The following is a 57,254-nucleotide window of genomic DNA, read 5'->3' as shown; positions in this document are numbered from 1 at the left end:
GGTACTGCCGCTGGTGGAATCCGGGGCTATTCGCGCAAACCTAGACCGCACCTTCGCACTGGAACAGGCTGCTCGGGCCCACACCTACTTCGATTCGGGGGAGCACCGGGGGAAGATTGTGCTCACCCTCGGCGAAGACTAGGTACTCTGGCGGGCTGGCGGCCGTCCTGCCGCAGAAACTTCTCTGTTGAGCGCAGGGCACCATAAGATTCTTCACAAAACCGGTGTGACATAGTGTCAGCAAAACAGATTTAGGGTAACCTAAGTGTTAAAGGGTTTTAAGGATGCTGCGAAAGGAGGGATCAGTGGGTATCAAAAACTTCCTGCAGTCACGCCGCGATGACGCCGAACTTGGCCGCGGGCTCTGGAGGCGCGCCCATGACCGTTTTATCCGTGGTGTAGACCGTTTCCACCAAGTGCTTGAGCGCCTAGCCCACACCGACATGGTCGAACTGGTGGTACCCGCCGCCAACAGCCTCTCAGACCTGATTCCGCGCGTGCGCGCTATCGCCATGGAAGCGCAGCGGCTGGCCCCCAGCGAAGGCACCGACGTGCCCTCATCCCCCACCGGCGTATACTCCGATGTGCACCGGGCGCTCTCTAAAGCGGGGAACTCGGCAGCCCTCTGCGCCGAGGCGCTCGCCATGGCACGCTGCTTCGGAGAATGCACCGCCCACTGCCAACGGCAGGTGACCGTAGAACGCCGCGTGCAAACCGTCGTTGAACACATTCAGGAGGCCGAGCGGCTGATTGCGCGTGCCCGCGACGAACGGCATGAGTCAGTACTCGCTCGCTAGCCCCCATCAATATGAAACCCACGCCCCCGGCGGAGGGAAAAGTTCACCCGAATTTAAGGTTTCGTGTCTATTTGACAAAAACCGAGCTTAAGCGGATGCCAGACACCCGCAGCGGTGGGCTGCATCACCACAAGAACACACGCAAAACCTTAAAAACCCCACAGCATCCACTGCTGCCAGCAGTGGCTAAGGTTCACCTCAGTAGGTAGGTGGGTGAGGCGAATAATACACTGAAATCTCGAACTTCATATTCACTGGGAAAGAAAACACCATGTACGACTACCATCGCAATGAACGCGCCATGGCCCTACGACCCAGCCTCTCCCGATCCTGGCTACTGGTACGTGCCAACTCAGACGAAGCGACTATGGAAGCCGCTTTCGAAAGCGAAGCCGATTCGGTCATTTTAGACCTCGAAGACGGATGCCCAGCCGACGAAAAAGACGAAGCCCGCAAAAGGGTCGTCGAAATCCTCAATACCGAAGCCCGCGCATGGGTGCGCATTAACGCCATCACCACCGAACACTGGTGGAACGACGTCAAAGCCCTCAGCGGTGTCAAAGGCCTGCGCGGGGTAATGCTCGCAACCACCGAACACTCCACCGACATCGACCGCACCGCCGCCGCGCTACCAACCGGAACCCCCATTATTGCTCTCATTGAGTCAGCCCTTGGGGTGCACAACGCCGTGAAAATTGCCAGCGCTATCGGCACTTTCCGCCTAGCCTTCGGGGTGGGAGACTACCGCCGCGACACCGGCGCATCCGACGACCCGATGGCCTTAGCCTACGTGCGCTCGCAGCTGGTGATTGCCTCAACCCTGGGTGGGCTGCCCGGGCCGATCGACGGGCCAACCCTCGGCAAACGCGGGGCGGAACTTGTGACCGCCTGCCAGCACGGCACCGTGCACGGCATGACCGGAAAACTCACCCTAGATGTGGGGCAGGCCGATACGATTAACCACGCCCTCTCACCCAGTGAAGATGAAATCCAGTGGGCTCATTCACTGCTGGACGTGCCGCTGGATGGGCCCAAAGATGGCTCATACATGCCGCGTTTCTTGCGCGCGAAAAAGGTTGCGGAACTGGCCCGGGTGTACGGGCTGTGGGGCAAACTTGAGGGCGAAAAACGCGCCTAACTATCAGGGCTTATAAACACGACGCCCCCGGAAAGAAAACTTTGTGGCCAGAAGCAGCCTAATGTTTTCTTCCCGGGGGCGCTCACGCCTCCATGCGGAGGCGGCAGGTCAGTTGTAGGGGTCTTTCCCGCCGGTGAGGGCATAAGCGCACAGGTATGAGGTGATGAGCCCCAGCACTATCGGCACCACAAGAATCGTATCGTCCTGAAAAACCGAGCGGTAGAAGAACCACAGCGCGCAGCACGGCACCAGAAGCAGGACAAAAACAAGGCCGAATCGTGAGTTTCTCTTCGGGCGCATCTGGGTCTCCTCTCACATAGTGTCTGCTCCCCATTGTACGGGGTCGCATCCCTACCGTGTTGAGACAGCGGTAACGGGCTGAATTTACTAGCAGAAGTTGGGAATGAAAAACAGCCCGGAGTGTGTACAACAAAGTCCCGTGCACCCTAACCATGTGTAGGATGCACGGGACTTTACTCGTGGAGCCCCCTGTGGGATTCGAACCCACGGCCTTTTCTTTACGAGAGAAACGCTCTACCCCTGAGCTAAGGAGGCGTACTGTATGCCCGGCTCTATGCCAGGCAAACACACATCGCTAATAGTAACAGAGAGAGGTGCAGATGCGCGAACCGTCACAAGAATAAGAAATCGGCCCCAATGTGTGGGACGATAGAAATTATTACCAATAGCCCTGAAGGGAAACAGAAATGACGCAATCACCCATGACCCGCCGCACCCTTTTCGCTCTTGGGGCACCCGCCGCGTTGGTGGCTCTTGCTGCGTGCTCTAGCGGCTCTTCCAATTCCGGGTCAAGCTCATCTGCAAGCGGTAGTTCAAGCTCTAATGCCAGCTCAAGCAGCTCAGCAAGCAGCGCTCCCTCTGGTGGTGCTTCCGGCAGCGCTAGCGCCGAGGGAGAGGCAAGCGCATCTGGTTCGGCTTCAGCCTCGGGTGACTCCGCCAAAATAACCGCCACCAAAGCTGGTGAACGTGACGATGCCGGGTACCACCTCAACACCCCCAAACAGGGCGCGCCCACCGTGACCCTGTACACCGACTACCAGTGCCCCTACTGCGCCAAGGCTGAACCCGCCTACGAGAAGGTCGCCAAAGACCTTGAGGGCACCATGAACGTGACCGTGCGCAATATGCCATTGTCTTCCCATAAGAACGCCGTACCCGCCGCTCAGGCCGTGCAGGCAGCAGAACTTCAGGGTAAACACCTGGAGATGGCGAATAAGCTCTTTCAAACTCAGGACAGTTGGAAAGGTATTACCGACAAACAGACTGAGCTGAGGGGACTTTTCCTCAGCTATGCTCAGGAATTTGGGCTGGATACAGAGAAGTTCAAGACCGATCTGGTTGATCCAAAAACTCTTGAGCTGATCAAGGGCGATTTTGAGTACGGCCATAAGATCGGAGTGAAGGGCACCCCCCAATTCGTGGTGAATGATAAGCCTCTTGAGAATGTGGACTCTTCAACCTCCGCCGAGGATATGGCTAAAGAATTCAAGAAAGCCGCAGGGCTGAGCTAGTCTTTCGTGATGGATGAGAGACAGCGAGAGCGTGCCGCGCTGGGCGTTCATCTGAGTGTGAGCGGCCAGCGCGCCCGCATTCTTGAGGACGGGTTCAGCGAGCACGGCTATGTGCTTGACATCGGCGGTGCCGAACAATCCCATGTTGATGCTGCTGATGCGACTGTCGTGTTTTACGAGTATTTGCGGCGCATCGCCAATGTGCTGGATATACTTGCCCCGCCGCGTGAACCCGTGACGGCTCTTCACCTGGGGGCCGGGGCGCTCACGCTCGCCCGCTATGTGCAGGCCACGCGCCCGGGTTCTTCGCAGGTGGCCGTCGATTATGAGCCGCAGCTGATGGGGTTTGTGACTGAGGTGCTGCCGTTGCCCGCAGGTACCCGGTGCGAGTTCGTGGTTTCGGATGCGCGCGCCGTACTCCCCGAGATTCCCGCGCTTTTCGGTGCTCATGCCGCGTCCGAAGGCGGTGTTTTTCGCGGGATCGACGCCATTATTCTTGATATTTTTACGGGCATGGATGCGCCCGAGCACCTTGCCAACGCCGGCTACTACGCCGAGCTGCGTGATCTTCTGAGCGCCTGCGGGGTGCTCGCCGTGAACGTGGGCGATGATGCCGGGCTGCCCTTCTTCCAGGGGCAGGCGCGCGCCCTATTAGACACGTTCGAGCATGTGTGGTGCCTGTGCGATTCTTCCATGCTGAGCGGTGAACACGAGGGGAACCTGGTACTGATCGCAACCGCGCGTGAGCTCGACGAAGACACCGCCGATGCGCTGTTCGCGCGGGGACCGCATCCGGCGGAGGTGCTGGGCACCGAAGAACTGCGGGATTTTCTGGGGTACCTGGCCGAGCAATAGCCGCCCACGCCGTCCGCCGCAGAACCGACCCGGCACGCAGGCAGCGTAGTATCCCGCAGTCTACTCCGGCAGCGGCAGGGGAGAGGTATGCTCGGGAGGTTCGTTCCTCCGGTAAAAATCCGAAGTTTCGTCCGAATGTGCTGAACCCCCGGTTGTCTGGGTAATTCCGATACTTGCCGTGATCAGCAGGATAATCGCAACCCAGCGCATCAGGCCGGTTTCCTGCCCTAACAGCGTCCACCCCGCGAGCGCCGCAATCGCCGGTTCCAGGCTGAGAAGCACGCTGAAGACCTGCTCGGGAAGGTGCCGCAGGGCTGCTAATTCGCTGCTGTACGGTACGACCGATGCCAGCAGGGAGGTTCCGATAATGAAGAGCACCAGTTGGGTATCGTGCGTAACGCTCCAGAGCGCTACGGGGCCGGGGAAAAGCAGGGCCTCGGGGACCACGCAGATGGCTCCCACGGCCATTGCTACGGCGAGTCCGCTTGCACCGGGCACGAGTTCGCCGACCGAGGCGCTTGAGCGAATGTAGAGTGCCCAGAATGCGCCCGCGATCAGGGCGTATAGTACGCCCAGCAGGTCTGTTTCCTGCCCGTGTACCGCCTCGAAGCCGAGTACCGCCATGCCTGCCGCCGCGCAGAATACCCACACTAGGTCGCGTTTACGCCGCGTGAGGATAGAGGCTAGTACGAGCGGACCGGTAAACTCGACCGCCACCGCCAGCCCGAGCGGGATGCGAGCCAGCGCATTGTAGAAGAAGCCGTTCATGAGCCCGAGCGTGACACCAAAAATGAGCATGGCACGCCACTGGCGGGAAGACCAGCCTAAGAACCCGTCGGATGTTTTTGCGGGTACTGCCATATATGCGGTTTGTGCACCTGCCCGATGCGCCCGCCAGCGCCCGGCAATCCAGACCGCCGCACCCACCGTGATCGCGGCGAGAAGCAGGCGCAGAACTGTGACGAGCCACGGACCAAAAAGCGGGAAAAGGTGCACCGCGAAAGCCGCGCCGAATTGCAGAGAAAGGCACGAGATGATCACAAAAATGATGCCGACGGTGGGGCGCTTGTGCCTGGTGGTACCTGGGGTCATTGCTGGCTCCTCACAGTCGCTAGGGTGCACGAATCACGGCAAAGGGCGACGGTACACCGATAGTATTCGGTACCGCCGCCCACATTCTACTTGCCTGTGGCGTGCATCTCAATAGATGGAATGCTGTGCGTTAGCCCTCCTCGCCGGTACGGGGATGGGTTTTTCCAGCGGTATCCTGCCGACGCGCCTTATCGGCCGCAACCTGTTCAGGGGTGGGCAGCTCAATCGCACCAGTCATCTGCGCTATACCGGCACCAATATTATCCACAGCACCCGGCAGGTACGGTTCGATCGACTCACGTTTACCCGCTGCAAGAGCCGCACGTTCAGCCCTAGCATGTGACAGAGTGATGCCGATACTCGCCGAAATCAGCAGGGCAATCGCCGCCCACCGTATCAACCCCGTATTCTCGGCCAGCATAAAAATACCCACAATAGCAGCGAACGCTGGCTCCAGCGAAAGCACCACACTGTACACATTCGACGGGAGCATACGCAGCGCCGAAACCTCACCAAGCGCTGGCAGAGCCGACGCAAGCAGGCCCATCACGAACCCCAAGCCCAGAAGCGCCGGGTCGGTGATAGCCTTCTCAAGATGGTTGCCGGTGATGAAAAACGGGAACGGCAGCACCAGCAGGGTAGAGACAATATTGCCCATCACCATACCGCCCATGCCGGGGATACTCGCCCCCACCTTTTCCGTTGCCAAAATATAGGCGGCACGTGAAATAGCGGTCAGCACCGCAAAGAACACGCCAGCCAGCGCAAAATCCTCGGGGTTGGCCTGCGAGTCGGCGGTCAGCACCGCCATGCCCGTGAACGAAAGTGCCACCCACACCAAATCCAGTTTGCGGCGTGAGAGCACAGTCGCCAGTACCAGCGGGCCCATGAACTCAATAGCGACCGCGATTGCCAGCGGTACCTGCTGGATAGCCACATAGAAAAACGCGTTAGCACCAAATAAGGCCACGCCAAGAACCGTCACGGCTATCCACTGCGGGCGCGTCCATTGACGAACTTGCGGGCGGAAAAACACGTACAGCAGTAGTGAAGACGTAATCAGGCGCAGGGTGACCACACCCCATGCGCCCAAATCACCCATCATAGTTTTAGCCAGCGCCGAACCGAACTGCATTGAAATAATGGCACCAATGGCATACGCCATGCCCAAACCCTGCGTCGCCAGGGGAGAACGCGCTGGTGCTGAAGCCGAAGCGGGAGCAGACATATAGTTCCTTTACGTTCAGAAAACCGCGGCCGGTGCGCCCCAGCCGCGGGGTGTGGGATGCTCAACTGCGGGCATCACCCTGTGTGCGTCATGTAATCTAGCTCAATTCTACGCGCTAACGGGTTGTAAGTGTACTAATGACCGTAAACTAGTGGCGCTGGCGTGGCGTCCCCCGAAAAACACAGGTGCGCACACCGGTAAACCTCCGGGTTTACGGGTTCGCCATGCGCGCACCCCACATCAAACACTCAGCCAAACATGCTTTACTGGTGAACATGCTAGACGCTAAAAAGTCACTTTTTGACAATGACGGCAACCCCCGTCCCGCGCTCACCAACGCGCTCGATACTGTGCTACGCCTACAGCGCCCCCTCGCGCTGTCTATGGTGAAGAAACTCCGTGCCGCGCACCCGCACGAAACCCCCGAACAGATACTGCGCCGCCTCGACAGGCAGTACCTGCGGGATGTGACCGCAATCGGCGGGGTGACCGGCGCCTCCGCGTTCGTGCCCGGAATCGGCACCGTCACCTCAATGGGGCTTTCAGCGCTCGCGGTGGGCGGATACCTGGAAAGGACCGCCCTGTACGCGCAGGCAGTTGCCGAGTTGCACGGTGTGCACGTGAAAGACCCCGACCTGGCCCGCTCAATGGTTATGGCGATTATGCTCGGTGAGGAAGGCTCACAGCTGATGAACACCGTGCTGCTGCAGACCGGCAAAGCCACCGGTGTCTCGGGCCGCTGGGGGATGCTGCTGGGCGGTAAATCCTCTGGCAAAATGTTCAGCGTAGAGCGGGCAATCCGCAATATGTTCATTAAACGGTTCCTGACCCGCCAAACCGGCGCGTTCTTAGGCCGCGCCCTGCCGTTCGGGGTGGGTGCTGTGGTCGGTGGCGGCGCGAACTACGGCCTTGGCAAAGACGTCGTGAAGAACACTCGGGAAGCATTCGGTGACGCCCCGCCGTTCTTCCCCTTAGAGCTCATGGTCGAACCGCGCGCCCCCAAATTTGATGACGCAAATGAGGGTAAAGGCCCCTCGAAGGCACGGCGGGCGCTGACCGGCCGGTTCAAACGCAACAAGGCCGACACCAAAAACCACGATGTGCACTCGCACGGGCTGCAAAACCCCGGCGCGCAGCATCGCAAGACGATGGGGGACTAGAAGAAACTAGCTTCTTACCTCTGCCCGCCGGTATTTCGCGGGTAAGAGTGCCCGTTTTGCCGCGGTTTTCATGAGATATATACGGGAGAGTGTTAGATTAGCGGGGTGCTAATCTAACAGTTTTCCGTCAAAGTGCGAAAAGTTGTTAGATTAGAGCATCCTTAATCTAACAACTTTTTGTGTTGAGATGGAAAACTGGCGAATAAATGGGTGTTCTGTAGACCCTGCCGGAACCGTAAAAAGGCTCTTTATTCACATAAAGCATTGGAAAAACCGCTTTATTGGAATAAAGAGCCTTTTTAGAACGTAGAGAGCGGGGGAAAGGAGCCGAAAGAATTTAGCCCTGCGCATCCTTCGCGTGATCCACCAGCTGCGCGGCGATGCCGTTGTACGTATGCGGGGTCAAGTTCGACAGCCGCTCCTGCGCCTCGGCAGACAGACCCAGGGTACCCACAAATTCCTTGAGGCGCACCGCATCCACCCGATGACCGCGCGTAAGCTCCTTCAGACGCTCATAGGGGTTCTCCATGCCGGGGGTGCCCGCGATTGCCTCCGCGCGCATAACCATCTGAATGGCTTCCGCCAGAACCTCCCAATTGGACTCCAGGTCGGCGGCAATAACGTCGGCGGCAATATCGAGGCGCTGCAGACCCTTAATCACATTAGAAATCGCCAGCACCGAATGCCCAAACGCCACGCCAATATTGCGCTGCGCTGAAGAATCGGTCAAATCACGCTGCCAACGCGAAGTCACCAGCGTGGATGCCAGCGAATCGAAGATCGCGTTGGAGAGTTCAAGATTAGCTTCCGCATTCTCGAAGCGGATCGGGTTCACCTTATGCGGCATCGTCGACGAGCCCGTAGCACCAGCCACCGGAATCTGGCGGAAGAAGCCAATCGAAATATAGCTCCACACATCGGTGCACAGATTATGCAGCACACGGTTGAAATGCGCCACATCAGAGTACAGCTCCGCTTGCCAGTCATGCGATTCGATCTGCGTGGTCAGCGGGTTCCAGCTAAGCCCTAGATGCTCCACGAAACCCCGCGAAATAGCCTGCCAGTCAGCCCCCGGAACCGAGGCGTAATGCGCCGCATAGGTGCCCGTTGCGCCGTTAATCTTGCCCAGGAACTCGGTGGCGGCAACATGGGAAATCTGGCGCTTCAAACGGTACGCCAGCACAGCCATTTCCTTGCCCAACGTGGTGGGGGTCGCGGGCTGACCGTGCGTACGCGAGAGCATCGGAACATCCCTGCCGGTCTCGGCAAGATCCAGCAAAACCTGCACCAGATCGCGGGCGGCAGGAAGCCATACGTTCTCGACCGCGTCCTTAATACCCAGGGCATAGGAGAGGTTATTAATGTCTTCGGAGGTGCACCCAAAATGCACGAGCGGAACCAAATGCTCCAGCCCCAGCGCTTCAAGGCGGCGACCGATATAGTACTCGACGGCCTTGACATCGTGAACAGTGACCGCCTCAATCTCGGCGAGTTCGGTGACGGAATCGGCGTTGAACTCAGTCACAATAGCCCGCAAACCGGACTTCTGCTCATCGGTGAGCGGCGTGAGCCCGGGAAGAACGGCATGTTCGCATAAGTATATGAACCATTCGACTTCCACGTGAATGCGGTCGCGGTTCAGCGCGGCTTCGGAGAGATAGTTCGTCAACGGCGCGGTCACAGGGGCGTAACGCCCATCGAGAGGGCCAAGCGCAAGATTACTGGCGGAAAGGTCGGTACGCCCGGAGGGCAGGGTGTTTTCAAGGTGAGACATGCTTCTATTCTGACACGCGGTGCTGGGATGCGCCGTGTTTGGGTGGGCAGAATCTTCCGTTGCTCCGCCAAATAGTTAGCAAGACAACGCGTAGAGCGGTGGGTGAGGTACCTTCCGGGACTGGTGTCGGTAGAAGTCAAAACGGCAACAAAAGTGCATTTTCGTAATATTTGTTCATATTAGGTGTGTATAAGAAGCCTGGTAAGTCGGAAAATCCTGTGGAAAACTTATTGTGGTGACCCTGCCATCTACTTATCCACAAGAAACTCTAAGTTTCGCAAAATATATCAAAAAGTATCATATGGTGTTTTTAAAGATTTGAGCGTAGCACTAAGGAGAGTACCGTGGCACCACCAACAGTAGCCCCTGCCCCCGCCCCGTCACCAGCGCCCGCACCACCAAACCCCACCGACATTCTGCGGGCCGCAGGCGACATGGGATTCGGCGCCAAAGCCGCCAAAGATATTGCCGCAGGGCTCAGCGCTGGTGCGCAACTAATCCGGCAGAAAGGGAAGGAATACCATGACGAGCTCATGAAACACGCCGGAACTCTCGACGAACTCTGCAACCGCACCAACAGTATGCGCAACGAATCCTGGAAATCAGAATCCGGGCAGAAATACCGAGAACAGCTGGAAAACCGCCGGAAAGACGCCGAACATTCCCGCGACGAACTGCGCACAGCCGCCCAAGAAGCACTGCAAGCTGGTGAGGAAATCGCGCAGAACCTAGAAGCACAAAGCGCACTCATTAACAATGCGGCAAACCAGGTGGACTCCATACTGCATTCACTCGCCCACGGGGCGGCAGACGCAGCCGATAAGATAGGCGACATTATTAAAAAATCGGGTATCGGTGGCGCCCAGGATACGCTTAACGCCCTCGCGGATAACGGCAGCAAAATGCTACAGGGCCTCGGCTCGCTCATGCCGCACTAAAAACACGAAACACGTAGGAGAAAATCATGGGTAACCGCACCATAGACGTTGAACTTGAAGAGCTGCCGCGCATCGCCGAAGGGCTTGTGCATATTGGTTACGACTGCGGGGCAATGGTGATGCCGGTTGGGGCCGCAGGGACCGGTATCCTTGCGCACCTGGCAATGAGTGCACATGGCCGCTCCGCCGCAGCCCGTGCCGCAGGAACCTCCGCGAAACTTGCCACGTACTCAGGCACATATGCAAATATGGCTAGGAAAGTACTTGGGGCGTACGGAGGCTATTGGGCAGCAGACGAAATGGCCAAAGCAGGAATCATGCTCCGTGATGGTGCGGAAGCAGTAAAGTTTGGCGCACGGGTATTCTATGGCAAAGAGCTTTTCTCCTTTGAACGTGTTAAAACTATTGACCCTAACTCCGCTGACGCCCCTAAACCTGATAACAATAAAAAAACGCCAACGTCTGCTCACGATGCCTCCATATATATTAACAAGACGGGCAGTGAAGCCGACGAAGTGGACAAAACACACCAGGGCAAACAATACGCCGACCGGGGAGCCATCACTGTTATCCCCTACCGGGATAAAAATACGGGACAGAAACGGTACATGGTTGTCATACCCGGAACCGACTCCAATAACCGCAATGGCGACCCCCACTCGTGGGATAACGCGTTGCGAGAAAGCGGAGGTAAAGACGGGGAACTGACCCCCCAACAGAAAATGATAGACCAAGCCCTGAAAGACGCAGGTGCCGAGCCCGGCTCCGAGGTTTTCCTCATGGGCCACAGCCAAGGCGGTATGATCGCCTACAACACCGCCAACAGCACAGAATTCGCCAAAAAATACAATGTTAAAGGCGTCTATGCGGAGGGGTCGCCGCTGAGCGGCCTGCCAGCAAAACGACGCGACTTCAGCGTCGCATACGTGGAAGGTAAAGAGCCTGTGCCGGATTCCTTGGGGCCGCGGAAGAAAGGGAAAGGATGGACGCCGGATGAGCGTGACACCGTTATTAACACCTCTAACTCGGGTAAGGACGGGCACGCCGCCGTGGAATACGAGAAGGCGCTGAACAGCAACCCGAAAGGGCATAAAGACCTTAAACAGCTTAAAGATTTCTTCGGCAACGGGGACTACGAAGCGCAGCAGATCAGCGTGTACTCTGCCTCGACAATGCCCGATGGCACATCAGACCTGGCAAACAAGGTGATGCAAATTGGGCGATATGGCGAAGCCTTTACAACATCCAGGGATGAGGGGGCTAACGCTCATGTTCACCAAGCGATCATGGATATTGCCTATGGAGAGAGGCTTCCAGATGCTCTAGATCCTCAGTATCGTGACCAGGAAGCTGGGGAGTCTTCTGCCTCCACACCAAATATGAGGAGGGACAGCATTGCAGAGTTCTCCCAGGATATGGCGACTTTGAGGCCACTGCGGCCGTCACAAAGCTTCACCCTGAGTTCGCAAAGGGCTACGCCTTCCGCCCCGCAGGCCAGCTCTTCAGACTTAGGTGCCACAGGATCCTCAGGGGGCGTAGGGGCTGGTGTGAGCGCGACTCAAATGGTTGAGGGGGTAGGCCGCCAGCTGGCGGAGAACCTTGGGATCACCTCCTCAGAGGACGCTAATTCGGCGGGGGCGGAAAGCTTCATGGACCAGCTTGATAGTGCTGATGTTTCAGACGGGCCGCACGTTATGCCCTACAACCCAGACACTGCCCCTGCCGAGCCGCACGTTATGCCGTACGACCCCGCCACCGATAACGTGGGTGCCGCCACTATGCCGTACAAGCCTGATACTAAGCTCCCGGACCCGCCGACTCCCGAACCGGTGCAGGCACCCGAACCAGCCCCGGCTCCGCAGCCAGTGCAGACCCCTGAACCGGTGGCGGCAGCTCCGCAGGGCGGGTACACGCCCCCGCAAGTTGATCCGCCCGCCACCACCGTGCCCCCTGCAGCGCAACCGGCTGCCCAACCCGCCGGTGAGGCCGTCACCGGGGCGCCAGCCGGAGAGTTCACCCCGCCCACGGTGGAACCGGAATACACGCCCATGCCCTACAATCCCGCCACCGATAACGTGGGAGCCTCCAACATGCCGTACAACCCGGCCGATACCTCGGTGCAAGAACCACTGCAGATGCCCACCCGGGTGGAACCCAACAACGGGTACACGCCCCCGCAGGTATCCGTCGCCGAGGAGATCGCATCCACAGTCTTTGGCGGCGGCGCTGACGATATGATGGCTGGCGACCTAGAGACAGCCACGTGGGAAGAACCGACCCAAGGGCCCGCGTACATGCCCTATGACCCCGCCACCGACAGCGGGGAAGTAGCCAACCTGCCGTACAACCCGAACACAGACAACGGCGGGCCTATCTTCCTCCAAAACGCAGCAGCCCCCGAACTGGCAGGGGCGGCAGCCTAAGACGGGCATCCCGTCGGGGCGCGACGGAACTAGCGCCGTGAGCGCCCCGGCGGGCAACCCCACACCACAGCCGTGATGTGTGGCACTATACTGAGACTATGAGCGAACACAGCAACACCCCCGAAACACCCGCTATCCAGCCGCGCCACGTCTTCTCGTCTCTGCCCAAATATGCTGCCGGTAAACCTCCCACACCCGTAGAGGGGCTGAAACAGTACAAGCTCTCCTCCAACGAAAACCCTCACGGGCCCATACCTGAGGTGGCGTGCATTCTCGCCGAATTCGACACCACCCACCGCTACCCGGATCCGCTCTCCACCAAGCTGCGTACCGCCCTCGCCCACCGCCTGGGGTTGGACGCCCACAATATTGTGACCGGCGCGGGAAGCCTGGGGGCACTCAACCAAATCCTCAAAGCCTTCGCCGGGGCCAGCCTTGACGGCACCCAAGACGAAGTGATCTACGCCTGGCGGTCCTTCGAAGCCTACCCCATCCTGGTGGGGCTGCTGGGTGCCAAAAGCGTGCAAATCCCCAACCTGCCCAATGGGGCGCACGATTTGAACGCCATGGCGCAGGCTGTTACCGACAGAACCCGTGTGATCCTGGTGTGCACCCCGAATAACCCCACCGGGCCAGCCGTCACCGAGGCACAGATGCGCGAATTTCTCACCAAAATCCCCGAGAACGTGGTGGTCGTCATTGATGAGGCATACTACGAATTCTGCACCGCATCCACCGTGCCCGCCGCGCAAAACGCCCCCGTGAACGGGTTGAACCTGCTCAACGACCACCCGAACGTGATCGTGCTGCGCACCTTCTCCAAAGCACAGGGGCTCGCCGGGCTGCGCGTGGGTTACTCCGTCTCCCACCCGCAGCTGACCCAGTACCTGCGGGTTGCGGCCACCCCGTTCGCCGTGACCGCGCTCGCCGAAGCCGCAGCCGTGGCCTCTATTGAACATGAAGAGGCGGTAATGGATGGGGTGCGGCATATCGTTGCTGAACGTGAACGTGTGGTTGCCCGGCTGCACGAGCTGGGGTACAACATCCCGCAAACCTACGCCAACTTTGTGTGGCTGCCCTTGGGGGAGCACACCGGGGCTTTCGACAAGCTTGCCGCCTCCCACGCCCTCTCGGTGCGTGCTTTCGACGGGGAAGGGGTGCGGGTGAGCATCGGCGAAGATGAGGCAAATGACCGTTTTATCAGCATCTGTGAACAGTTTCCCCACAGAGTCTAGACCCTGCAGCGCTGCGCCTATGCACCAAGAGGGTGGGAAAACCTCAGCTCAGGGGCCTTGGGGTGACAGTGCTCATGAATCACCCTCTTCACAGTGCCGATGCAGCACCATTTCTCAACCTATGCGGTGCTGCTTGGAAAAACCAAAATCACGCTGACTGAGCCTTATTTATGCTGGAAGAATAACCTTGAGAAACGCTACATCGCGCTGATGTTTCCTGTGAAGAGGAGTAAAATAAGAGGAAATATGCCCAAGCCTTCCGCCCCGCGCGCCGAAACTCTCTGCGTGCGCCCGGCGTGAAGGGCAGCTCGTATCTGCGTGGAGGATTGATGCACGAGAACGAAAAATATCCGGGAGTACCCGAACGCATCCAGCTGATGGATGAGAACGGCAAGGTACACGAGAACCCCACCTTCAGTTCTTATGTGCACGATGTAGACGCAGAACAGCTTCGCGAAGCCTATCGCCTGATGTACATCACCCGCCGCATCGACGACGAAGGAACAGCACTTCAGCGGCAAGGGCAAATGGCTCTATGGGCGCCCAGTCGCGGGCAGGAAGCGGCGCAGGTCGGCTCCGCACTGGCATTCGCCCCCAACGACTATATTTTTCCCTCCTACCGTGAACACGCGGTCGCCTTCGCCCGCGGCGTAGATTTTCGCGAACTCATCACGGTTTTCCGCGGCTCCCACACCAACGGGTGGGACCCTAAAAAACATAACTTCCATGTTTACACCAAAGTGCTTGCCGCACAGGTGCCGCACGCGGTCGGCTACGCTATGGGCCTGAACTTTGATGCCGACATTGCGGCGGAAACCGGGCAGCTGCAGACAGGCCAAGGGCAGGCCACCAACCCCGATAACGACACCGTGAAACCCGCCGTCGGCGTCTACTTCGGCGACGGTTCCTCCACCGAAGGCGAAGTCCACGAGGCGATGGTCTTTGCCGCATCCTACGATGCCCCCGTACTCTTCTTCGTGCAAAACAACCGCTGGGCTATTTCGGTACCCTTCGACGTGCAGTCGCGCGTGCCCATCTCAACCCGCGCCCAAGGCTACGGCTTTGAAGGGCTGCGTGTTGACGGCAACGATGTGCTCGGCACCCTCGCCGTCACCCGCTACGCGCTTGATAAAATCCGCCGCGGCGAAGGCCCCGTACTGATCGAGGCGGAAACATACCGCCTGGGCCCGCATACCACCGCCGACGACCCCACCAAATACCGTGACGACGAAGAACTCCAGCAGCGTCTGAACGCAGACCCGCTGATTCGCCTGGAAAAATATCTGCGCGAGAACGGGCACGCAGATGACTCCTTCTTCGAAAAACTCGCCGAAGAAGCACAAGAACTTGCCAACGGGGTGCGTGAGGCGGCGGTTGCCTCCGAACCCTATGAATTCGACCGATTCTTCGACCGCGCCTACGCCGAAGAACACCTTCAGGTAGAAGAAGAACGCGAGTTCTACCGCAACTACGTCGCAGGTTTCGAGGAGGACTAAGAATGAGCGAGCAGAATGCACAGGTTGAGCGCCTAACCCTGGCGAAAGCGATCACTCGCGGCCTCGACGATGCGATGGCAGATAACCGCAAAGTCGTGCTGATCGGCGAAGATATCGGCAAACTCGGCGGCGTATACCGCGTAACCGAAGGGCTTCTGGCGAAGCACGGGCAGAAGCGCGTGATGGATTCTCCCCTCGGAGAGGCCGGTATTGTGGGCACCTCCATCGGCATGGCGATGCGCGGCTATCGGCCCGTAGCCGAGATTCAGTTCGACGGGTTCGTCTTCCCCGCCTACAACCAGATCACCACCCAGCTCGCGAAAATCCACAACCGCACCGACAAAAAATACGTTGTTCCGGTTACGATCCGTATTCCCTACGGCGGCGTGATCGGGGCGGTCGAGCATCACTCGGAATCGCCCGAGGCGCTGTTCGCGCACACCGCCGGACTGCGCATTGTAACACCGTCCTCACCGCATGACGCCTACTGGATGACCCGCAAATCCATTGAATGTGACGACCCGGTGATTATTTTCGAACCCAAACGCCGCTACTGGCTCAAGGGTGAGGTGAATTTTGCGGACACCGATTTTGATCCGTTCCAGGCGCAGGTGGTGCGAGAAGGCACAGACGCGACCATTGTGGCATACGGTCCGCTGGTGCCGGTAGCGCTCGCCGCCGCAGAGGCCGCCGTCGAAGATGGACGCTCAATCGAAGTCATTGACCTGCGGTCGATCTCCCCGATGGATGTGCCCACCGTCGCTGCATCCGTGGTGAAGACCGGACGCCTGATCGTTGCCCACGAAGCGCCGACCTTCGGGGGTATGGGCGGCGAACTTGCTGCCGCGATCGCCGAGCGCTGCTTCTACAGTCTGCAGGCACCTGTGCTGCGCGTGGGCGGCTACTATATGCCGTACCCGGTACCGCGCACGGAGGAGGAATACGTGCCCGATATTGACCGTATCCTGGAGGCGGTAGACCGCTCCTTTGAGTACTAGACCCACCCCGCAGCGTATTCTTTACGGGCTATATGCACTAGTGAAAGGCGTTTAATGTCCCAGATTTTTAATCTACCCGATGTGGGTGAAGGACTCACCGAAGCCGAAATTCTCGCCTGGAAAGTTGCCCCCGGCGACACCGTGCACATTAACGACGTGCTGGTAGAGATTGAGACCGCCAAGTCTGTGGTTGAGCTCCCCTCACCGTATGAAGGCACCGTGGAGCAGCTGCTCGCTGCTGAAGGTGACACGGTGGAGGTTGGCACCCCCATTATCGCCGTGGCGGGCAGCAGCGAAAGCGCTGGCTCCTCCACCCCCACCACACCCGGCGCTAATACCGGTGCTGCCGAAACACCCGAGGTGGAAGCTGGTACCCAGGCGCTCGTTGGTTCGGGCCCCAAGGCAGACTCGGTCAAGCGACGCGCCCGTAAACGCCCCGCATCTGCCGCCCAACCGCAGCCGATGACCCACGCCCCGCAGCAGCCCGCCCCGGTAGGGCACACACCCGCCTCCGCCGAGCCGCGTGCCGGGCTGCTGGGTGGGCTCAGCGAATGGGCGGAGCGGGCCAGTAAATTCGTGGAGAACACGCCGCTGAACTCGTCCCTGAACACTGTGCGGCAGCGTCTACAGGGTACCGAGGCCCCAGCACTTGAGCAGGATGCTGCCGCCCCCGTGCCGCATCGGCCTGCTCTTGCCGCCCCGCCGGTGCGCCTGGCCGCTAAGGAAATGGGGGTGGACCTGGCGAATGTGACCGCGACCGGTTCGCGGGGGCAGGTGACGAAACAGGACCTGCTGGACTATGTGGCGCACCTGAACGATGTGCAAGAAACCGGCGGCCGGTTCTGGCAGCCCCCGAGCGTACCCGGTGACCGCCTTGAACGCATCCCCGTACGGGGGGTGCGTAAGGCCACTGCGAAGGCTATGGTGTCTTCGGCGTTTAGCGCCCCGCACGTTTCGATTTTCGTGGATGTGGACGCCTCCCGCACCATGGAATTTGTGAAGCGGCTGAAGAAGTCCCGCCATTTTGAGGGGATTAAAGTGACCCCGCTGCTGGTGCTTGCCGCCGCCGTGATTTGGGCTGCCGAACGGAACCCGCAGGTGAACGCCACCTGGACGGACAGCGAGATTCAGATTAAGCACTTCATGAACCTTGGTATTGCGGCGGCCACCCCGCGCGGGCTGATGGTGCCGAACATTAAGGATGCGCAGGAGCTGTCCCTGCGTGAGCTGGCGATCGCCCTGAATAACCTGACCGCCCGTGCGCGGGAAGGGAAGACTCAGCCCGCCGAGATGGCGAACGGGACCCTGACGATTACGAACATCGGCTCGCTCGGCATTGACACGGGCACCCCGATTATTAACCCCGGTGAGGTGGCGATTATTGCTTTCGGCACGATCAAACAGAAGCCGTGGGTGATTGATGGTGAGGTGATCCCGCGCTGGGTCACCACGCTGGGCGGTTCTTTCGATCACCGCGTGGTGGACGGCGACCTCTCGGCGCGTTTCATGGCGGATGTTGCCGCCATCCTTGAGGAACCGGCCATGCTGCTGGATATTTAGCCGCAGGCACCCGCACCCGTATGGGGCGCGAAAACTGGGGTTCGTAACCGATACGGCTACGAACCCCAGTTCTATTCTAAGTTCGGCATATACGCTTATGGGAGGCGTTATTTGGGGTATTTCTCCACGCGGCGGTGGTAGATACGGCCGCACATCCCACCCAGGACAGCACCCAGAAACGACACCCCAATGACGCTAAGAAGCGCCAAGATACCGTTGCTGATGGTGCCCGCCCCAAAGAACTGCTGGGCCGCCAGCGGCGAATAGCTGCCGGGGGAGAAAGCGTGAGGCATGACATAGGTGAAAATCGTGGCGGTCGCGCACCCGAGGATCTGCCACAGGCACACCGACACACCCTGTTTAGCGCCCGCAAACCGTGCCATTCGTCCGGCGGTGTACCCTCCCGCGAGGTACGCCAGCAGGTAGATCACCCCCACCGTGATTAAAAAGGTGAGCGCATCCGCCTCACCCTCGGAAAAGCGTTGCAGGGTTTCAGCTATGGGGTGCGTGAGCGTACCCGTGGGGAGAACCATAATGGTTTCCGCCAGCCAGGTGAAAAAGCTGAGAGCCGAGAGCGCGACCATCCACCCCATGAGCCCCGGAAACACCTGCAAACGCCCGAAGTGTTCCCGCTGCGCCTCTAGCGGAGCCATGGCAACCACGCCTTCCGGGGGCTGTTCCCACGCCTCTAAAGGTTCCGGGGGCCCGCCGTGGGGAGCACCGCGGTTTGCGGTGTGCGGGTCTGGTGCGGGCGCAGCATCCGGGTGGAGGGCGCCCGTGGTGGGGGTATTGAGCCAGGCCAGCTCCTCGTCGCCGCTGGTAGCATCCACTCCCGGCCCCGCCGCGTTCTGCGCGGAAGAGCCGAACTGTTCAGGTGCGGGTTCATGCCCGTTAGGGAACCGGCCGCCAAGGGAGAGTGTGGGCTCATCATCGTCATACTGCGGTGCACGGGCCTGCTGGGGTGCCTCGAAATCGTCACCGAACGCCACGGTGGGCTCATGATCATACGCAAGGCCCTGAGTGTTACCGTGATCGCGTCCCTGCTGATACGGTTCAGCTGCGCGGCGGGCCTTGGCGCCGGGCCGTGCGCCCGTGGGAGAGTGCGGGTCGTTAGGGGTCACGTAACCTGGTTTCCTGTCGGTTGCTGGTGGGATGCGGTTGGTGTGTTTGGTGGGTGCCTAGTCGCTGCTGGCTGTTAGGGAGTCGTAGAACGCCTGCGCCTCAGCGATACTTTGTGCACTGTACTGGTGCGGATGCGCCGGGTGCTCATCGGGGCCAACGGTGCGCACCACGCGCGCCGGGTTGCCCACAACCACCGCATTGGCGGGCACATCTTTCGTGACTACCGACCCCGCCCCAATGACGGCGTTCTCACCGATGCTCACCCCGCCGAGTATGATCGCGCCGCCGCCGACCCACACGTTATCGCCCACGGTAATCGGCAGCCCGCCCTCCCACAGGTCTTTACGGTCCTGAGGGTTCACCGGGTGGGTGGGGGTGAGGAACTGGGTGTTTGAACCAACCAGCACTCCGTCGCCGAAATGTACGGGGGCCACATCTAGAATCACGGTGTTGAAGTTGAAAAAGCAGCCCTCGCCAATGAACGTGTTCACCCCGTAGTCGAACGCCACGGAAGGACGCATGAACGACCCGGTGCCGAATGCGCCAAGGTGTTCACGGAGCACGTGCATCGCTTGGGCGTGTTCACTGCGCGCATAGTACTGTTCGAAGAGTTTGGTCGCCTCATAGATGGTGTCAGAAAGGGCATGGCATTCGGCGTCAGGCTTGTAGGGGGCGCCGGCGACCATGCGCTTAAAAACGGGGCCGTGCTCGGCCGGCTGCTGGTGGCGGCTCATTGATGTATACCCCCATAGAATAGGTACATGAAGCCAATAATGGCGGCGCCTAGGGCGATAACCACCAGCCCGGCAATGGCGAAACGTTTAGAGATTTCACGCAGTAGCTTCTTAAAATCCTCATCTGAGTAATTCTGACTCATACCGTTAAGTATCCCAGAAGATACACTGCACGCCCACCCTCTGCGGCTTGGGCGAGTCTGGGTGAATCCGGTGAACCTGCTGGCAATGATCTGCCATTGCGGCCTTGCGGCTTGAGCCGGGCGGCGGCAGAGGGCACAATACAGAACATGACTGACGCACACAACCCTATAGCCACCCCGGATATGCTCGGGCAGAACCCGCTGGCGCATCGCCCCTGGCTCAAAAATTATTCACCCGGCGTCGCCGCCGATGTTCACCTGTCTGAAACCTCGCTGAGCCACCTGATTGATGATGCTATCCGCGAGGTTCCCCATAAGATTGCCCTCGAATTTTTTGGGGCCACCACCACCTACGCCGAACTTGGCAGTCAGATCGACCGCGCCGCCGAAGGGCTGCGCCTGGCCGGGGTGCAGTCGGGGGATCGGGTCGCCCTGATTCTGCCCAACTGCCCGCAGCATATTATTGCCTTCTATGCGATTCTGCGCCTGGGTGCGATCGTCGTGGAACATAACCCCCTCTACACCGGCGCCGAGCTGCGGCACATGTTCGAGGACCACGGCGCGAAGGCCGCCATCGTGTGGGATAAAATTTCCGGGCATATTACGGGCCTGCCCGCAGACATCAGACCGGCGCATATTTACGCCGTGAACCTTATCAAAGCGATGCCCGCTCTCACCCGTGCAGCGCTCAAACTGCCGATCAAAAAGGCGCGCGAATCCCGCGAAAAACTTGAAGGAGCCGCCCCCGGAACCACCAGCTGGGCGCAGCTGCTCAAGAGCCCGCCGATCGACCCCGATTTCAAACGGCCCACCGCCCACGATGTAGCGCTTCTGCAGTACACCTCCGGCACCACCGGGCTGCCTAAGGGCGTGATGCTCACCCACCGCAACCTCGAATCAAACGGGCGCATGGGCGAAGCCTGGATTAAACCCAGCGATAACGAGAGCATCTACTCGGTGTTGCCGCTCTTCCACGCCTACGGCATGACCTTGGGTGTGACGATCGCGGCGCTGTGCCGCGCCCGGCTGGTGCTCTTCCCAACCGTCGATATGGGTCTGATTACTAAGGCAATGAAGAAGACCCGCCCCACGATTCTGCCCGCAGTACCGCCGGTGTACCGCCGCCTGATGGATGTCGCCAAAGAGCAGGGCATCTCGCTGCAGGGCGTTCGCTATGCGGTTTCGGGCGCCATGAACCTGCCGCCCGAGCTGGTGGCAGAGTGGGAGGACGCATCCGGCGGGTACATGGTTGAGGGGTACGGACTGACCGAATGTGCGCCGCTCGTCTCATGCAATCCGCTCAACGATACGCGCCGCGCCGGGTCAATCGGCATTCCCTTCCCCTCAACCGACATTCGCGTGGTAGACCCCGAAACCCTTCAGGATGTGCCGCTCGGCGAAGAGGGCGAGCTGTGGGTTCACGGCCCGCAATGTTTCGCCGGGTACTGGAAACGCGAAGAAGACACGCAGAAAACCATTACGGCTGACGGCTGGCTGCGCACCGGCGATATTGTGCGCCTGGACGAAGACTACTTCATTCAAATCGTGGACCGTATTAAGGAAGTCATCATTACCGGCGGGTTCAACGTCTCACCCACCGAAGTGGAAACCGCCCTGAAACAGCATGACTCCGTGGCGGATGCGGCGGTCGTGGGCATCCCGCAGGCCAGCGGGGGAGAGATGGTGGTCGCCGCCGTGATTCCCGCCGAAGGGCACGCGGTTGATGAACATGCGCTGCGCGAGCACTGCTATGCGCGCGTGACCCGCTATAAGGTGCCGCGCAAGATTGTGGCGGTGGACGACCTGCCCCGGTCGATGCTCGGCAAGATTCTGCGCCGCAAGGTACGCGAGCAACTGCTGAACAGCGAAGAATTCAGCCACTAGAGCCGCAGGGCGCTGAGGCACGCCCAGTAATAGCTAAATCGCCGGTTTTCCGGCGATTTAGCCGTTAATGAGCGGGTGCTAAAAGCCCGGGTGCGGTATCGCTGAAATGTTACGAAATATTGCGAGGGTGACCCTGTGTTTCGCCATGTGATGCCTCGACTACCCAAGCGTACGCCGGGCATGCTCTAATGGGTAAACACCCCTCCCGGAACCCCGGGAACCACCCGCACAGGAATTTAACCGTGCACGTGGTGGCGCATCGTAAACCCAAACAACAGAAAGTTTCATAGCCGTGAAAAAATTTGTTGCTGCACTGGCAGTTGTACCTCTTGTCTTCAGCCTCGCCGCCTGCGGTTCTTCCTCGAACGGTAACGGTGATAGCAAGAAGATCACCATCGGCGTGGTTGGTAACGAAACCGCGAACCAGGTGCTCAAAGACGAAGCAGCCAAACAGGGCATCACCATTGAGTACAGTGAGTTCACCGACTACGCCCAGCCCAACCCGGCTGTTGACGCGGGCGATAACGACATGAACCGCTTCCAGCACATCGCCTACCTGGCAAACTATAACGTTAGCTCCGGCAAAGACCTGCAGATCGTGGGTTCTACCAATATTTACCCCATGGCTATCTTCTCCAAGAAGCACAAGAAGGTAGATGAGATCCCTCAGGGCGGCACCATCGCCATCCCGAACGACAGCGTGAACGAGGCCCGTGCCCTGCTGCTGCTGAAGGCCCAGAACCTGGTCACCTTCAAATCAGAGGTGCACACCCCCACCCACAATGATATTGACACCGGCAAATCCAAGGTGAAAGTCACCCCGGTAGATGCGGCACAGACCGTGGTCTCCCTGGACTCCGTGGACGCCGCCGTCATTAATAACACCTTCCTAGCGGACGCGGGCCTGAACCCCTCCGACGCGCTCGCCCAGGACGACCCGAACAACCCCGACGCCCGCCGGTACGTGAACCTGTTCGTGGCTCAGAAAGATAAAGCCAACGACGAAACCTACAAGAAAGTCGTTGAAATCTTCCACAGCAAGACCGTGCAGGACGCCGTGAAGGAAGACTCTAAGAACACCGCAGTTGAGGTGAATCTCTCCCAGGATGAGCTGAAAAAAGCGCTCGAAAACGAAGAGGCGGCGCTGAAGAAATAGGTGTAATGCAGTAAGATAGCATACGGCGGAAGCGGTAAACCGGAACGACCCCGCAGGGTGCCCGGCTTACCGCATTTTGCCGTAGACGGGTGGATGCGCCCCGGCACACCCCGAGGCAGGCGCATCCGACCGAACCAGCCACTATCACAGCAAAGAGAGCGTACATTGAGCGAACAGATAGACCCCAGGGATGCACTGACACCCATGGTCACTATCGAGCACGTCTCCAAAGTTTTCGGTAAAGGCAAAAAAGCCGTTACCGCAGTCGATGACGTTTCCCTCACCGTTAACCGTGGCGAAATATTCGCCATTATCGGCTATTCTGGCGCGGGAAAGTCAACCCTGGTGCGCCTCATTAATGGCCTGGAAACCACCACCAGCGGCACACTCACCGTGGACGGCTTCGAAATTTCCGGTAAACGTGACCTGGAGCTGCAAAAAGTCCGTACCAATATCGGCATGATTTTTCAGCAGTTCAACCTCATGAACTCCCGTACCGTGGCCAAGAACATTGAGTTCCCCCTCAAGGTTGCCGGGTGGGATAAAGCCGCCCGGAAAAAACGTGTCGCAGAGATGCTGGAATTTGTGGGGCTTACCGAACGCGCCAATTACTACCCCAGTCAGCTGTCGGGTGGGCAGAAGCAACGTGTAGGTATTGCCCGGGCGCTGGCCACGAAACCGGCGCTGCTGCTGGCAGACGAGGCGACCAGCGCCCTTGACCCCGAAACCACGCAGGAAGTGCTTGCCCTGCTGAAAAAAGTGAACCAGGAGCTGGGGATCACCGTTATCGTCATCACCCATGAGATGGATGTGGTGGCTTCCATCGCCAATAGGGTTGCCGTTATGGAGAACGGCCGCGTGGTGGAAGAAGGCACCGTCTACGATGTGTTCTCAAGCCCGCAGACTGAGGTTGCCAAGCTTTTCGTAGCCACCACCGTCAAACAGGCTCCCACCGGTGAGGACGCCGCCGAACTGCGCAAAAACCACAAGGGCTACCTGGTGAATGTCGAAATTATTGAGGGCAACCAGAAGCTCGGCAAGGTGCTCTCATACCTGAGTGAGAGGCGGGTACGGTTCAATATCGTCCAGGGCGGTATTGAGACTCTGCAAGGTAAAGCCTACGGCACGCTCACCCTCGAACTGCTGGGGGAGGTCACCAGTATTGACGCCGTGGTGGCCGAACTGAAAACTGTGACCCGCGTGAAGGAGGTGCGCTAAATGAACGCACTACTGACGACTGCGCCGCTGGCGGCCTCCACCAGGCCGGTTAACTGGGATACGTTCATCCCCAAAACCCTCGTCCCCGCTATTTTCGACACCCTGTACATGGTCGCAATCACGATGGTGATTGCCGGTTTCCTGGGGCTGCTGCTGGGCGCGCTGCTGTACACCACCCGTGAAGGCAATATCTACCAGAACCGTTTCGTGTACGCGGTGCTGAACGTGCTGGTGAATATTGTGCGGCCCATCCCGTTCATTATTCTGATTGCCGCCTTGGGCCCGCTCACCAGTGCGGTAGTACAGACCCGTTTAGGCCTAAACGCGGCGATTTTCGCCATGAGTTTCGGTGCGTCCTTCGCCATTGCGCGCATTGTGGAGCAGAATATGGTCTCCATCGACCCGGGCGTGGTTGAGGCGGCCCGCGCAATGGGTGCCTCCAGGCTGCGGATTCTGTTCACGGTGATGATCCCCGAAGCGCTCGGGCCGCTGATCCTGGGCTACACCTTCATCGTGATCGGCGTGGTCGATATGTCCGCCATGGCCGGGTACGTGGGCGGCGGTGGCCTGGGTAAGGTCGCCATTGTGGACGGCTACCAGAAGTTCCAGGACCAGATCACCTGGCTGGTTGTGGCGGTCATTATTATTCTGGTGCAGCTGGTGCAGTTTATCGGCAACACCCTGGCGAAGCGGGTGCTGCACCGGTAAACGCCGCTTGGGCGCTGGCCCCTCCCCCGGACAGGAGGGCAAGCTTTAGCCCGTCAACACAAAAAACTGATGGCCCGTGAAACCTCATGTTTCACGGGCCATCAGTTTTAGTCCTCACATCTGCCTGCAGCAGGCCCCGCCTGCTGGGGGTGTGATCGGCGGCGGGCCGCTACCGGTCGTCGTCATCGCGCGGGTTAAGCATCCCCGGGCGGTACCGCGGAATCTGTGGCTCAGTGCCTTGACGCTCAGCATAGTCGGTGGGGCGCAGCACCCGCTCATCCTCATCCTTCTGAGTGTAGGCGGCAAGGGCCAGCATGCCGTAGGTCAGCCCCGCAAAGATAAGCGCAGTCATCCCAATCTCAGCCCACATGACCGTGTAGTTACGGCGCAGATCCTCACCAGTATTCGCGTACAGCACCGGAACAACGGTGAAACTGGCAATCACAGCCCCCACCCCGAACACGGTGATAAGATGCGGCAGCAGCCACCACCGGGAATGCTCACCCCGCTGCACCGCCTCCTCACCGGGGGCACGCAGCACAGCGAACAGGCGGCGGCGCACCGCCACCCAGCACCCCACACCCGCTAAAGACAGCAGCGTGCCAGCAAACGTTGCGGGCAGGGCCGACGCAAACAGCCCGGCACCCGCAATCGCCAGGCCCACCGCCAAGATCATGAGCCCCATCATATTAAGAAGGCGGCGGCGGGCACGGACAGCCAGTACCGCAGACACCTCATCAGGTACGGTGTGCTCCCGAGTGTTCTCGTGGGCATCCCAGAAGGGGCGGTAGTACTCAAGTTCCTCCGGGTCCATCTGATCGAAACGTAACCCGTAGCGGCTCTGCGCCCTGTTTTCCCTACGCGCTGGCGGCGGGGTGCCGGGGCGGTTCATGCCGGTGCCCGGGGTGTTGTTCTCGCTCATGCGTGTGCCTCCACCAGCGGAGGCTCATCTTCAGGGCTGTGCGCACCCTCCGCAGCACGCGCCTTCTCAAGTGCAGCAACCCAGGTGCGGGCCGCATCCCACAGGGCCGGGTCGGTGAACGACTCAAAATACCCGTACCCGGCGGGTGCGCTGGCCGTATCACCATCCGGTACGTAAATCAGCACCTTCGTGCCAGCATCTCGCGCTGCCTGCGCACCAGCCGCAGAGTCCTCTACGGTGAGCGCATCCGCTGGGTCACAGCCTAGGCGGCGCGCGGCCTCAATATACATGTCCGGGGCGGGCTTACCGTGCGGCACATCCTCACTGCTGACCCAGGTGCGCACCAGCGGGGCGTACCCATATGTGCGCATCTTAACATCAAGAATCTGCGCCGTAGAGTTTGAAGCGACCGCCACCGGCATATGCTCACTCAGGTACCCCAGGAACCTCTGTGCACCGGGGATAAGCTCAACACCGGCACTGATCACCTGCGCCTCAATCTCCAGCAGCTCACCCAAGGTGGCCTGCACATGTGCGCTGTACGCGGCGGTGTCGGTCATATCACCGGCGTAGGTGAACTCGGCTAGGGCTGCGGCAACATCGTGCGCCGATAACCCGGTGAGCCGCTCCTCAAGGTCGGGGGTGAAGGGGATGCCCCACTGCTGAAAAAGCTCGCGCTGCACGCGGTTCCAGGCTGTCTCGGAGTTAAGGAGAACCCCGTCACAATCAAAAACGGCGCATTGGGGGAACCATTTATCGGGCACGGTGTGTTCAAACATGCTCCCATCTTCTCATGTCTTGGAGCTGTCTCGCTTTTAAACATTTTTAACCCGCCGCCCGAGACAGGGGGAGATATAAATTCACGGGAAATAGCCAGCTTCAGGATGCCCTCCCCTCGGTGCAGCGGGGGGATACTAGAAAACATGGCAAACGAATACCCCCACGAACAGACCGACAACACAGCCGACGAAAAACCAACCCACCGGGGCACCAACCACCGGGAGGCCGTATCGGCCCCACCGAACGAGCCGCCCCTAACCGGTGACCAAACACCACCCAACGGGCCCGCCACACATAACGGTTCAGGATCGCCTGAACCCACGGAAACCACACACCCCCCGGCCCCAGGCACACCCCCGCAGCCTGCCCCCGAAGAGCACACCGCAGCATACCCGCAGCCGCATCCTGGGGCAGCCCACGCCAACCCCGCCCCAAACACCGGGGCACCCACCCCGTACATGCCACCCGCCCAGCAGGGGTACGGTGCGTACCCGCCGCCAGTGGCCGGGGCCGTCATCTCTGCACGTGGCCTCATTAAATCCTACGGCCCCAACACCGTACTGCGCGGGGTATCCCTCGACATCTACCCCGGCGAATCCGTGGCCATTATGGGCCCCTCCGGATCCGGGAAAACCACCCTGCTGCACGTGCTTTCGGGCATTATTAAGGCAGACGCTGGCACCGTGCACATTAACACCGGCACGCACAACACCGCGCATGTTGGCGCCCCTACTGAGCTGAGCTCCCTCACCGAAAAACAGCGCACCGCCCTGCGGGCTGGCAGCTTCGGGTTCATCTTCCAGCAAGGGCTGCTCGTGCCCGAACTCACCACCGAAGAAAACGTGGCGCTTGCCGCCATGCTCGCCGGGACACCGCGTGAGCAGGCGAGCATGGCCGCGACGCATCTTCTGTCCCAGCTGGGTCTGGGGACGATGCTGCAGCGGCGCATCGGTGAGCTGTCCGGCGGGCAAGCCCAGCGCGTGGCTATCGCCCGTTCCCAGGTGACTGGCGCGCCCATCACTTTCGCCGACGAGCCCACTGGGGCGCTTGATACTGCCACCGCGCAGGAGGTTATGAACCTGCTGCTGGCCCTGATCCCGCAGCAGGGCAAAACCCTGGTGATCGTCACCCACGACCCGAATATTGCGGCGCAGTGTTCCCGTACGATTCACCTGCTTGACGGGCAGATCGTGCACGACAGCCAGCACCCCGCCCAGCCCCGGCAGGAAGGTACACACTAATGCAGACCTTCACGATGCTCGCCCGCCGCACCCTACCCACCACGCAGGCGGTCATGCCGGTGCTCGCCTTTGCAGCATCTGCGGCGTTGACCCTGCTGGTAGCGGGCGGTATTCAGGCGTTTCATCTGTGGCTGGGCGACCCGAGCCTGCCCGGTCGTGGGGCACAGAGCCGCCCGAGCAACTACTTACAGTCGGCGTATATTCTGCTCGCGTGGGCCAGCGGGTTCCTGCTGCTCACCCCACTGTTCACGCTCGGGGCCTCCGCGGCACGGCTGAGCGCACGCCGCCGCGACGACCGCCTGGCGACCCTGCGGCTGCTGGGCGCGTCCACGGGGCGTATTACGCTCTACACTGTGGCTGAGGCGCTGATTTATGCGACCGTCGGGTTCTTCATCGGTTTTGTGCTCTATCTGGTGCTGACTATTCCGTTTGGGATGCTGCATTTTCTGGACACCCCGCTGGGGGCGCATAATATGATCCTGCCGGCGCATCTGGTATTTGCCTGCTATGTGGGGTGCCTGGTGATTGCGGCGTTGAGTTCGCTGTTTGGGCTCTCGAAGGTGACTATTAGCCCGCTGGGGGTCCGTACCCGCGCTAATGCACCGAAAGCGGGTATTGTGTTCCTCATCGCTGGCCTGGTGGTTTTGGTCTTAGGCTTCATCGGGGCGCAGCTGGTGTGGGAGATCCTACGCGCAAGTGTGAACGATGGGACTTTTGGAACAGCCATGTCTGTGATGTTTGTGCTGCTGATTCTGACCCTCATTGTGGTGTTCCCGCTGGTGCTGGGCATGATTGCGGTGGACCTGCTCGGCGGCTTTACCGTGTGGCTGTACGCGACGATTCGGGTGCGTATTGCCCGCACCCCCGCAGCTCTGCTGGCGTGGCGGGCGGTTCTGGAGTCGCCGCGCGCCGCCTGGCGGCAAGTCTCCGGAGTGGCCATGACCACGTTCATTGCGGCCCTGATAGGCCCCGTGCTGGGGCAGCTGTTTCGTGAATCCACGTCGCAGGCTAGGAGGAACGTGCAGGATGATACACTGCTGAACGATATGTGGCAGGGCCTGTTCCTGCTCATGTTCCTCTCCTACCTGCTGGTGGCACTCTCGGCGCTGCTCAACCAATCCGCCGCTATCTATGAGCGCGGATCGCTGTACTCCTCCCTGCGAATGATGGGCACCGAAGCAGCAGTACTCAAACGGTCGAGGCGTATCGTGGTGTTTGGCCCGCTGCTGTTAGTGAGTACGCTCTCAGGGCTGTTGGCGTTGGTACTGTTCGGTCTCATTGCTCGGTCGGGCGTGGAACCACGGTTTCTGCTCCAGTCACTGGGCATGATTGTGGTTGCTATTGTGCTGGGTATGGGTCTGGTGTTCGCATCGCTGGCAGCCACCGGGCCCGTGATGGAGCGGGTGAGCCGTAAACCGGTCTCGGCGGTATAACGTCCTCTTTCCTTAACTGCGAGAAGCGGGTTTTTAGCCCAGCACCCGCTTCTCGCGGAATAATGCGGAACAACGCAGGGTATCCGTAAACGCACTATAACGGTTCATGTAATGCGGTTTCCTCTGAAGAGGCTGGGGAGCGTCTGAGCTATGGCAGAGTCCATGAAGTGTTGAGCGCGGTCAAGGGGTTTATCGGGCGGATGCGGCTCTCATAAAAGAGCTCCTCGTTGTGGAGGTCGATGGGGCGCTCAAATATATCAGAGCGGGCAGGATGTTCCGGATGGGAAAACCCGTGAGGACGCCATCCGCCTGGAGGGGTGGGAACTTGTGAGATCCACGGGGGAGGACGTGCTGCATCCGGGCCGTGCGGAGCAGAAACTACTTACAACTATCTACAGCGTAGAGGTATTTGTTAACTTCACGAGAAGCGGGTTTTTGATTGAAAACCCGCTTCTCGCTGTCAGGGGGGGAGTCGCTACACCGCCGAGACCGGCTTGCGGCTGATCTGCTCCATGACGGACCCGGTTGCCGCCAGTGCTGCGAATACCAGCCCCAGCCCCACCGCAATCGAACCAAATACCAGTGCTGCGGTGTACAGCAGCCCCGTTCCGGTGAGCGCCGAACCAAGCATCAGCACGAACAGGGGCAACGCCACCGCCGCAGACATGCAGCTCACCAGCAGCAGCGGGCCGAAAACCACGATACGCCTCGACCGTTTGAGTACTGCTGCTTCGGCGCCCATCATTCGCAGGGAGGAGTACAGCGATCCGCGCTCATAGATAGCGGCGGATTGGTTCAGCAGCGCCGAGAGCGCCACCAGCAGGTAGGACAGGAACAGCACCAGCACCAAGCCCTGAAGCATATCCCCAATAAGATAGGATTCCGCCGAGCCTTCTTCCACACCCGATGCGGAATTGATCATGCCCAGAATCGGCCCCATGAACGCGGCAATGAACGTGGTCATGGCCACCCCGGAGACCTGCCGCCAGGCGGCGCGCGGTGACTCCAAAATAGAGCGATATGCCAGCAGAGTTGCGGGGGTGCGGGCGGTGCGAACCCGAATACGGGCGTACAGACCCACCACGAACCCGCCGATCAGGTCTACGGCGAGCATCGTGAGCAGAATCGGCAGCCCAAACATGATGGCGATTACCAGTACCAGCACAAACCCGTTCGCCCCCATCGAATCGGCTGCGAGGTTCATGATGACCTGGGACGCAATCGCCCCGATGAAGCCCACCACGAGGAGCACACAGCCCAGAATGAGGGCGCGTTTGCCCAAGGACGGCTTATCCGACCGGGTGCGTACCCCCAGCGGGCTAATGGTCACCTTCGAGAGCCCAAAGAGCGAACTGGTAGCGGCAATGATCAGGCACACAAGCCCGCAGACCAGCACGATAGGCAGCGGCAACAGCATATTTTCGGGGCCAAGCGGGATGTTCTGGAAGCGCAGCATCCCAAAGGGCAGCACCAGAATCAGGTACACGATAAACCCGAGCACGAACCCAACCGCAGCGTAGATCACGGAATCGAGCATGGTGTAGAGGGTAAGCTGCCGGGTGGATGCGCCCAGCAACCGCAGGGTCGCCAGGCGGTCATCGCGGCGGCGGGCGCTCAGCCGTGCCGCGGAGGCCCCGAGCGTGAAAAGCGGGGTGAGCAGCAGGAACCCGCTGACCCAGGCGAGCATCAGATACAGCGGCTGCAGCGTATGCGCCGTGTTTTTGGTGCCGGAACCCGCCTCGACCGAGGTGGCCGTGCTGGCGTCCCCACCCAGCCACAGGTAGAAGGCGTGAATACCTCCGGCGATCAGCAGAAAGAGCGCTGCGGATGCGGCAAAGGCGAGCACCGGCAGGGTTGCCTGTGAGGTGGGTAGGGTGCGGCGTGCGAGAAGTTTGAAGGTCTGCATCGCTAGGGCCTTTCTAGGCGGTTTCAGTGCTGCCGGGTGCGGTGGCGTGTGCGGCGGGTTGGCCTGCGGGGCGTGCCTCTTCCACAATCTGCCCGTCGCGCAGATGGATGATTCGTGAGCACCGCTGGGCCACCTGCGGGTCGTGGGTGACGATCACCAGGGTTTTGCCCTGCTGCGGGATGAGGGCCAGCAGCAGCGCCATGACTTCGTGGGCGGTGGTGGTGTCGAGTGCGCCGGTGGGTTCGTCGGCGAAGGTGATGGGCGCGCCGGTCACCTGGGAGCGGGCGATAGCCACGCGCTGGGCTTGCCCGCCGGACAGCTCACCGATGCGGCATTGGAGTTTGTCGCCGAGCCCGAGCTTGGTGAGCAGGTCAACGGCGGCTACTCGCACCTGTGCGCGGCCGCCTCCGGCGAGCATGGCGGCGAGCGCCACGTTTTCTTCGGTGGTGAGTTCGGGGACGAGCAGCCCTTGCTGGAAGATGAACCCGAAGCTGCCAGCCCGTAGGGCGGTGCGCTGTTTTTCGGTGAGGGAGCTCAGATCTACCGTGTTCGGGCCTGCCCCGGGGTGTGGGGTGGTGATGTGCACGGACCCTGAGTCCATGGTGATAATGCCTGCCAGTGCGTGCAGCAGGGTGGTTTTCCCGGATCCGGAGGGGCCCATAATGGCGACTGATTCGCCGGGGTAGATGTCGAGGGATACCCCGCGCAGTACGGTGTTGGGGCCGTAGGTTTTGGTGACTGAGCGTGCGGAGATAACGGGTGCTGCGGTGCCGGGTGCCGAGGTGGAGGCAGCCGGGGAAGCGTGTGGTGGTTGGGTGGGGGCTGGGGGTCCCGCGTGGGGTGCTTGTGGTGCTGGGGCATATTGTGGCCCCGGGCGGGCCGCTGGGGCATGCTGGGGCGCATTCGGCTGTGCGGTGTGCGCCGTGCTGTGGCGGGCCCCGTCATACGCGTATGTAGTGGAGGGGGCTGTGCCTCGGGCGGCGGGGGCAAAGGGTGATGCGGATAGGCCGTTGCTGGGGGTGTATTCGTTGTTCATAGTCCCAGTATTTCAGGGCGCAGGGGGTGTTTTTATGCCCCTGGGGGATGATATTTTCGCCTTCTGCCCGGGGGTTTTTGGTGGCATCTCATCCTTAGGGTGGAGACGCCGGGGCGGAGTCCTCACCCTACGGTATGACGTGGGGAAGTACTGAGGCGTTGACGATGTGGGTTTAAGGATTCTGGCTAGTAGTGTTTGCCTGCTGGGGCCGCGCAGGGTAGGACAGGTACGCGGGGAAGCCAGCCTGTGAGAATCCCACAAATTCTCACTTAAACCAAAGCTTTAGAAGGAAATTCATGCATAATTGAGGGCATGACTATCACTCACGGCTCATTACAACACCCTAATTCTGACGGCGCGCAGATCGGCAGCGGCGCCTCTCACCCCGAAACCGCGCAGCCCCCGCAGAACCTGCAGGCTGCCCCCGACCGGGACAATAGCAGACAGGAGAACGCCGCAGAGCACAGCGCTAAGACGCACCCTGCCGGGCGTATCCTCATGCTGCGGCATGGGCTGACTGACTGGAATATTGAGCACCGCTTCCAGGGCAATACCGATATTCCGCTGAACGATGCCGGGCGCGAGCAGGTGCGCGGCGCCCTGGACGAGTTCGCTGCCCTTGCCTCCGACGGTGTGCCGGTGGATGGGGTGGTGTCTTCCCCGCTGGTGCGTGCGGTTGAGAGCGGGAAGATTATTGCTGAGGGCTTGGGGGTGCCGTATTTGGGTGCCTATGAGGGCCTGCAGGAGCGCAGCTTCGGCGAGCTGGAGGGCTTGGTGGCCACCCCTGAGCTGGTGGCGGATGCCCGCAGCGGTGCGAACCCGACGGTTGAGCCGCGTGAGGAGTTTGTGGCGCGTGCCTTGACGGCGTTTAACCGTGTGCGTGCGGCGCATCCGGGGAAGAATATTGTGGTGGCCACGCACGGTATGCTGATTGCGGTGACCATGACTGTGCTTCTTGAGCATGAGCACCCTGAGGCGCTGACGGTGGACGGTATTTACCCGATCCCGCCGAACGCCTCGATTACGCAGCTTCCCACGGCGCTGCTGGATGCGGCGATTGACCGGCATGTGGTCACGCACAGCGAGGGCGATGTGGGCCCCGAGCCGCTGCCTGAGGGTCTTGCTGGCGGCACGCTCACGCTGATTCGGCACGGGCAGACCGACTGGAATAAGAACCGGCTGATGCAGGGCGTGAGCGATATTCCGTTGAATGAGACTGGGCGTCAGCAGGCGCATGAGACCGGGGCGAAGCTGCAGCAGATGGGGCTGAGCTACGACCGGGTGCTTTCTTCCCCGTTGTCGCGTGCCCACGAAACCGCGCAGCGTGTGGGGGAGTTTTTTGGGCTCACGGTGAGCCAAACGTACCCCGAGCTGGTGGAGCGGGCGTATGGTGCTGCGGAGGGTAAGAACATTCCCGACTATGAATCTGATGCCCCCGACCGTTTTTACCCGGGGGTAGAGACGGAGCGTGACCTGTATGTGCGGGCGGTGCGTGCCCTGCGTGAGGTGGTGCGCCAGTACCCGGGGGAGCGGCTGATGGTGGTTTCGCACGGCAGCCTGATTCGCCGTGCTATTTCGGCGGCGCAGGGGTATGAGCATACGCAGGAGGTACCAAACGCGCAACCGCTTGAGGTTGATATTGCGGGGTTGTTCGCCTGGGATTCGCGGGGGTATTTCGGTGACTAACAGGGATGCTTTTGGCGCCGTCACCTTCCGGGGCGCTGAACATCTCACCGATAGTCACACGTATTCGTCTGCTGTTTCCCATCCGCCGCGTTCTGTGCGTTATACACGCCTGTGGCGGTGGGCTCTTATTGTTCTGTTTGTGGCCTACCTGTGTGTGGTGGGTTCTATTGTGTTTGCGCCCGTGCACGTTGATTCGGGTGAGGCCGGCGGCAGCCTGCGCGAGTTTTTGGAGCGCGGCCACGCCCAGGGGTGGCTGCCGGGGCTCATCACCTATGAGAGTGTTGAGCGGGCCGCGAATGTGGTGATGTTTTTCCCGTCCGGGGTGCTGCTGGGGCTGCTGCTGCCGCGCGGGGCGTACCCGTACATTATGGTGGGCGGGTACGTGGCGTCGTTGGGCATTGAGAGCATTCAGCATATGATGCCGAACCGTACAGCGGATGTGTCGGATGTGCTGATGAACGGCACCGGCACCCTGCTGGGGGTGCTTGCGGTGCGTGCCGGTGCCGCCGTGTGGGGTCGGCTGCGGCGGGGCACCACTGAACCTGAAGGGGCCGTGGTTTCGGGTAGGCCGTAGCGGCGTATCGGGGTGGCTGCTGGCTGGTTCTTGGGTGTGGTTTCCTGACCGGGTGCACCGGGCGGTGTGCCGGTGGGAGCCACCCCTAATGTGGTTTTTCTAGCGAAATTTCGTCATATATGTGAGCCTTAGGGTGGGTTCTATTGACGTGCCCACAGAAACCCACATAAAATCAAGTACAGGGCTGTTGCAATGGGTTACAGCTTGAAACCAGTATGGAGCGCGTGACTGTTCTTGCCGGAATGGGCCGCCTCTGCCGCCTACCTTTACCGCCCCGACCGAAAGTGAAGAACATCTATGTTCGCTGAAGAACGCCGCGCTGAAATCGCGAAGCTTGTAGCGTCGGCTCGCCGCGTCAACGGCGCGGAACTCGCACGCCGCTACGACGTGACGATGGAGACCGTGCGCCGCGATCTGGCCGCCCTCGAAGAAGCAGGCAAACTCCGCCGTGTACACGGTGGTGCCGTAACGGTGGAGCAGTCCACCTCCCTTGAATCCTCTATCGCCTCGCGGCAGGGTATGAACACCCCCGAGAAGCGGCGTATCGCCACGAAGGCGTACAATATGCTCCGCGACTCCGAGGTGGGCTCTATTGTGTTGGACGCGGGCTCAACCATTGAGATTTTGGCGGATCAGATAGGGGCTGAGAACTTTAGCCTCAAAACCGGTAGTGACCGCATTATTATTACCCACGCCCTGCACATTGCGGTGAAACTCGCTGAGGCTGAGGGCATCACCATGGAGCTGGTGGGCGGTCAGCTGCGCAAAATGACGTGGGCCGCCATCGGTGCGCGCGCCGCAAACTATTTCTCCACCGTGCGCCCCGACATCGCTTTTATTGGGGCTAACGGCATTGGCGCCGAGTTCGGTGTCTCAACTCCCGGCATGAACGAGGCGATTGTGAAGACCGCTATCTGCAAGTCGGCCCGCCGCGTGGTGCTGCTGTGCGATTCGGCGAAGTTCGGCAACGAGTCGCTGGTGCGGTTCGCCGATTTTGAGGATATTGACACGCTGATTACTGACCGTGCACCCGAGGGAGAACTAGCTCAGGCGCTGGAGGGTGCCGGTGTGGAGGTGATTATCGCATGATTATTACCCTGACCGCTAACCCCAGTTTGGATCGCACTATTGAGCTTGGCGCGCCCTTGGCGCACGGGGCTGTGCAGCGCGCAACCGGCGCCGTACAGGACCCTGGCGGCAAGGGAGTGAATATTTCCCGAGCCCTGCACGTATCCCACGTTCCGACCCTTGCCGTTATCCCCGGTGAGGCCACCGACCCGGTGCTGACCGGACTGCGCGAGGTAGGCGTGGAGTACGCGAACCTGCCCACAGGCGAGCCGATCCGGTCAAATATTACTGTGGTAGACCCGGACGGTACCACCACCAAACTGAACGCCCCCGGAACCCATTTCACCGCCGAACTGCGCCAGGCGCTGGACCAGCTGGTGGTGGAACGCGCGTGCGCGGTGAACGACGGGCAGCAGGCGCACTGGGTGGTGCTGGCCGGTTCACTGCCGCCTGGGCTGGACGCCTCCTATTATGCCGAGCTGGTGGGTAAGCTGCGTTCGGCCGGGTTTACCGGCAATATCGCGGTTGATACTTCTGAGGCCCCGCTTATCGCCACCGCGCGCGGGGAGCATAAACCCACCCTGATTAAGCCGAATTCTGAGGAGCTGGCGCAGCTGACGGGATCCGATAACTGGCGTGAGCTTGAGGCCAGCCCCGAACTGACCGCCCGCACCGCCCGGCACCTGGTGGATCAAGGCATCCGGTATGTGCTGGCTACCCTGGGTGGGGAAGGCGCGGTGCTTATTAGCGCTGAAGGTGCCTGGTGGGCCAAGCACGAACCCGTGACAGTGCGCAGCACGGTCGGTGCCGGTGACTGCTCCCTGGCGGGTTTTTTGATCGCTCACGAGCGCGGGGCCTCACCGCAGGATGCGCTGGTGCAGGCGGTCGCGCACGGTTCTGCGGCTGCTTCCCTTCCGGGCACACGCGTACCCGCCCTTGAAGCGACCACCCCGCAGAAGGTTACCGTGCAGACCCTGGCGGTCTAACAGCGCTCAATGCAGGTAAACCCACACGTCAGAATATTCCAATAACAGAATACGAAGAGTTTTCACCCTATATATCAAACAACACCCGGCCGGAGCGGACCCCACGCAACCCCAACCCGGCACACAACACACATACCCCCAAGGAGGGTAGCAGACATGTCTGAACTCATCGCACCGGAGCTCGTCCTGCTGGATGAGAACCTCGGTGACTCACGTTTTGACGTCATTGAACGGTTAGCCCACACCATTGTGAAGGCCGAGCGCGCCAATGATTTCGACCAGCTGTACGCTGATGCGAAGGCACGTGAATCCAAGACCGACACCGGCATCCCCGGCGGTATCGCCATCCCGCACTGCCGCTCGGCGGCAGTCACCGTGCCTACCCTAGCCATGGCCCGCCCCACCCCGGCCGTGGACTTCGGGGCGAAAGACGGCCCCGCCGATTTGATCTTCTTCATCGCCGCACCCGACGGGGCAGACCAGGCGCACCTGAAGCTGCTCTCCACCCTGGCACGCTCACTCATGAAGAAGTCATTCACCGCATCCCTGCGCGAGGCAAAAACCCCCGAAGAGATCGTGGAACTGGTCTCCGGGGCGCTCGGCGGCGGGAACGCGAAAAAAGACGCAAAGAGCACCGCAGCGAAAGACTCTGCTACGAAAGACTCTGCGGCCGCACCGGCAGCCGGTACCGCCAGCTCTCAGGGCGGCGCCTCCGCTGAAGGCAGCGACAAGAAGGCGGAGCCCACCGAAGCAAAGGCAGCGGCACAGGTTAAACCCGCCGGTGAGGACACCGCACCGGCAGCCGCGAAAAAGAAAATCGTGGCCGTCACCGCCTGCCCCACCGGCATCGCTCACACCTACATGGCCGCCGATGCCCTCAAATACGCGGCAGAAGACCTCGGCTACGACTTCAAGGTCGAAACCCAGGGCTCCTCCGGTAATGAGACCCTCACCCAGGCCGATATTGATGAAGCCGACGCCGTGGTGTTTGCGGTCTCCGTGAACGTGCGCGACCGCAACCGCTTCGCCGGTAAGCCCTACGTGGAGTCCCCGGTTAAACGCGGTATTGACGAGCCCGAAGCCATGCTGAACGAGGCCCTGGCCGAGGCCGAGAACCCCAACGGTAAGCGCGTGGCCGCGGCCACCTCCACCACTGAGGACAGCTCCTCCGTTGTTGAAGGCTCGTGGGGTACGCGCATCTACAAGGCCGTGATGACCGGTGTGTCGTACATGATCCCGTTCGTTGCTGCGGGCGGTATTATTGTGGCGCTGGGCTTCATGCTTGAGGCAGTCACCACACCAAACCTGGGGGACCTGAATGAGGCCGCCCGGAAGAGTATTCTTGAGAACTCCTCCCTCTTTAATCTCAACGGCACCCACTGGACCCTGTACCTGGGCGTGGTGCTGCACACTATTGGCGGTTTCGGTATTGAGCTGATGGTGCCCGCGCTCGCCGCCTACATTGCGTACGGTCTGGCGCAGCGGCCCGGTATCGCCCCGGGCTTCATCGCCGGTACCGTGGCGGTCACCGTGAAAGCTGGCTTCCTCGGCGGTATTGTCGGCGGTATCCTCGCCGGTGTGGTTGCCTACGGGCTGGGAACACTGAAACTGCCGCGCTGGCTCGGCTCCATGATGCCCGTGGTGATCACCCCGCTTGTCACCTCCCTCATAGCAGGTGCCGTCATGTATCTGCTGCTGGGTGCACCCCTGGCCTGGGTTATGTCTGCACTACAGGGTTGGCTGACGTCAATGTCGGGCACTTCCTCCCTTGTTCTTGGTTTGATCCTGGGCGCTATGATGGCCTCCGACTTGGGCGGCCCCATTAATAAGGCGGCCTACCTATTCGCTACTACCGGCCTCTCAAACGGCGGTGCCGTGAACCAGGAAATCATGGCGGCCGTCATCATCTCCGGTATGGTTCCGCCGCTGGCCATGGCGCTGGCCACCACCCTGCGCCCCAAACTCTTCACCGAACCCGAACGGGAGAACGGCAAAGCCGCGTGGCTGCTGGGTGCGTCCTTCATCTCCGAGGGGGCTATCCCGTTCGCTTCGGCGGATCCGCTGCGCGTGATCTCCTCCTCCGTTGTGGGCGGTGCGCTCGCGGGTGCTATCTCCATGAGTGCGCACGTGGCCTCCCCGGCACCACACGGCGGTATCTGGATTGTTCTGCTGAGCAATAACGTGCTGATGTTCTTGGTGGCGGTAGCTGCCGGAACCCTGCTTTCGGCACTGGTGTACCTGGTGCTGAAATCGATCGGCGCTACGTCAAAGGCCGAGAAGGTCGCGGCTTAAGACGTAGAACACGCTACACTTGAAGACAACTTCAACCTAAGGAAAATACCTTCATGACTACTTATAAGGGCGTTGGTGTTTACGCCGGACGCGTGATTGGTCCCGTCAAACAGATGCCCGAACCTATCCAGGAACCTAAAGACGGGCTGCGCCTGAGCGGCGAGACCATTGAGGCAGCCTCCCAGCGCATTAAAGACGCATCCCAGCGTGTGAAGGAAGACCTGCTTTCCCGCGCCGAGCACGCCGGGCGTGACGGTAAGGCCGTGCTGAAGTCCACCTCCCAGATGGCCACCGACCGTGCGCTTATTAAGAGCGCCATTAAACTGGTTGAGACCCAGGAGATGGCACCCGAACGCGCTATCTGGGAGGCTGCGACCTCCTTCGCTGACCAGATGGCTGCCCTTGGCGGGTACATGGCTGAGCGCGTGACCGACATCCACGATGTGCGCGCCCGCATTGTCGCCGACCTCACCGGCCAGCAGGCCCCCGGCATCCCCTTCTCGGATGAGCCGTTTGTGCTCGCTGCCATTGACCTGGCCCCGGCCGATACCGCAACCCTAGACCCTGAGAAAGTGATTGCCCTGATCACCTCCGACGGCGGCCCGCAGGCGCACACCGCGATCCTGGCACGCGGGCTGGGCCTTCCCGCGATTGTGGCGGCTAAAGGCGTGACCGAAATCCCCGACGGGACCGTCGTATACGTGGATTCTAACGAAGGCATAGTGGACACCGAACCGACCGATGCCGACCGTCAAGCCGCCGAGAAGTACGCCAACCGCAAACCTATCGCCGACTTCGACGGTGAAGGCGTGCTCGCCGACGGCACCCGGGTGGAGCTTTACGCAAACGTGGGCGACGGCAAATCCGCTGAGAAGGCTGCGAGCCTCAACGCCGAAGGTGTGGGTCTGCTGCGTACCGAATTTGGGTTCCTTGGTCATGACGCCGAGCCGAGCATTGAGACGCAGGCACAAACCTACAAGTCCGTTTTCGACGCATTCCCCGGCAAACATATTGTGGTCCGCACCCTGGACGCGGGCGCCGATAAGCCCCTGCCGTTCCTGAACGTGAAAGAGGAAGAGAACCCGGCGCTGGGTGTGCGCGGGTTCCGTACCGACTGGACCGTACCCGGGGTGCTCACCCGCCAGCTGGAGGCCATTAAGAAGGCGTATGACGAGTCAGACGCCGATATTTGGGTGATGGCCCCCATGATTTCAACCACCTCTGAGGCGCGTAACTTCGCGAAAATGCTCAAAGAGGTAGACCTGCCGGTGCACGGTGTGATGGTGGAAACCCCTGCCGCCGCCGTGAACGCTGAGGCAATTCTGGGCGAGGTTGATTTCGTGTCGATCGGCACGAACGACCTGACCCAGTACACCATGGCCGCCGACCGCCTGCTGGGCGATTTGGCGCACCTGAACAACCCGTGGCAGCCGGCGGTGCTGAAGATGATTAAGCTGACTGTCAAGGGCGCCAAGCGGGCCTCCGTGAACGCGGGCAAGAAGAAGTACGTGAGCGTGTGCGGTGAGGCTGCCTCAGACCCGGCGCTGGCCGTGGTGCTGATCGGGTTGGGTGTGGACACCCTGTCGATGAACGCCGCCGCTATTCCGGCGGTCGCCGCGGTGCTGAAGTCTGTGACCTTGGAGCAGGCGCGGCACATCGCCAATAAGGCGTTGGAGCAGATCTCTTCGGCTGAGGCGAAGGCTGCAGCCCGTGAAGAGCTGCCGATCCTGGACGAGCTGGGCCTGTAGTAACGCCCGCTGGTGTGCGGGACGCATCGGGGGTTGAGGCCGTGGTAGAGCCGCAGCCGCCGATGCGCCCCTGATGGGGTCATCATGAACCTAAGTAGTGGGCGGAAATTTACGGTAGAATCACCTAAATACGGGTACAAAACCACCCGTCTGCACTAGAATAGTAAGCAACGTAACTTATTCCATAAAGGAGAAAACTATGGCAGAGCGCGAAGCAACCATTGCCAGCCGTGTTGGTCTACACGCCCGTCCGGCAGCTATTTTCGCTGAGGCAGCAGGCGACCTCCCCGTCGAGGTTACTATCGCGGCCAAGGGTGATCCCGCCGATGAGGCTATGGATGCAGCATCCATCCTGTCCTTGATGTCTTTGGGCGCTAAGCACGGTGACGTCGTTGTTCTGCGCGCCGAAGGTGAAGGCGCTGAAGAGGCTCTAGACACTCTGGTCAAGATCCTTGAGACCGACCACGACGCCGAGTAAACACGGACTATACGATAACGTGTAGCCGTCTTATTCGACTCAGACGCCCCGCCGCCGGAAAATGTCACCGGCGGCGGGGCGTTTAATCACCCAGCTCACCGCCCCTGAGGGTATGCTGCGCTCAGCAATTTTTACACTAAATTTTGCTGCGTTTTTTGTTTCACGCACAGGTGCTGCTTGCTAGACTAGGTACGCAGCCCAAACACTTCGGAGACACCTATGGCAGATGAGCGGAACCGTCCCACCGGCGACGGTTCAGAACCCCACGATAATCCACACACCACACCGCGCCCCACAAGGTATGAGCCGCACGCGCACCCCATGCCGGCTGTGTCGCTGAACCAGGTGAACGACGCGCAATTACGGGACGCGCTTGCGCATTCTTCCCGCAGCTCCCGCAAAGCACTGTACGAGGTGGCGCAGGCGCACGGGGTTGAGACGAGCACCGAGCAGACGCAGCTGCTGCCGGTGGATGAGGCAGGCATGCCGACTGTCTCCATTGACGATGAGCTGGTGCCCGAGCCGATGCCGGGCGAAACCACCCCCGAATCCTCTGAGGTGGCTGCGGCTTACCCGCCCTCACGCCCGGTTCCGATGACGGGTATGATCCCGCGCGTGCCGAATTCGCAGGCAGCCCAGCGGTTCGGTGGGGTGGATCCCGAGCCGCCGGAGGGGTACGCCTCCCCGAAGTCGGAGCCGACCACCACCTTGCCAACGGTGCGCCGCGGCGGGGGCGGGCGCTGGGGCGTGCGTACCCTGCGGTCATTTGTGCGTCCGGGTGCCGAGGGCCCCGCCCTGCGCGGCAGCGCCCGTATCGCTCAGCGGCAGTTTGCGCTCAAGAGCCGCAAGGAGGAACAGGCCGCACGTGAGGCGTTCCGCCGTGAGAAGGAGCACGCCCGGGACACCCTGAACTACACTCTGCGTCTGGCGGAGGCTATGTTCCATTACGGGGCGGATGCCATGGATGTGGATTCCGCTATTATTGCGGTTTCTTCGGCGTTCGGCCTGGACTCGGTTGAGGTTGATATTACCAACCAGTCGGTGACGATTAACTACACCTCCGACCCGGACACGTACATGGAGTCGCGCATTATGAAGCGCGTGGGCCTGGATGAGAGGTTCACCCACACCCTGGTGCGGGTGGTGCGTTCTTCTACGGAGAACTACGAGGCGCTGGCCTCCATTTACGAGCTGATTCACGAGATTACAGCCGGTGGCATCACCCTTGAGGTGGCGGATCTGCGGTTGAGTGAGATTACGCACCGCCCCAAACCGTACCCGCCGGCGGTGATCTGGTTGGCGAATATTTTTGGGGCTTCGACGCTTACGGTTGCTCTGGGCGGCGGCTGGGCGACTGCGGTGGCGGCGGGTATTATTTTCACGCCCGTGTACCTGCTGATTCAATGGCTGCGGAAGATTGGGATGCCCGCGTTCTTCCGGATGGCCGCCAGCGCGGGGCTTATGACGTTCCTGGCGATTCTGCTCGGTGGTGAGGGGTCGATGCTGCACCGGCCGGATACGCCGCTGTCGGCGCCGCTGGTGGTTGCGGCGGGTCTGATCATGTTCCTGCCGACATCCCGCCTGGTGTCTGCGGTGCAGGACGCGATTAACGGGTTCCCGATTACATCTGCGGGGCGGTTCGTGTCTACAGGTATGAGCTTCCTGGGGCTGGTGATTGGTATTGCCAGCGCGGTGAGCGCCTTAGCGGTTTTTGGCGGGCCCACTATCGATATTGAGCAGACGAAGTTCGTCCCGTCCGATACCGCCACTTTTTCTGTGTTTATGTTGGCGGCGACCGCGGCGTTTGCCGTGGCAGCGCACACGAAGGTGGCAAAAATCGGCTGGCTGCTGATGATTACCACCGCGGGCCTGATCACGTACTACGGGTACTGGGTGCTGACGGGGGAGAGCACGGGCCGGTCAAATACGGCGCTGGCTGCGTTTGTGATTGGCCTGTTCAGCACCTATATGGCGTATAGGCTGCACGCGCCGCAGGCGATCTTTTCGATTCCGGCGCTGACGTTCCTGCTGCCGGGCCTGGAATTTTTCCGGGGCATGTATCTGCTCACGGTTGATACGAACGTGGTGTTCGGCCTCTCCAGCATGGTCACGGCGGTTTCGGTTGTGATTGCCATGGCGGCGGGCACGGCGGCGGGTAACTACCTGATGCAGTACCTGCTGCAGCGGTTCGCACCGACCACGAGGGAGACGGACTAGCCTAGCCCCCTTAAAACAGTGTTGCCGTAGCCAGGCGGATGTGATTCCGTTCGGCTACGGCAACCGCCGTTTAAAACCCTATTTGACGTGCCAGTCCACCCCGGTGGCCCCCTGCTGTGCCAGCAGCTCGTTCACGCGTGAGAACGGGCGGGAGCCGAAGAACCCTTTGCTGGCTGAGAGCGGTGAGGGGTGCGCCGACTCCACGCACGGGTACGGTGCGAGCATGGGCGCGGTGCGGCGTGCATCGGCGCCCCACAGCAGCCCCACCAGTGGTTTGTCGCGGGCTACGAGGGCTTCAATGGCCTGCTGGGTCACCTGTTCCCAGCCTTTATTGCGGTGGGAGGCGGGTTTGCCTTCTCGCACGCTGAGCACCCTGTTCATGAGCATCACCCCTTCGTCAGCCCAGCTGGAGAGATCGCCGTGTTCTGCGGGGGCGATTCCTAAATCGTCGTTGAGTTCCCGGTAGATGTTGTTCAGCGAGCGCGGCAGGGGGCGCACATCGCGGTGCACTGAGAATGACATGCCCATGGCGTGCCCGGGGGTGGGGTACGGGTCTTGTCCGAGGATGAGCACTTTGACTTCGCTCATGGGTCGGGCGAAGGCACGGAAAATGTCGTCCCCGGCGGGGAAGGTGCGGTGTCCTGCGGCGTGTTCGGTGCGCAAAAAATCGCCCATGGCGCGGATTTGCGGTTCGACCGGGGCGAGGGCTTGCGCCCATTCTTCGTGCATAATGGACGACAGCGGCGGATACTCGGACATGGATACCTCCCGTAGGTGCGGCGCACACAACATAAATTACGTACTCTAGAGTAGAGCACACCCGGTCTGTGAGAACACCCGCGAGGTCATGGTGAATAAGAAATTTGAGGAACTCAGCCCCTTGGAGCGGGCCATTATTGGTATTGAGAAGCGCCGCTGGAAGTACCAGGGGTCGAAGGAGAAAACCATTGGGGCGCTGGGCATCACACCTATTGCCTATTATCAGAAGCTCAACACGATGATTGATGACCCTCGCGTCATTGCGGCGGAGCCGATTCTGACTGCGCGCCTGCGGGAGCACCGCGACCAGCAGTAGCGTTCTGGCGGCGTTGAGCACCGCGCCCAATGAGGGCCGCAGGGCGCCTGCGGTTCGGCAGATAAATTAGCCACAAAACGGTAGAGGATGCTGAATAACTCTTCCTGAAAACTTTACAATGGGTGTGTTATTGTTCAGACCCGTCCTTGGAGTCGGGCGAGAATCCCTGTAATCTGTATAGAACACCAAAGACGACCCACCCGAGAGATGCATGAGTAAGTATCCGCACGACGAATTCGATGATATCGACGAGAATACCGCCCGGCGCGGCATCTATCGCGGTACTATCGACGACCCCGCTAAGGACCCGCGAGGAGCTATTCCTCTTGTCACGGCCGGGGTTATTGCGTTGCTCTTGGGTGCGTCCATGTATGTGATGGCTCCCCGCTACAGTTCACCCAACTCTGTAGGTTCTAAAGCGTATGCGGGTAAGGCGGCCGCCAGCCCTTCCAGTAACGCCCCGAAAACTGATGGCGGGAATAAGAGCGGCAGCGCCCAGCCGTCGCAGTCGTCGAGCCAGAGCTCCACCTCGGGGACTGTGGCCGTGTATAACGCGTCGGCTCCTTCGGGCAGCGCATCCCGTGCCGCCGCTAAGCTTAAGAGCTACACCATTAGCGAGACCGGCAACTGGCCCGGTAACCCGCCGCAGAGCAGCACCGTCTACTATAAGAGCGGCGCCCAGCAGCAGGCCCAGCAGGTTGCTAACGCTGTGGGTATTAGTAATGTTCAGGAAGGCACCGCCGAGGATCTGGGCAGTAACGACACAGTCGTGGTGCTTGCCAGCGACTTCCAGAGCTAGTTCATTCCTTCTTTCCCCTGTACATGATCCGGGCGTTAGTGCTGTGCCCGTGAGCATCTGTGTGGGCTGTGCCCTGTTTTCCTGCCGTGCCGCGCGTGTTCCTTGCGCTGTTGGCGATATGATGGCCCGCCACGGCCGAAAATGTTTGCCCCTGGGTGCGGTCGGTGCCAAAATTGATGTAGCATTCGGTGCACCCACGGTGCGCATGCGCCGTGAAGCGTTCTGCGGCGGCGCATCCGCTCGGGTGCACCGCACACTTTTGATATAGGGATTCCTACATTCATTTATCAGGAAATATAGGTCCAGGAGGGACATCGCCACATGGCAAAACTTATTGCTTTTGATGAAGAAGCTCGTCGCGGTCTAGAGCGCGGACTGAACACCCTAGCCGATGCCGTTAAGGTAACTCTTGGCCCCCGTGGCCGCAACGTCGTGCTTGAGAAGTCGTGGGGCGCACCCACGATCACCAACGACGGTGTTTCCATCGCCAAAGAGATCGAGCTTGAAGACCCCTATGAAAAGATTGGCGCCGAACTCGTCAAAGAGGTAGCCAAGAAGACCGACGATATCGCAGGTGACGGTACCACCACCGCAACCGTGCTGGCCCAGGCGCTCGTGCGTGAGGGTCTGCGCAACGTGGCTGCCGGTGCTGACCCGCTGAGCCTCAAGCGCGGTATTGAGAAGGCTGTTGAGGAGGTCACCAAGACCCTGCTCGACTCCGCAAAAGAGGTTGAGACTGAGGAAGAGATCGCGGCAACCGCATCCATCTCTGCGGGCGATCAGGAGATCGGTAAGCTGATCGCTCAGGCTATGGAGAAGGTCGGTAAGGAAGGCGTGATTACCGTTGAGGAGTCCAACACCTTCGGCCTGCACCTGGAACTCACCGAGGGTATGCGCTTCGATAAGGGCTTCCTCTCCGGCTACTTCGTGACCGACCCCGAGCGTCAGGAAGCTGTGCTGGAAGACCCCTACATCCTGGTGGTCAACCAGAAGATCTCGAACGTGAAGGATCTGGTTCCCGTTCTTGAGAAGGTCATGCAGTCCGGCAAGCCGCTGCTGATTATCGCCGAGGATGTTGAGGGCGAGGCTCTGGCGCTGCTCGTGCTGAACAAGATGCGCGGCTCCATCAAGTCCGTTGCCGTGAAGGCACCCGGTTTCGGTGATCGTCGCAAGGCTATGATGGCTGATATTGCGATCCTCACCGGCGGCCAGGTTATTACCGAAGAGGTTGGCCTGTCCCTGGATACCGCAACCCTTGAGATGCTGGGTAAGGCACGCAAGGTTGTTGTCACCAAGGACGAGACCACCATTATTGAGGGCGCTGGTGACCCCGCCGCACTTGAGGGCCGCGTGGCACAGATTCGCGCCGAGATCGCAAACTCCGATTCCGACTACGACCGCGAGAAGCTGCAGGAGCGCCTGGCAAAGCTCGCCGGTGGTGTGGCTGTGCTCAAGGCTGGCGCGGCAACCGAGGTTGAGCTGAAGGAACGCAAGCACCGCATTGAGGATGCTGTGCGCAACGCAAAGGCAGCCGTTGAAGAGGGTATCGTCCCCGGCGGCGGCGTGGCACTGATTCAGGCGGGCGCGAAGGTCTTCGACAAGCTCGACCTGAAGGGTGACGAGGCAACCGGCGCGAACATCGTGCGTGTGGCTATCGATGCGCCGCTGAAGCAGATCGCAACGAACGCTGGCCTTGAGCCCGGCGTGGTTGTCGATAAGGTTCGTTCCCTGCCCGAGGGCACCGGTCTGAACGCTGCAACCGGCGAGTACGAAGACCTCATGGCTGCGGGTATTAACGACCCCGTGAAGGTGACCCGTTCCGCTCTGCAGAACGCTGCATCGATTGCCGGTCTGTTCCTGACCACCGAGGCTGTGGTGGCGAACAAGCCTGAGCCCGCATCCGCTGCGGCACCGGCTGCTGACCCGATGGGCGGCATGATGTAACGTTTCCCGACTGAGGGAGTATGTTGAAGCTCTCCGGGGTGGGTTCCTGACCGGCACAATGCTGGGTACGGAGCCCACCCCGGAGAGCTTTTGTCTATCTCAGAGCCGCGAGCAGGTGGTTTTTGGTCCGAGCAGGTAGGAAAATCCTACCTTTTCGGCCAAATCCTACCTGCTCGCGCGTATGCGTGGGTGTTCTTGATGCGCCCCATAATTCGTTCGGGATGGGCAAGCCGCGCGGTATGCTGGATTTATGATGCCTAACACCACCTCCAAATCTTCCGAAAACAACGCCCCCGATGCCTCCGCCCGTTCCGGCCGAAACACAAAGAGCATCGGCTCGCGAAATTCATTTCTGAGCATCGGGTCGGTGAACTCATTCTGCAGCATTGGCTCCGTAAATTCGGCGTTTTCTATCGGCTCGGCTTTCTCGTTCGGATCTATCGGCTCGGCTTTTTCTTCGCTGTCCATTGCCTCGTGCCTGAGCTACATGAGCGTGCTATCGGTTTTATCGGAAGCATCTGTGCTCTCGGCACGGTCGTACAGGTCGGTGCTTAAAGCGGGCCAGCAGAAGAAGGCAAAGAAGCCGTAGCCTTCCCGCCCCGCCCGGTTCAGCTCCAGTCCTGCCTGCAAAAAAGAGCCTTTATGTGAATAAAGCGTAGTTTTCGCCGCTTTATTCACTATCAAGGCTCTTTTTTCGATGGGGCAGGGGCGAGGGAGCACCCCTTGAGGGGGCACATCAGCGAAACCACCCGGCGGCTTACCCGTGCCCGCGCATCCACAGGGTAGAATGGTGGGGCTATGGAATGCGCCTATTACCGTGAGAGTCTTTGCCGCTCCTGCACCAGCATTGAAACCCCGTACCCCGCCCAGCTCGCGGCAAAACAGGCCGATGCGCGCAGGCTTCTGGCGGCGTACCCTCACCTGACCTGGCTGGATCCCGTCGCCAGCACCGAGGCGCATTTTCGGAATAAGGCGAAGCTGGTGGTGGGCGGTTCGGCGCAGAACCCGTCCCTGGGCATCGTAGATTATCGTTCGGGGCGCGCCACCGATTTAAGCGAATGCCCGCTCTATATTGAGCCGATTGAGCTTGCTATTCCGGTGCTGCACGAGCTTATTCAGCGTGCCGGTTTGACCCCGTATGACATTCCGGCCCGGCGCGGTGAGCTCAAGAATATTCTGGTGACCGCATCCGAGACGGGCGAGCTGATGGTGCGGTTCGTGCTCCGCTCGAAGAAGCTGCTGGTGCCTATTCGCCGCCAGCTGGGGTGGCTGCAGGAGCGTCTGCCGAAGTTGGCGGTGTTGTCGGTGAACCTGCTGCGCGAGCATGTGGCGCTGATCGAGGGCAATGAAGAGATTATTCTGACCGAGCGGCAAACCCTGCCGATGCGCGTGAACGGCATGAGCCTGCACCTGCGCCCCCAGAGTTTCTTTCAGACGAACACGCAGATTGCGCAGGCGATGTACGCGCAGGGCCGCGAGTGGGTGGCGCAGGTGCAGCCGCGCACGCTCTGGGATTTGTATTGCGGCGTGGGCGGTTTTGCCCTGCACGCGGCGCAGGTGATGAATGGTGAGGGTGAGGTCACCGGGATCGAAATCAGTGCGGAGGCGATTCGCAGCGCCCAGCGCACCGTCGCCGAGCAGGGGCTTGAAGGCGTGAACTTTGCGGCGGGGGATGCAACCGAGTTCGCCGTGAAAGCCCGCGAAACCCCTGAGATGCTGGTGGTAAACCCGCCCCGGCGAGGTATTGGTGAGAGGCTCTGCGCCTGGGTTGAGGGATCCGGGATTGAGCACGTGATTTATTCGAGCTGCAACGCAAAAACCCTTGCCGCTGACCTAGAGCGCATGCCTTCTTACAAGCCGGTCGCCGCGCGTCTGCTCGATATGTTCCCTCACACGAACCACTATGAGGTTATGGTGTTGTTGCAGCGCGGGTAGGCGGCGGGCGCCTCAACTCCGTGAGAAGCGGGTTTTGCCCCGAAAAGGTGATATTTTCTCACCTTTTTGGGGCAAAACCCGCTTCTTGTGATTTAAGGGGATAACCCGCAATGTTGCGGGTCTGAGATGATGGTGTAATGAAGCGGCGTGTCGCTGTGGGTTTCGTACTATAGCTTGTCACAAACAGAATCGTAGGGTGCTTCTCTCCAAAAATCCACCACCTGAGAGAATCTTAACGGTAAGGTATTAACTAAGTGAAGTTTTTGAGAGCTTAAATGGAGGGTGTATCTACTATTAGGAGTTGAGAGAATAAACCCGAGGTTTATAGTCATGGTGGAACATATGAGTATTACATATTGTTGTAATGGGATTTATCTATAAAACTGAAAATATACCAATGTCTTTACAGAGAATAAAATCGTAAAGTAAGGCGTACTATTTTCTATAATTGTAAGTATTTGATAGCAAGATATAGCTATATATCTTATTGTTAAATACTTAAGAATGAGTTCTTATTACCTATCATCGAAAGATATCTCGATATGAATATTTTATATACAATTGCATTTTGGGTAATTACTGTTGGCGTATGTGCATGGTTTGTATGGGACTGGATACAGCGTAACGTAAACGCGCCACAAAATAAATATCAATTTATAGAACTATATCGAAGGATGCCTTGGGATTTAGGGGATTATGACTATGAAAAATGTAAGAAGCTTCTTCGTGGTTATTTAGATAAAAACACATATGAACGCAATATATGGATTGATACAAAATATTTTTTTGAAGATTTTGAAAGTAAATATGTGAATAAGGTATTTATTGGTCTTATGGACGATATGCTACAAGAGAATGAATATCCATGTGTTGATTTCTTGCATTCTTCAGATATAAATGCTATCCCCTCTAATGAATTTTATAGAAACAAATCGAAAATTCGTTATGCTAAGTTTACAGATAGGTACTATAATATGGCAATAAATCCTGTAATGGGAGTAAATGTTAAAGATTCCCCAGGAACTTCCATAGTTCAAGGTTCCAAGAAAGTTTCAATCCACAATAATAACTTAAGCACTGACAATAGCTCTATTGTAGTCCAAATTTTAGAGCAGATAGAGCATCAGGCTTATAAAGTTACAGACAAACGCGAGCGTCGTGTCTTAGAAGATGTTGCTGAAATTTTGAACCGAGGGCAATATCCTTCCCAAAATGAGATTGATGAACTTACGTCAGATGTAAAAAAACGTCCTGCTGCCTTAAATATTCTTCGAGATATTGCATCAACGTTTTCAAGGGAGACTACTAAAGTGGCGAGCTCTGAGGTAGCCAGGTGGTTTATTAATTGGGTTAGTAATTTTGCATAGAACGTATTTGTTTAATATATGTTCTTATTGACTCAAGTTGTGAAAATGAGGTTTGTTAAATTAAAAATTAATTTTACTTTTATATGAGAAATTATTGATACCTGAAAGGAAATAAAGTGATGTAGAAATTTTGGTTCCACTGGACACGCGATGAAGTTTTCAAAGAAGTTCTTAAGGTATCAATACCTGCTCTGGGGTCGATATTAGCGGCACTTATAACATGGTACGGAATTTGCCGAACAGCTAAAGTAAATCAAGAATCTTTAGAGAACTCTAAAGAGACTACTCCGCCAGAACTGTTGCGTCTTGAGAAATGGTCATCAATTCTTAAGGATTCTAATGATTACCCTGAGAATATTAAGCATGAATTGGACGTAAATACTATCCAGTTTGCCTATAATGATATTCTTGTGCGGGCCACGCTGGAAAATCAGGTTATTAAACTTGGTGCTTTATCAGCTGAAGTTAGAGAAAATCTAATTTCAATTAAGTCGCATATGGGAGGAATGCATTATCCTAAACCCTCATGGGATAAAGTAGTGTTAAAGAATCGGGCAATAAATATAAGTTTAATTATTGGTTTTCTGGTGAATTTTATAATTTTAGGATTTGGTGTCGCGTTAGAGCGTACACCTTTCTGAATGTTTATTATGCTTTTTGTAAGTTTTATATTTGCGTGTATTATGGTTTATCGCGCAGAGAAGCTTAATAAAATACAGAAAAATATTATCTTTCGAAATGGATACCATGCCCTTAAGGATATTTACCTAATAAACCCATATGGAGATTTGATAGAAGCTGATAGAGAAGATATTGAAAGGGAAAAATTTGAGAAAGGGAAGGCTTATGATTTCTGGTATAAACGAAATAAAAAAGATCACCCGGAATGGAGGACATCATGGAACTATGGTCTATCCATAAGTTGGGATAATAATCCCAATAAAAATAATACGGACGGTCTTGAGCCGAACCATCTTCCGCCTAGCTTATTTAGGGCAGAAGACCCCAAAAGGCAAGAATCTTAACCCTTCTTCGGATGTTTAGCTACTACCTCGGGGTGGGCCTCAAGAAGCGCGCGCCCTGCGGTAGTGAGCTTATAAGACCGCTCGGGAGTTGCGTCCTCAAGCTGGGCAGGGGAGAGGTACTCCCGCGCGAGCCTCATCAAATCAGCCTTTTTCGCACTGCTCAATCCATTCACGCCCGCATCCTTGAGGGCCTTGCGCAGTGCCGGAGCGGTTACCAAATCCAAAGAATCAGCGGCGGATTCAATCTCTACGAACCCGGCCTCAACCAGCATCCGTAGGTCGAATGCCGCGTCAATCCCATAGGTGTGCTCAAAATATTTCGGGAACCAGCTCTGCGTGGTGAAGGTACTGAAGCTTATGCGCCACAGCAGAATAATGTCACCCGCCGTCACCTCAAACAGGTACCCGCCATAAAGTTCAATGTTGGCGACCGGCTCAAGCGCCCACTTCGGAACAACTTTCGACGAGGATAGCTCCACCTCCTCAAGCCACGCCGCCAGGTTACGTTCCGGCGAAATATACGGCAGACTCGGATGGTTACGGTACACACACTCAACCGTCGCGACCTGCTCAGCAGTTGCACCATCACGCCAATCGTTTCTGTTCGTGTTAACTGCCACTACGCCTCCCCGCCTGAACCGGCTGCGCCCGCGAGAATACCCGCCGCATACGCCGCCTGCCCCATGTGCTGGGCGGCATCGTCGATCATACTCACCAGCCGCACCCCGCGCGTCACATGCGGAGTCCACGACGTATCAATCACGTCATCCAAATCAGCCTCACTCAAACCCGCAATATACTCGTTCAACGCCGCAGCAGTTGCGCTCAGATACTCGACCAGCAGCGCGGCATCCTCCACCACGACGGCACGCGCCTGCTCCGCAGTATGACCGTAGCCCACCGTGTCGCCCAGCTCACCCAAGTTGAAGCGGGCGTCGAACCCTTGACTATGCCACACCTGCGGCTCGCCGTTCAGCTGCGCGAGCTGCACATCCATCTGCCGCCCCGCATGCCACAGCAGCCAGGCGATCGAATTCGTATGCCCACCCGCGTGCGCGTTCAACGCCCCTGTGGGCAGAGCGTCTACAAGGGCTTTCGCTTCGGTGGCGGGTCGGCTTGCGGCTTCACGCAGAACATTGCGGGCATCCATGACGGCTCCTTCATTCGGGGTAAAAGCGTCTACCACCAGTCTAGATTTCAAAGCGCAGAGGCACATTTATTTTGAGGCTATTTAAGCTGCGAAACGCAAAGCAACCCGCAGGACTGGGATGCACTTCTGCGAGTTGCCGCGCCGCCCCACACGTCATATGCAGACAATATAATCAGTGGAGAATATGTTTTAGGTGGACCGATTCAGGGCCTGAGGAGGTAAAGATCGTTGACTATCACTGACAAAATTGCGCCAATTCACCCCGGAGAAGTCCTGTTAGAAGACTTCATTAAAGGGTTCGGGATTACCCAGAATAAGGTGGCGGTGGCAATCGGCGTGCCGCCCCGGCGCATCAATGAGATCGTGCACGGCAAGCGAGGAATCACAGCCGATACAGCTGCGCGCCTTGCCCGCTACTTCGGCACAACACCGCAGTTTTGGCTGAACCTGCAAACCACGTATGAGCTCGATATGGTGGAAGACCTCTGAATACCAGCTGGCAGGCGATGTGCTGACGATGAATGCCGCCGGGCAGAGCGAAATCAGCTATGCGGATTTCGCGGTCGCCGTGCTTGACCTTATCGAGTCAGGGGAGCATCAGTGCGAACGTGTGAGTGTGGTGTCGCGGTAGCTTGCATCCCCGCTGTTGGGTGTAAAAAGAGCCTTTATGTGAATAAAGCGGGATTTTCAACGCTTTATTCACATAAAGGCTCTTCTTTAGGCTGCATAAGATAAGGTAGACAGCCCCCAGCGCAGCGTCAAAAAACTTAATGTTTTCTTGCAAAAACCAGGAATAAATGCCATACGCCGCCCGTTGAAGTTCACCGGAACACCAGACACGAATTATGAACACCCCTAAATTTCACTGGGAGAACACTATGACTACCGCGCGCCTTCACTTCGATATGGTCGTTATCGGCTTCGGCAAAGGCGGCAAAACCCTTGCTGGTGCCTACGCGAAAACCGGCAAGAACGTCGCCCTGATCGAGCAGTCCTCAAACATGTACGGCGGCACCTGCATCAATATCGGGTGCGTGCCCACCAAGGCGCTTGTGCACCGGGCTGACGAATTCCGTGCCAGCGGCGAACACAACGCCGACGCTGCGAACGCCGCCTACGAGAGCGCCGTGATTTTCCGTGACAAACTCACCGGTGCCATGCGCGCGAAGAACCGCGAAATCCTCGAATCGAACGCCACCGCCAAACTCATTGACGGTCACGCACGGTTCCTCTCAGACACCGAGGTCGAGGTCACCGCGGGCGAGGACAAACTGGTCGTCACCGCCGACTGCTTTATCATCAACACCGGTGCCGTGGCGACTATCCCGCCCATCCCGGGCGCCCGCGAATCGAAGCGCGTGCTCACCTCCACCGAACTGCAGAAGATCACCCCGCGCCCGAAGCGCCTGGGCATTATCGGCGGCGGTCCTATTGGTGTCGAGTTCGCCGGTATTTTCTCCTCCTATGGCACCGAAGTAACCCTGCTTGAAGGCGCTCCCGCGCTTTTCGGGCGTTACGATGACGACGTCGCCCAGGCAGCACGCGAGATTATCGCCGACCAAGGTATTACCGCTCACGCGGGCGTTCGCGTAGAGACCGTTACCGATAACGCCGACTCCGTGACCGTGAACTACCTGGACTCCGAGGGTGCGTCCAAGCACCTTGAGGTGGATTACGTGATGGTCGCAACCGGGCGTAAACCTGCCACCGAGGGGCTGGGGCTTGAGAACACGAGCATCGAAACCACCGAGCACGGCGCAATCGCTGTCGACGAGCACCTGCGCACCACGGCACCGAATATTTTTGCGCTTGGCGACGTTAACGGCGGCCCACAGTTCACCTACATTTCCCTGGACGACTACCGCGTGGTGCTCTCACAGCTGCTCGGTGACGGTTCCCGCTCCACGAAGGACCGCCAGGCGGTTGCCGCAACCATCTACATGAACCCGCCGCTCTCGTCCGTCGGCCTGACTGAGCGTGATGCGCTCGCCGCCGGCCACACCATCAAGGTTGCCGCCAAGCCTGTTGCCGCTATCGCCGCCATGCCGCGTGCGAAGACCCTGGAAAACCCGCGCGGCATCATGAAGTTCGTGATTGATGCCGAGACTGACCAGATTCTTGGTGCTCAGCTGCTGGTGGTCGAGTCTATGGAGGTTATCAACCTCGTGGCGTTGGCAATGCGCCACAATATTACGGCATCACAGCTACGTGATGAAATTTACACCCACCCCTCAATTACCGAGGGGCTGAATGAGGTGCTGGCAGTGGCCCAACCTGTGGCCTAGCCCCGTAGCCTAAAACCCGTGGGGCGGCGCGCCCAGCCAGTACGCCTACCCGCCCACGCGAGCGCTATTCTGCGGGTGTGGGACCGCCGTTCGAGCTGTGAGCCGGGGCGGTTTTACGCCCCGCTGGTTGTGTTGTCTTCGTGGTGCTGGCTGCCGCGTTGTCGCCCGGTGTATGTAGTAAGGCCCCGGCATGAGGTGAACAGTTGTCCACCGCTGTCAGGGGCCTTTGCTATATTTTCTTTTCGGGGCGTAATCATCACCCCCAAAGATGCAGGTTAGGTCAGGATGTCCTAATATTTAATCGTACGTGCGCGCCGCTGGCACGTCATTCACCAAGCATACAAAAGACGGGGGAGTCATCCGTGGCGTTGCCCAAGAAAATTGCACCCTATTCGTACCGAGACCAGGAGCACCAGAACCGCGTGAATTGGCGGGTCGATCCTGCTCGCGCTGCGCTTCTTGTGCACGATATGCAGCGCTATTTCGTGCGCGCCTTTGAGCTGGAACGTGACGGCCAAACCCTCCCAGACGCCCAAATCAACATTGCCATTGCCAATATTCGCCGCCTAGTGGATGCGGCACACGTGGCGAATATCCCGGTCTACTACACCGCCCAGCCGCCCCGCCAGAACCCCGCCGACAGGCGCCTGCTGACCGACTTCTGGGGCGACGGCCTGCAGGATGATGAAAGCGCCCAGATTCTTGACGAGCTCGCCCCCACCGAGGCCGATACTGTGCTCACCAAATGGCGGTACTCCGCCTTCGTGCGCTCCCCGCTCGAAGAACAGCTCAAAGAGCTTGGGCGTGACCAGCTCATCATCAGCGGAGTGTACGCACATATTGGATGCCTCACCACAGCCCTGGAGGCGTTCATGCGCGATATTCAGCCGTTCATGGTGGCGGATGCGCTCGCCGACTTCACCGAGGAAGAGCACCGCATGGCCTGCGAATACGCCTCAGGCCGATGCGCCCGCGTGCTGGACACCGCCGAGGTGCTGGCGCAGATTACCGCTGGTGCCCCCGGCGCGGACGGGGCACCGGAAACCGGGAAGGTAATCGCATGAGCTGGGTTATTGTGACCGGCGCGAACGGCGGAATTGGTGCAGCGACCGTACACGAACTCATCAAGAATAACTATTCGGTGTACGCCGCCGATCTGGCGGAGACCCCGCACGAATCATTCGCCGCCTACAGCGACACCACGTTCCGCTACAGCCCCGTTAATGTGGGTGATGAAGAGTCGGTGCGGGCGCTCGCTGGTGCCGCCGCTGAGATGGGGAAGCCCATTAAAGGTGCCGTGCTCGCGGCGGGGATTGCCCACAGCCAGCCGCTCTTAGACACCTCTTTTGAGGACTGGAAACGGCTGCACGCGGTTAATGCTGACGGCGTTTTCCTGTGCCTGCGCGAGTTCGCGCGCGTTATGATTGAGCAGACACAGGCAACCCCTGAGAACACGCGTTCGCTGGTGACGGTCGCCTCTAACGCGGCCCGCGTGCCTCGCGCTGAATTCGGTGCTTACGGGGCTTCGAAAGCCTCAGCGGTGCGCGTATCGTCAAGCTTCGGGCTGCAGCTGGCACCCCACGGTATTCGCGTGAACACGGTCTGCCCCGGCACCACCCGCACCCCCATGGTGACTGACGCCTGGGGCGGTGAGGACCTCAGCGCCCTGCCGGTGGCGGGCAGCCCCGAGACTTTCCGCCTGGGAATTCCGCTCGGGCGCATCGCCGACCCCGCCGATATTGCGGCGGTGAATGCGTTCCTCATTAGCGATGCCTCACGGCATATCACCATGCAAAACATTGTTGCCGATGGCGGCGCGACCCTCTAGCAGGCCCGAAAGGCTGTATCATCTGTGAGCACTACCCTGCCCGATTTCATGTTTGCCACCGGCACCCGCGTGATGCGCACCGCCGGTTCCCTGCGCCAGGTAACCCTTGAGGATGCGCGCGCCGCCGCCGAATCCGCTGGCACCGCCGTGGTTGGCCTCATTCCTTTTGACCCTGACGCCCCCGCGCACCTGTTCGTGCCCGAGCACCTGCAGATCGACGACATCCCGGTGCCCGAGCACGAGGTCACTCTCGCCGAACCAACGCAGATTGAGGGCCGCGAAAACCCC

At 59.4% G+C, this 57,254-nt stretch carries 54 protein-coding genes and 1 tRNA gene (2 of these 55 cut by a window edge); 40 read left to right on the top strand and 15 right to left on the bottom strand.

Translation table 11 applies throughout. The annotated features are described in order from the left end of the window. From D8M23_RS09525 to D8M23_RS09515, 3 genes are all read left to right on the top strand, one after another. Positions 1 to 142, top strand: partial view of an NAD(P)H-quinone oxidoreductase gene (locus D8M23_RS09525; RefSeq protein WP_126854589.1) — the end only. Its footprint begins 866 nt before the window's first position; 142 of the gene's 1,008 nt are visible here — the last part of the coding sequence; the start codon falls outside the window, past its left edge; it ends in the stop codon at positions 140 to 142. A 163-nt stretch (positions 143 to 305) separates the two neighbouring features. Next, positions 306 to 797 (top strand): hypothetical protein, encoded by a 492-nt coding sequence (locus D8M23_RS09520; protein ID WP_037236273.1) that lies wholly within the window; start codon positions 306 to 308, stop codon positions 795 to 797. Positions 798 to 1,068: 271 nt separating this feature from the next. Then, on the top strand, positions 1,069 to 1,935 hold the full coding sequence (locus D8M23_RS09515; RefSeq protein ID WP_006887079.1) for an HpcH/HpaI aldolase/citrate lyase family protein: 867 nt from the start codon (positions 1,069 to 1,071) through the stop codon (positions 1,933 to 1,935). A gap of 108 nt (positions 1,936 to 2,043) precedes the next feature. Here D8M23_RS09515 and D8M23_RS09510 read toward each other — a convergent pair whose 3' ends face one another. Together D8M23_RS09510 and D8M23_RS09505 are read right to left on the bottom strand one after the other, a co-directional pair. Next, positions 2,044 to 2,235, bottom strand: a complete 192-nt coding sequence (locus tag D8M23_RS09510; protein ID WP_006887042.1) for a hypothetical protein — start codon at positions 2,233 to 2,235, stop codon at positions 2,044 to 2,046. Positions 2,236 to 2,415: 180 nt separating this feature from the next. Continuing rightward, positions 2,416 to 2,490, bottom strand: a tRNA-Thr gene (locus D8M23_RS09505). 152 nt (positions 2,491 to 2,642) lie between these two features. Here D8M23_RS09505 and D8M23_RS09500 point away from each other — a divergent pair. Together D8M23_RS09500 and D8M23_RS09495 are read left to right on the top strand one after the other, a co-directional pair. Further along, positions 2,643 to 3,467 (top strand): DsbA family protein, encoded by an 825-nt coding sequence (locus tag D8M23_RS09500; RefSeq protein ID WP_126854588.1) that lies wholly within the window; start codon positions 2,643 to 2,645, stop codon positions 3,465 to 3,467. Positions 3,468 to 3,476: 9 nt separating this feature from the next. Next, positions 3,477 to 4,322 carry a spermidine synthase gene (locus D8M23_RS09495; protein WP_126854587.1) on the top strand — a complete coding sequence of 282 codons (846 nt, stop codon included), beginning with the start codon at positions 3,477 to 3,479 and terminating at the stop codon, positions 4,320 to 4,322. Positions 4,323 to 4,382: 60 nt separating this feature from the next. Here the strand turns inward: D8M23_RS09495 and D8M23_RS09490 are convergent, their stop codons facing one another. Together D8M23_RS09490 and D8M23_RS09485 are read right to left on the bottom strand one after the other, a co-directional pair. Then, on the bottom strand, positions 4,383 to 5,414 hold the full coding sequence (locus tag D8M23_RS09490; protein ID WP_126854586.1) for an EamA family transporter: 1,032 nt from the start codon (positions 5,412 to 5,414) through the stop codon (positions 4,383 to 4,385). A gap of 130 nt (positions 5,415 to 5,544) precedes the next feature. Next, on the bottom strand, positions 5,545 to 6,642 hold the full coding sequence (locus D8M23_RS09485) for an EamA family transporter (RefSeq protein ID WP_126854585.1): 1,098 nt from the start codon (positions 6,640 to 6,642) through the stop codon (positions 5,545 to 5,547). A gap of 275 nt (positions 6,643 to 6,917) precedes the next feature. Here D8M23_RS09485 and D8M23_RS09480 point away from each other — a divergent pair, with 275 nt between their 5' ends. Next, entirely contained in the window at positions 6,918 to 7,802 is an 885-nt protein-coding gene (locus tag D8M23_RS09480; RefSeq protein WP_126854584.1) for a di- and tripeptidase, read from the top strand. Between the two features lie 337 nt (positions 7,803 to 8,139). Here the strand turns inward: D8M23_RS09480 and purB are convergent, their stop codons facing one another. Then, positions 8,140 to 9,576: an adenylosuccinate lyase gene (gene purB, locus D8M23_RS09475; protein ID WP_126854583.1), complete on the bottom strand. Its 1,437-nt coding sequence runs from the start codon at positions 9,574 to 9,576 to the stop codon at positions 8,140 to 8,142. 344 nt (positions 9,577 to 9,920) lie between these two features. Between purB and D8M23_RS09470 the strand changes: the two genes are divergently transcribed. From D8M23_RS09470 to D8M23_RS09445, 6 genes are all read left to right on the top strand, one after another. Continuing rightward, positions 9,921 to 10,514: a glycoside hydrolase family 9 protein gene (locus D8M23_RS09470; RefSeq protein WP_126500633.1), complete on the top strand. Its 594-nt coding sequence runs from the start codon at positions 9,921 to 9,923 to the stop codon at positions 10,512 to 10,514. A gap of 26 nt (positions 10,515 to 10,540) precedes the next feature. Then, positions 10,541 to 12,937, top strand: a complete 2,397-nt coding sequence (locus tag D8M23_RS09465; protein ID WP_126854582.1) for a hypothetical protein — start codon at positions 10,541 to 10,543, stop codon at positions 12,935 to 12,937. Between the two features lie 98 nt (positions 12,938 to 13,035). Beyond that, on the top strand, positions 13,036 to 14,172 hold the full coding sequence (locus D8M23_RS09460) for a histidinol-phosphate transaminase (protein ID WP_126854581.1): 1,137 nt from the start codon (positions 13,036 to 13,038) through the stop codon (positions 14,170 to 14,172). A 329-nt stretch (positions 14,173 to 14,501) separates the two neighbouring features. Continuing rightward, on the top strand, positions 14,502 to 15,668 hold the full coding sequence (locus D8M23_RS09455; RefSeq protein WP_094758388.1) for a thiamine pyrophosphate-dependent enzyme: 1,167 nt from the start codon (positions 14,502 to 14,504) through the stop codon (positions 15,666 to 15,668). 2 nt (positions 15,669 to 15,670) lie between these two features. Continuing rightward, positions 15,671 to 16,666: an alpha-ketoacid dehydrogenase subunit beta gene (locus D8M23_RS09450; protein ID WP_126854580.1), complete on the top strand. Its 996-nt coding sequence runs from the start codon at positions 15,671 to 15,673 to the stop codon at positions 16,664 to 16,666. A gap of 54 nt (positions 16,667 to 16,720) precedes the next feature. Beyond that, positions 16,721 to 18,226 (top strand): dihydrolipoamide acetyltransferase family protein, encoded by a 1,506-nt coding sequence (locus D8M23_RS09445; protein WP_126854579.1) that lies wholly within the window; start codon positions 16,721 to 16,723, stop codon positions 18,224 to 18,226. Positions 18,227 to 18,333: 107 nt separating this feature from the next. Here D8M23_RS09445 and D8M23_RS09440 read toward each other — a convergent pair whose 3' ends face one another. From D8M23_RS09440 to D8M23_RS11835, 3 genes are read right to left on the bottom strand one after another with little or no spacing between them, the layout of a single operon-like run. Further along, positions 18,334 to 19,347: a YrzE family protein gene (locus D8M23_RS09440; RefSeq protein ID WP_126854578.1), complete on the bottom strand. Its 1,014-nt coding sequence runs from the start codon at positions 19,345 to 19,347 to the stop codon at positions 18,334 to 18,336. Positions 19,348 to 19,404: 57 nt separating this feature from the next. Next, on the bottom strand, positions 19,405 to 20,082 hold the full coding sequence (locus D8M23_RS09435) for a sugar O-acetyltransferase (RefSeq protein ID WP_126854577.1): 678 nt from the start codon (positions 20,080 to 20,082) through the stop codon (positions 19,405 to 19,407). Then, positions 20,079 to 20,225, bottom strand: coding sequence for a hypothetical protein (locus D8M23_RS11835; protein ID WP_006887003.1), 147 nt, complete (start codon positions 20,223 to 20,225; stop codon positions 20,079 to 20,081). The genes D8M23_RS09435 and D8M23_RS11835 overlap by 4 nt, the downstream gene beginning before the upstream one ends. A 147-nt stretch (positions 20,226 to 20,372) precedes the next feature. Between D8M23_RS11835 and D8M23_RS09430 the strand changes: the two genes are divergently transcribed. The 4 genes from D8M23_RS09430 (at position 20,373) to D8M23_RS09415 (ending at position 25,191) form a co-directional block, all read left to right on the top strand. Further along, positions 20,373 to 22,109 (top strand): long-chain-fatty-acid--CoA ligase, encoded by a 1,737-nt coding sequence (locus tag D8M23_RS09430; RefSeq protein ID WP_126854576.1) that lies wholly within the window; start codon positions 20,373 to 20,375, stop codon positions 22,107 to 22,109. Between the two features lie 292 nt (positions 22,110 to 22,401). Further along, complete coding sequence (locus D8M23_RS09425; protein ID WP_126854575.1) at positions 22,402 to 23,265, top strand: MetQ/NlpA family ABC transporter substrate-binding protein; 864 nt, start codon at positions 22,402 to 22,404, stop codon at positions 23,263 to 23,265. 204 nt (positions 23,266 to 23,469) lie between these two features. Then, on the top strand, positions 23,470 to 24,483 hold the full coding sequence (locus D8M23_RS09420; RefSeq protein ID WP_126854685.1) for a methionine ABC transporter ATP-binding protein: 1,014 nt from the start codon (positions 23,470 to 23,472) through the stop codon (positions 24,481 to 24,483). Continuing rightward, complete coding sequence (locus D8M23_RS09415; RefSeq protein WP_006887028.1) at positions 24,484 to 25,191, top strand: methionine ABC transporter permease; 708 nt, start codon at positions 24,484 to 24,486, stop codon at positions 25,189 to 25,191. 169 nt (positions 25,192 to 25,360) lie between these two features. Here D8M23_RS09415 and D8M23_RS09410 read toward each other — a convergent pair whose 3' ends face one another. Together D8M23_RS09410 and D8M23_RS09405 are read right to left on the bottom strand one after the other, a co-directional pair. Next, entirely contained in the window at positions 25,361 to 26,113 is a 753-nt protein-coding gene (locus D8M23_RS09410; RefSeq protein WP_126854574.1) for a Bax inhibitor-1/YccA family protein, read from the bottom strand. Beyond that, positions 26,110 to 26,892, bottom strand: a complete 783-nt coding sequence (locus tag D8M23_RS09405) for an HAD family hydrolase (RefSeq protein ID WP_126854573.1) — start codon at positions 26,890 to 26,892, stop codon at positions 26,110 to 26,112. The genes D8M23_RS09410 and D8M23_RS09405 overlap by 4 nt, the downstream gene beginning before the upstream one ends. Positions 26,893 to 27,036: 144 nt before the next feature. Here D8M23_RS09405 and D8M23_RS09400 point away from each other — a divergent pair, with 144 nt between their 5' ends. Both D8M23_RS09400 and D8M23_RS09395 read left to right on the top strand, forming a co-directional pair. Further along, on the top strand, positions 27,037 to 28,134 hold the full coding sequence (locus D8M23_RS09400; protein ID WP_126854572.1) for an ABC transporter ATP-binding protein: 1,098 nt from the start codon (positions 27,037 to 27,039) through the stop codon (positions 28,132 to 28,134). Continuing rightward, the gene (locus D8M23_RS09395) at positions 28,134 to 29,567 is read left to right on the top strand and encodes an FtsX-like permease family protein (RefSeq protein WP_126854571.1); all 1,434 of its coding nucleotides are present in this window, start codon (positions 28,134 to 28,136) and stop codon (positions 29,565 to 29,567) included. The genes D8M23_RS09400 and D8M23_RS09395 overlap by 1 nt, the downstream gene beginning before the upstream one ends. 475 nt (positions 29,568 to 30,042) lie before the next feature. Here the strand turns inward: D8M23_RS09395 and D8M23_RS09390 are convergent, their stop codons facing one another. Together D8M23_RS09390 and D8M23_RS09385 are read right to left on the bottom strand one after the other, a co-directional pair. Then, positions 30,043 to 31,473 carry an FtsX-like permease family protein gene (locus D8M23_RS09390; RefSeq protein ID WP_126854570.1) on the bottom strand — a complete coding sequence of 477 codons (1,431 nt, stop codon included), beginning with the start codon at positions 31,471 to 31,473 and terminating at the stop codon, positions 30,043 to 30,045. Between the two features lie 13 nt (positions 31,474 to 31,486). Beyond that, complete coding sequence (locus D8M23_RS09385) at positions 31,487 to 32,509, bottom strand: ABC transporter ATP-binding protein (RefSeq protein WP_126854569.1); 1,023 nt, start codon at positions 32,507 to 32,509, stop codon at positions 31,487 to 31,489. Between the two features lie 312 nt (positions 32,510 to 32,821). Here D8M23_RS09385 and D8M23_RS09380 point away from each other — a divergent pair, with 312 nt between their 5' ends. The 8 genes from D8M23_RS09380 (at position 32,822) to D8M23_RS09345 (ending at position 43,558) form a co-directional block, all read left to right on the top strand. Next, a complete protein-coding gene (locus D8M23_RS09380; RefSeq protein ID WP_174234629.1) occupies positions 32,822 to 34,195 on the top strand; it encodes a histidine phosphatase family protein in 1,374 nt (457 codons plus the stop codon). Next, complete coding sequence (locus tag D8M23_RS09375) at positions 34,188 to 34,769, top strand: VanZ family protein (protein WP_238693839.1); 582 nt, start codon at positions 34,188 to 34,190, stop codon at positions 34,767 to 34,769. Before D8M23_RS09380 ends, D8M23_RS09375 begins: the two co-directional genes overlap by 8 nt. A gap of 297 nt (positions 34,770 to 35,066) precedes the next feature. Then, entirely contained in the window at positions 35,067 to 35,858 is a 792-nt protein-coding gene (locus D8M23_RS09370) for a DeoR/GlpR family DNA-binding transcription regulator (protein WP_126854568.1), read from the top strand. Then, entirely contained in the window at positions 35,855 to 36,823 is a 969-nt protein-coding gene (locus D8M23_RS09365; RefSeq protein ID WP_037237637.1) for a 1-phosphofructokinase family hexose kinase, read from the top strand. The genes D8M23_RS09370 and D8M23_RS09365 overlap by 4 nt, the downstream gene beginning before the upstream one ends. A 156-nt stretch (positions 36,824 to 36,979) precedes the next feature. Then, the gene (locus D8M23_RS09360) at positions 36,980 to 39,115 is read left to right on the top strand and encodes a PTS fructose transporter subunit IIABC (protein ID WP_126854567.1); all 2,136 of its coding nucleotides are present in this window, start codon (positions 36,980 to 36,982) and stop codon (positions 39,113 to 39,115) included. A 53-nt stretch (positions 39,116 to 39,168) separates the two neighbouring features. Next, a complete protein-coding gene (gene ptsP / locus D8M23_RS09355) occupies positions 39,169 to 40,863 on the top strand; it encodes a phosphoenolpyruvate--protein phosphotransferase (RefSeq protein WP_126854566.1) in 1,695 nt (564 codons plus the stop codon). A gap of 199 nt (positions 40,864 to 41,062) precedes the next feature. Next, positions 41,063 to 41,341, top strand: a complete 279-nt coding sequence (locus D8M23_RS09350) for an HPr family phosphocarrier protein (RefSeq protein WP_126854565.1) — start codon at positions 41,063 to 41,065, stop codon at positions 41,339 to 41,341. A 219-nt stretch (positions 41,342 to 41,560) separates the two neighbouring features. Further along, on the top strand, positions 41,561 to 43,558 hold the full coding sequence (locus tag D8M23_RS09345; RefSeq protein WP_126854564.1) for a threonine/serine ThrE exporter family protein: 1,998 nt from the start codon (positions 41,561 to 41,563) through the stop codon (positions 43,556 to 43,558). Positions 43,559 to 43,636: 78 nt separating this feature from the next. Here D8M23_RS09345 and D8M23_RS09340 read toward each other — a convergent pair whose 3' ends face one another. Further along, on the bottom strand, positions 43,637 to 44,317 hold the full coding sequence (locus D8M23_RS09340; protein WP_006887052.1) for a uracil-DNA glycosylase: 681 nt from the start codon (positions 44,315 to 44,317) through the stop codon (positions 43,637 to 43,639). An 88-nt stretch (positions 44,318 to 44,405) separates the two neighbouring features. Between D8M23_RS09340 and D8M23_RS09335 the strand changes: the two genes are divergently transcribed. From D8M23_RS09335 to D8M23_RS09300, 8 genes are all read left to right on the top strand, one after another. Further along, a complete protein-coding gene (locus D8M23_RS09335) occupies positions 44,406 to 44,633 on the top strand; it encodes a DUF3263 domain-containing protein (protein ID WP_023134332.1) in 228 nt (75 codons plus the stop codon). Between the two features lie 211 nt (positions 44,634 to 44,844). Then, entirely contained in the window at positions 44,845 to 45,432 is a 588-nt protein-coding gene (locus tag D8M23_RS09330; protein WP_126854563.1) for a LytR C-terminal domain-containing protein, read from the top strand. Between the two features lie 321 nt (positions 45,433 to 45,753). After that, a complete protein-coding gene (gene groL, locus D8M23_RS09325; RefSeq protein WP_126854562.1) occupies positions 45,754 to 47,376 on the top strand; it encodes a chaperonin GroEL in 1,623 nt (540 codons plus the stop codon). Between the two features lie 250 nt (positions 47,377 to 47,626). Next, on the top strand, positions 47,627 to 47,965 hold the full coding sequence (locus D8M23_RS11720) for a hypothetical protein (protein ID WP_153274075.1): 339 nt from the start codon (positions 47,627 to 47,629) through the stop codon (positions 47,963 to 47,965). 209 nt (positions 47,966 to 48,174) lie between these two features. Beyond that, positions 48,175 to 49,311: a 23S rRNA (uracil(747)-C(5))-methyltransferase RlmC gene (rlmC, locus tag D8M23_RS09315; RefSeq protein ID WP_126854560.1), complete on the top strand. Its 1,137-nt coding sequence runs from the start codon at positions 48,175 to 48,177 to the stop codon at positions 49,309 to 49,311. A 542-nt stretch (positions 49,312 to 49,853) separates the two neighbouring features. Further along, a complete protein-coding gene (locus tag D8M23_RS09310) occupies positions 49,854 to 50,678 on the top strand; it encodes a hypothetical protein (protein WP_126854559.1) in 825 nt (274 codons plus the stop codon). A 299-nt stretch (positions 50,679 to 50,977) separates the two neighbouring features. Continuing rightward, on the top strand, positions 50,978 to 51,319 hold the full coding sequence (locus tag D8M23_RS09305) for a hypothetical protein (RefSeq protein ID WP_126854558.1): 342 nt from the start codon (positions 50,978 to 50,980) through the stop codon (positions 51,317 to 51,319). Beyond that, on the top strand, positions 51,320 to 51,703 hold the full coding sequence (locus tag D8M23_RS09300) for a hypothetical protein (RefSeq protein ID WP_126854557.1): 384 nt from the start codon (positions 51,320 to 51,322) through the stop codon (positions 51,701 to 51,703). Here D8M23_RS09300 and D8M23_RS09295 read toward each other — a convergent pair. Then, on the bottom strand, positions 51,700 to 52,323 hold the full coding sequence (locus D8M23_RS09295; protein ID WP_202976131.1) for a hypothetical protein: 624 nt from the start codon (positions 52,321 to 52,323) through the stop codon (positions 51,700 to 51,702). The genes D8M23_RS09300 and D8M23_RS09295 overlap by 4 nt on opposite strands. Further along, on the bottom strand, positions 52,323 to 52,853 hold the full coding sequence (locus D8M23_RS09290; RefSeq protein WP_126854556.1) for a mycothiol transferase: 531 nt from the start codon (positions 52,851 to 52,853) through the stop codon (positions 52,323 to 52,325). Before D8M23_RS09290 ends, D8M23_RS09295 begins: the two co-directional genes overlap by 1 nt. A gap of 228 nt (positions 52,854 to 53,081) precedes the next feature. Between D8M23_RS09290 and D8M23_RS09280 the strand changes: the two genes are divergently transcribed. From D8M23_RS09280 to D8M23_RS09255, 6 genes are all read left to right on the top strand, one after another. Next, positions 53,082 to 53,342, top strand: a complete 261-nt coding sequence (locus D8M23_RS09280) for a HigA family addiction module antitoxin (RefSeq protein WP_126854555.1) — start codon at positions 53,082 to 53,084, stop codon at positions 53,340 to 53,342. After that, a complete protein-coding gene (locus D8M23_RS09275; protein WP_238693838.1) occupies positions 53,314 to 53,484 on the top strand; it encodes a hypothetical protein in 171 nt (56 codons plus the stop codon). Before D8M23_RS09280 ends, D8M23_RS09275 begins: the two co-directional genes overlap by 29 nt. Before the next feature lie 247 nt (positions 53,485 to 53,731). Beyond that, positions 53,732 to 55,138: an FAD-dependent oxidoreductase gene (locus tag D8M23_RS09270; RefSeq protein WP_126854554.1), complete on the top strand. Its 1,407-nt coding sequence runs from the start codon at positions 53,732 to 53,734 to the stop codon at positions 55,136 to 55,138. Positions 55,139 to 55,500: 362 nt separating this feature from the next. Then, entirely contained in the window at positions 55,501 to 56,202 is a 702-nt protein-coding gene (locus tag D8M23_RS09265) for an isochorismatase family protein (protein ID WP_126854553.1), read from the top strand. Then, a complete protein-coding gene (locus D8M23_RS09260) occupies positions 56,199 to 56,966 on the top strand; it encodes an SDR family oxidoreductase (RefSeq protein ID WP_126854552.1) in 768 nt (255 codons plus the stop codon). Before D8M23_RS09265 ends, D8M23_RS09260 begins: the two co-directional genes overlap by 4 nt. Positions 56,967 to 56,990: 24 nt before the next feature. Next, positions 56,991 to 57,254, top strand: partial view of an isochorismate synthase gene (locus D8M23_RS09255; RefSeq protein WP_126854551.1) — the 5' end (the start) only. It continues 864 nt past the right edge of the window; only the first 264 of its 1,128 coding nucleotides appear in the window; the start codon lies at positions 56,991 to 56,993; the stop codon falls past the right edge of the window.

It is taken from the genome of Rothia sp. HSID18067 (assembly GCF_003989445.1).
Lineage (GTDB): Bacteria > Actinomycetota > Actinomycetes > Actinomycetales > Micrococcaceae > Rothia > Rothia aeria.
The sequence above is the reverse complement of the archived record's forward strand: the minus strand, read 5'-3'. Positions and strand labels throughout refer to the sequence as shown.

What these genes read in the sequence shown, in the direction of transcription:
- D8M23_RS09380 (WP_174234629.1), top strand. Translation starts at nt 32,822, where the DNA reads ATGACTATCACTCACGGCTCATTACAACACCCTAATTCTGACGGCGCG.
- D8M23_RS09275 (WP_238693838.1), top strand. Translation starts at nt 53,314, where the DNA reads ATGAGCTCGATATGGTGGAAGACCTCTGAATACCAGCTGGCAGGCGAT.
- D8M23_RS09410 (WP_126854574.1), bottom strand. Translation starts at nt 26,113, where the DNA reads ATGAGCGAGAACAACACCCCGGGCACCGGCATGAACCGCCCCGGCACC.
- rlmC (WP_126854560.1), top strand. Translation starts at nt 48,175, where the DNA reads ATGGAATGCGCCTATTACCGTGAGAGTCTTTGCCGCTCCTGCACCAGC.
- D8M23_RS09515 (WP_006887079.1), top strand. Translation starts at nt 1,069, where the DNA reads ATGTACGACTACCATCGCAATGAACGCGCCATGGCCCTACGACCCAGC.
- groL (WP_126854562.1), top strand. Translation starts at nt 45,754, where the DNA reads ATGGCAAAACTTATTGCTTTTGATGAAGAAGCTCGTCGCGGTCTAGAG.
- D8M23_RS09450 (WP_126854580.1), top strand. Translation starts at nt 15,671, where the DNA reads ATGAGCGAGCAGAATGCACAGGTTGAGCGCCTAACCCTGGCGAAAGCG.
- D8M23_RS11720 (WP_153274075.1), top strand. Translation starts at nt 47,627, where the DNA reads ATGATGCCTAACACCACCTCCAAATCTTCCGAAAACAACGCCCCCGAT.
- purB (WP_126854583.1), bottom strand. Translation starts at nt 9,576, where the DNA reads ATGTCTCACCTTGAAAACACCCTGCCCTCCGGGCGTACCGACCTTTCC.
- D8M23_RS09390 (WP_126854570.1), bottom strand. Translation starts at nt 31,473, where the DNA reads ATGCAGACCTTCAAACTTCTCGCACGCCGCACCCTACCCACCTCACAG.
- D8M23_RS09290 (WP_126854556.1), bottom strand. Translation starts at nt 52,853, where the DNA reads ATGGATGCCCGCAATGTTCTGCGTGAAGCCGCAAGCCGACCCGCCACC.
- D8M23_RS09480 (WP_126854584.1), top strand. Translation starts at nt 6,918, where the DNA reads ATGCTAGACGCTAAAAAGTCACTTTTTGACAATGACGGCAACCCCCGT.
- D8M23_RS11835 (WP_006887003.1), bottom strand. Translation starts at nt 20,225, where the DNA reads ATGAGTCAGAATTACTCAGATGAGGATTTTAAGAAGCTACTGCGTGAA.
- D8M23_RS09395 (WP_126854571.1), top strand. Translation starts at nt 28,134, where the DNA reads ATGCAGACCTTCACGATGCTCGCCCGCCGCACCCTACCCACCACGCAG.
- D8M23_RS09500 (WP_126854588.1), top strand. Translation starts at nt 2,643, where the DNA reads ATGACGCAATCACCCATGACCCGCCGCACCCTTTTCGCTCTTGGGGCA.
- D8M23_RS09490 (WP_126854586.1), bottom strand. Translation starts at nt 5,414, where the DNA reads ATGACCCCAGGTACCACCAGGCACAAGCGCCCCACCGTCGGCATCATT.
- D8M23_RS09270 (WP_126854554.1), top strand. Translation starts at nt 53,732, where the DNA reads ATGACTACCGCGCGCCTTCACTTCGATATGGTCGTTATCGGCTTCGGC.
- D8M23_RS09300 (WP_126854557.1), top strand. Translation starts at nt 51,320, where the DNA reads ATGTTTATTATGCTTTTTGTAAGTTTTATATTTGCGTGTATTATGGTT.
- D8M23_RS09460 (WP_126854581.1), top strand. Translation starts at nt 13,036, where the DNA reads ATGAGCGAACACAGCAACACCCCCGAAACACCCGCTATCCAGCCGCGC.
- D8M23_RS09435 (WP_126854577.1), bottom strand. Translation starts at nt 20,082, where the DNA reads ATGAGCCGCCACCAGCAGCCGGCCGAGCACGGCCCCGTTTTTAAGCGC.
- D8M23_RS09510 (WP_006887042.1), bottom strand. Translation starts at nt 2,235, where the DNA reads ATGCGCCCGAAGAGAAACTCACGATTCGGCCTTGTTTTTGTCCTGCTT.
- D8M23_RS09430 (WP_126854576.1), top strand. Translation starts at nt 20,373, where the DNA reads ATGACTGACGCACACAACCCTATAGCCACCCCGGATATGCTCGGGCAG.
- D8M23_RS09420 (WP_126854685.1), top strand. Translation starts at nt 23,470, where the DNA reads ATGGTCACTATCGAGCACGTCTCCAAAGTTTTCGGTAAAGGCAAAAAA.
- D8M23_RS09335 (WP_023134332.1), top strand. Translation starts at nt 44,406, where the DNA reads ATGGTGAATAAGAAATTTGAGGAACTCAGCCCCTTGGAGCGGGCCATT.
- D8M23_RS09415 (WP_006887028.1), top strand. Translation starts at nt 24,484, where the DNA reads ATGAACGCACTACTGACGACTGCGCCGCTGGCGGCCTCCACCAGGCCG.
- D8M23_RS09465 (WP_126854582.1), top strand. Translation starts at nt 10,541, where the DNA reads ATGGGTAACCGCACCATAGACGTTGAACTTGAAGAGCTGCCGCGCATC.
- D8M23_RS09330 (WP_126854563.1), top strand. Translation starts at nt 44,845, where the DNA reads ATGAGTAAGTATCCGCACGACGAATTCGATGATATCGACGAGAATACC.
- ptsP (WP_126854566.1), top strand. Translation starts at nt 39,169, where the DNA reads ATGACTACTTATAAGGGCGTTGGTGTTTACGCCGGACGCGTGATTGGT.
- D8M23_RS09260 (WP_126854552.1), top strand. Translation starts at nt 56,199, where the DNA reads ATGAGCTGGGTTATTGTGACCGGCGCGAACGGCGGAATTGGTGCAGCG.
- D8M23_RS09340 (WP_006887052.1), bottom strand. Translation starts at nt 44,317, where the DNA reads ATGTCCGAGTATCCGCCGCTGTCGTCCATTATGCACGAAGAATGGGCG.
- D8M23_RS09445 (WP_126854579.1), top strand. Translation starts at nt 16,721, where the DNA reads ATGTCCCAGATTTTTAATCTACCCGATGTGGGTGAAGGACTCACCGAA.
- D8M23_RS09405 (WP_126854573.1), bottom strand. Translation starts at nt 26,892, where the DNA reads ATGTTTGAACACACCGTGCCCGATAAATGGTTCCCCCAATGCGCCGTT.
- D8M23_RS09370 (WP_126854568.1), top strand. Translation starts at nt 35,067, where the DNA reads ATGTTCGCTGAAGAACGCCGCGCTGAAATCGCGAAGCTTGTAGCGTCG.
- D8M23_RS09345 (WP_126854564.1), top strand. Translation starts at nt 41,561, where the DNA reads ATGGCAGATGAGCGGAACCGTCCCACCGGCGACGGTTCAGAACCCCAC.
- D8M23_RS09400 (WP_126854572.1), top strand. Translation starts at nt 27,037, where the DNA reads ATGGCAAACGAATACCCCCACGAACAGACCGACAACACAGCCGACGAA.
- D8M23_RS09365 (WP_037237637.1), top strand. Translation starts at nt 35,855, where the DNA reads ATGATTATTACCCTGACCGCTAACCCCAGTTTGGATCGCACTATTGAG.
- D8M23_RS09455 (WP_094758388.1), top strand. Translation starts at nt 14,502, where the DNA reads ATGCACGAGAACGAAAAATATCCGGGAGTACCCGAACGCATCCAGCTG.
- D8M23_RS09310 (WP_126854559.1), top strand. Translation starts at nt 49,854, where the DNA reads ATGAATATTTTATATACAATTGCATTTTGGGTAATTACTGTTGGCGTA.
- D8M23_RS09495 (WP_126854587.1), top strand. Translation starts at nt 3,477, where the DNA reads ATGGATGAGAGACAGCGAGAGCGTGCCGCGCTGGGCGTTCATCTGAGT.
- D8M23_RS09385 (WP_126854569.1), bottom strand. Translation starts at nt 32,509, where the DNA reads ATGAACAACGAATACACCCCCAGCAACGGCCTATCCGCATCACCCTTT.
- D8M23_RS09360 (WP_126854567.1), top strand. Translation starts at nt 36,980, where the DNA reads ATGTCTGAACTCATCGCACCGGAGCTCGTCCTGCTGGATGAGAACCTC.
- D8M23_RS09485 (WP_126854585.1), bottom strand. Translation starts at nt 6,642, where the DNA reads ATGTCTGCTCCCGCTTCGGCTTCAGCACCAGCGCGTTCTCCCCTGGCG.
- D8M23_RS09350 (WP_126854565.1), top strand. Translation starts at nt 41,063, where the DNA reads ATGGCAGAGCGCGAAGCAACCATTGCCAGCCGTGTTGGTCTACACGCC.